Consider the following 57,671-nt stretch of genomic DNA (forward strand, 5'->3'; position numbering starts at 1 on the left):
ACTGTGCGCAAGCGTGGCTAAGTTTTCACGCGTAATTCGTTCAAAATGAGAGATAAAACGCTTTAAACTCACTTCATCAAACGTGCCCTGTCCTTGGCCTTTTTTAGCAATTAACTTTTGCTCTTGCTCCAAACGCCACGCATACACATCTTCGAATGAAGGGGCTTTTAACATAATGGTGTAATCAGCCATCGCGAATACATGTTGATATTCATTGGCTAAACAACTATTAACACAACGGCGCCAAATGCCATCGGCATCTTCTTGTTGTTCTAATTCATTAATTGGAGTTTGTAGTTGATAAGGCTGCTGGGGTGTACTGGCTACACACCAGCCTTCAAAAAACACGATATCAGTCGGTTTTTGATTACGAGGCCACTGGTCTTTTGGCACTGGATCATCAGTTAGCTTATCAAATTGAGGTAATGGCACATCCACCTTGCCTGCCAACAAGGCTGATAAGGTTTGCTCCATTAATTGCGTATCATGGGTGCCTGGTACACCCCGACTTGCAAACAAAGGGTGAACATCTTTAGCAAGCTCAGTGCGTGCATCGCGGCTTAAATAAAAGTCATCGATTGATAATGACACACTATTAAATTCGGTATTGCTGTTAACCCAGGTCACTAAAAAATCAGCGAGAGTTGTTTTTCCTGAGCCTTGGCAGCCGTTGATAGCCACCAGCATAGGTTGGCCGGTTATTTTTGCGCTTAAGATATCGTGCGCGAGGGGTATAAAAAATTGCTCACTTAAATATTGATACTTCAGCGGTAACTGATGCTTCGCTAAAAACGGGGTAATATCCACAACATTTGCCTCTTGCATAATCGCTCCTACCAGTATGACATAGAGATAAATGCAGTTAGTAGACCAGTTTTTTAATTCCTTACTTTTTAATTAGTTACAAAAAAAGCGCATATTAAATGCGCTTTTTTGGTGCAAATATTCAATGCTAATTAATATCAACTATGATTCTTGCACTACTTTGGGGAGGACGGCATTTAAGATAATCCCCAAAATTGCGCATAGGCTCACACCTTGTAAGCTAAACTCATCACCGCCGATATGCATGCCACCAATACCAAACACTAAAATCAGTGCGATGATAGTCAGATTGCGAGGCGCGGTAAGGTCCTCACCCGATTTTACTAAGGTATTTAAACCAACCACAGCAATTGAACCGAATAGTAATATCATGATGCCACCCATCACAGGCACCGGAATCGTTTGTAAACCCGCGCCCATTTTTGCCACAAACGCGAGCACAATAGCGATGATTGCAGTCCACAGCATCACGCGAGGGTTGAAGTTACGCGTAAGCATTACCGCCCCCGTTACTTCAGAGTACGTTGTATTAGGTGGACCACCAAAAACCGATGCCGCAGAGGTTGCGAGGCCATCGCCTAATAAAGTGCGATGTAAACCCGGTTTCTTTAAATAGTCTTTACCCGTGACTTGGCTAATAGCCATCATATCGCCAATATGTTCAATAGCTGGCGCAATGGCCACAGGCACCATAAACAAAATAGCTTGCCATTTAAACTCAGGGTAAGTAAAGGCCGGTACCGCAAACCAGTTTGCTTCAGTGACCGCATTAAATTCAATAATACCTAACAATAACGAAGCAAGGTAACCTGCAACCACCCCAGCAAGAATAGGAATAAGTTTAAATACACCTTTGCCCCATACCGCAAAAATCAGCGTAACCAGTAATGATAAAGCTGAAACCCAAATAGCTTGCTCATAAGGGATTAATTGTGCACTGCCATCCCCTGCTTTACCCATTGCCATATTCACAGCGACGGGCGCTAATGCTAAACCAATCACCATAATGACAGGGCCAACAACCACAGGCGGTAACACTTTATGCAGTGCATTCACGCCTTTAAATTTTACAATTAAGCTAAGCGCAAAATAGCAAAAGCCCGCCACCATTAAACCGCCCATTGTTGCGGGAATTCCCCACATTTGTACCGAGGCGATAATAGGTGCGATGAAAGCAAAAGACGATGCTAAAAAGATAGGAACTTGGCCTTTGGTAACCACATGAAACAGTAAAGTCCCCAAACCTGCGGTAAATAAAGCCACATTGGGATCAAGCCCTGTCAGTAACGGCACAAGTACCAGTGCGCCAAATGCTACAAACAGCATTTGCGCGCCGGTTAGAATGGTTTTTAACGAAAATGGTTGATGATTTTCCACGTGAGCGCCTTACACTGTGCCAAAAATCTTGTCACCGGCATCTCCTAAGCCTGGAATGATATATCCTTTTTCGTTTAAGTGACTGTCTAAAGATGCAGTGAAAATTTCAACATCTGGGTGCGCTGCAAGGGTTTTTTCTACACCTTCTGGTGCTGCCACTAATACAATCACTTTAATATCTTTACAGCCTGCTTTTTTCAGCATATCGATAGTGGCAATCATCGAGCCACCCGTTGCCAGCATTGGATCAATAACAAGGCTTAATCGCTCATCAATTTTGCCAACTAACTTTTCAAAATAAGGCACTGGCTCGAGTGTTTCTTCGTTACGCTGAAGACCCACAACACTCACTTTTGCAGCGGGTAACAATTGCATCACGCCATCCATCATGCCAAGGCCGGCACGTAAAATTGGCACAACAGTAATTTTTTTACCTTTAATGTGCTCTACATCTAATGTTGAACCATCCCATCCTGTGATTTGCACGCTTTCTAATGGTAGGTTTTTAGTTGCTTCGTAAGTAAGCAAAGTACCTACTTCAGACGCTAGCTCACGGAAACTTTTTGTACTAATACCTTCTGCGCGCATAAGGCCAAGTTTGTGTTGAACTAACGGATGAGTAATTACATGGATAGACATAAGTAGAACCTAAATGAAATAAATTACGCCTATTTTAGCGTATAATAGGCCGCACTACCGCAAAAAATGCATTGTTATTGCATTAATTTCGTTAATAGGTCTAATATTAATCAAAAGGCCAAAATATTAATTTTTTTGCAACAAACTGGTGTGGTACAACATCATGGTTTATTTAATTTTTGGGTATCAACGTAGCATGAAAACATATTCGCTCGTTTTTTTAATACTATTTAACCTCGCTTTTTTAAGTTCAACAGCTAATTCTGAGCCTTTAGAAATAAAAGTGATGGATGACTTTATTCCGCAAGCAAATGGAAAGCCGAGAAATGAAGCAACTATTTTCTTACTCGAAGCCATAAAAGAAATACAGAATGAAATAAACATCCAGTTTGTTCCCGCAAGCAGATTGCGAGAGTGGAAACAACTCAGCATGCTCCCTGATGTTTGCTTGTATAACAAGTTAAAAACGCCTGAACGAGAGGCTAATGCCCTATTTACTCGCTACCCAATTATGGCATTTCCTGCAAATAGGCTCATTGTATTTAATATGCCTACATTACCTGACTCACTGTCACTGGAAAAAGCAATCAATGACTACGACCTCACGATTGGCGTAACAAGTGGGCGCTCGTATTCCACGGATATTGATACCTTTATTAAAAATAATGAAAAACACTTTTTTAAACTTGAAGGCGCAACCAATGCGAGTCGTTTGGGGCAGATGCTCTTTCAAAACAAGATAGATGCCATTATTGAATACAGAGACGTGTTTATAAACCGATATCAACGCGCTGCTAGGACGGATAAAATACGTTATTTAACCATTGAGCCTGATCAAGCAGCTGTTTTTGGTTATATAGCATGTTCACCTTCACCGCAAGGAAGGCAAGCCATTGCGTTATTTGACCGTGCGCTTCAAAGTGAAAGAGTCAAAACTCTTATTAGCAAACGGCTATCGGAGCTGTTTCCAGCTCCTGAACAAAAAGTCATTATTGAGGCATTTAATAATGCTTACGTGCATTAATTAGCTAGAATTTGTTCCATTACCCAACTTGTATGAAGTGCTGACTCTCCTGTCGATGGGTGTGGTGCCCCTTGGTCAAAAAACCTCGCTATATTTTCAACATGAAACTGTTGAATATGAACGGGGTTTTCAATGGAAAATTTACACATACCAGCAAGATTATTGAGCTCAATTGGTTTTTCATCAAATACACTAAAGCGTATTTCACCTTTGCTGCCATAAATAACCACATCATCGAAACGCTTAGCAGAGGCAAAATTCCAACTGCCAACACCTGTCACACCAGAACTGTGCTGCCAATGAGCTGTAACAGCATCCAATGCTGAGTACAATCCTTGTTGATTTGAACTAAAACCATGAACCCGAGTAAACTCGCCCAGTAAGTAAGCGAATAAATCTAAGCCATGACTCGCTAAGTCATCAAAGTAGCCACCACGAGCAATGCATTTATCAGTGCGCCAATTATATTCACCGGACAAATCAAGATCACTTGGCACTTTACTTAAGTGCCAACTTACATGGCGTACTTGGCCAATTTGACCATTTTGAATAAGTTCTTTAACCTTATTAAACCGTGGTAAAGAGCGTCGATAGTAAGCGACAAATAATGGTTGCTTAGCATCTTTAAACGCCTCAACAATTGCATAGCTCTCTTCGTAACTAGGAGCGAGTGGCTTTTCGATGCAACAAGGTTTGCCTGCTTTGGCAACTTCAAGCGCCAAGTCTTTATGACTATCGGGTGGCGTTGCTATATAAACAGCATCAACCATTTCATCGTTTATTAGCTCGCTATTAGTTGCGAATACTTTGGGTACAGTATGGCGTGTAGCATAATCATGCGCTTTGTTTAAATCTCTGCGCGTAACGCCAATAAGTTCAATACCCTTTACTTGCTGATAAGCAGGGCCACTTTTTACCTCAGTTACCGCTCCACAGCCAATAATGGCAAAACGAATAGGCTTATTCATCGCATTCCTTATTTTTATTGAGGTATTCATTGAATTGGTTTTGCATATAACCATTTATCTTTACATGCTGAGGGCTCCAACCTGCTAAAAACCGATAAAAATCAGCCCATGCATAACACCACAGTTCACGCCAACTACTGATCAAATCGTCTGCGTTTATAGTTCCCTGATACTGTTTAAGTGCTGTATTTAACTCTGCGAAATATCGATTTAGGTAGGTATGCGCATTTAACTTTAGTGCGCTCTCATTTAAACAACTTCCCAAAAAGTACATTACATCGATAACGCCAACCCCTTTTCCAACATATTGAAAGTCATAACCAAGTACATGATTAGTCTGTGAGTTGATAGCAAAATTAGCACGCTTTGCATCCCCATGTATTAGTGTTTGATATTTGCATTGATAAAGTGCGCAATCAATATGTACAGCTGCGGCTTTGAGGGACGAGTCGGGCATTCGCGCGTATTCATCAGGACGCGTGGCTAAATGCCAATAACTGCCTCGAGGCCATAACTCCTCGCCCGACGTTGATAAATGAAAAGCATGAAAATGCGCTAACCATTTAAGTATTGCATGAATATGTTGAGTGTGTGCTTGAGCTTGTTGATAGCCAAGCGCTGTAAAATCATCAAAAATTAAAGCAAATTGATTTTGCTTCTGTATCTGATTAAAACAAGGAATGGCGGCAGCTTGGTCTGGTAAAGATGAGCTGTATTGCTTATACCAATTGTATTCAACTAAATAAGATTGCTGCTTTCTGGCTAGGGCAAATTGACTTTGCTCAATTCGCGAGTGTTCAATGAAATCAGGCATAGAAATCAATTTAATGACCCGTGTTTCACCGTCTAATCGACAACGAATAATTTCGCCACAGCCGCTCCATAGAGTGCTAATCACATTAATAACTTCAATATCTTGATAGTTATTTTTTAATAAAGAAAAAAATTCTGACATCAACAAACAATATAAAAATACACAGCCAGATTATGTCAGGCAAACTAATAAAAAAATAGGCCTATTAAGGCCTATTCGTTATGTGCTACCACGTGTAGTTTACGGTCAAACTGACGGTACGTGGATCACCCACAAATAACTGCCCGTAACCATAACCACCACTCCAGTGCTGTTTATCGAGTGCATTATCAACAAGCAATGCAGCATTCCAACTTGGCTTCTTGAAATATACACCTGCTTGCAACAGTGTATACGATGGCAAAACAGCTTCGTCGGTTGTATTGCGCTTATCAACATAGCTTGCTCCCGCCGCTAACTGCCATGTATCGTTTAAGCTATATTTACTCCATAGTGTGGCTGAATTTTTTGGTGCATTTTCTTTTTGTTTGCCAATTAAAAGCGTATTCGTGTCTTCAGTTATTTCCGCCCTATTATAGGCGTAATTAGCAATCACTAACCAATTATCAGAGAGCTGTCCGTTAATATCGATTTCGAAACCCGTGGCTTGCTCCTCACCTCTTTGACGAAAAACACGGTAACCTAATTGCTGTGAACGGGCAAAATCCTGCACTAACACATTCTGTTTTGTTATTTGATAGATGGACGTTGTTAGCAACACCTTTTCGTCAAATAACTTTGCCTTATAACCTATTTCGTAGAGGTAACTATCGATTGATCCAAATGGCCCACCTTGCTCTTCGGTATTTAAAAATGTGGATGGGGGTTCAAAGCCAGTTACCCAACTGGCATAGACACTTGAGTCTTGAGTAAGATTATAAACAACACCTAAGCGAGGTAAAAAATCATTGTCTGAACTTTCATTGCCATTTAGATCTGTTAACTTATAATCTTCACGACGTACACTGGCTAAAATTGACCAGTCATCGAATTTAATATGATCTTGAATGTAAAGGCCGTTACTCTTTAATCCACCACCAAATTCAAAACGGTCGCCTAAATTGTAACTTGCTATGTCGGGTTGCTCATAGGTTGAGTTTAAAATATCAAATGTACCTGCTGAGCGACTCATTCGTTGCGTATTGAGTTTATGGTTATCAATGTAATCGCCACCGATGACAATATTGTGCTCAACATCACCGGTATAAACTTTACCTGTTATGTAAGCAGTCACATTATCTGAATCGGCATCAATATCACGGTCTGTATACCAAACATTAAATACGGAGTCTGATCCATCTACATATGTCGCTGCACGATGCTCAACCAGCTTTTGCTCACTATCTAAATGCATGTATTTAAAACCCAATGACCAGTAATCATTAAAATGATGATCTAATGTCACACTTGATGATAACGAGGTTGTATCTAGCTTATCCCCTGGCTGATTTGACGATAAAGATATAGGCACCTGAGATAAATCGGTCGCGTTACGTAAATTGGGTTGACCGCGGTCGAGTAACCCCTTGCTGTCAGAGTAAACCACCTCAACATTAATTTTAGTATCGTCGCTTAGTAAATATGTAAAACTGGGTGAGAGTAATAAACTCTCATTAAAAATATTATCTCTGAACGTTTCTGAATCTTCGTAGCCAGCATTAAATCGATAAAGCCAACGATCATTGCTAGCTATCTTGCCTGTTGTGTCTAATGCGACATATTTATCAGAATAACTACCAAGGCGGGCACTAATGCTATGGCGGCTTTCACCAAGCGGTTTTTTAGTTACTGTATTAACCGTGCCACCTGGGCTTGCATCACCAAATACAGCAGAAGCAGGCCCTTTAATAACTTCGACACGTTCAACATGAGCAATTAAGGTTTGATTCCAAAAGTTATTATGAGTACGCATACCATTGACGCGGCGATCGTCTTGGCTACGAAACCCCCGAATTGTAATGTCATCATACACAGAGTATTCATTCGCGCCGCTAATAAAAGGAGTAACATCGTTTAAGCGCATCATTGCTTGATCTTGTATCACCTCCTTGGTTACTGCGCTGACTGATTGCGGGATCTCAAGAATATCAGCTGCAGTGCGGGTAACAGAATAACTGTAATCAGAGAATGTTGTTTGCGAGCTTCGCCCTAAAACCTCTATCACTTCAATATCAGAAAGTGCTTTTTTGCTTGGTTGCTTTTGTGTTTGCGACACAGCTTGTGTTGTAACAAATGCAGCTGATATTAGTAAAGCCAATTTTTTAATTTTCATTTCCCTTCCTTGTACCTATAAAAGACCAAAAGATTAATTAAAAATAATTATCATTTCAATTTTATTTTAGGTATGTGAGACAAAATGAAACCAAAAAACGAACTTAGTTAGTAATAACTTTTATAGAGAAAGTGTGGGAAGTCCAAAAATCAGCCGCGAACCTTTGATATCGGCTTGAGCTGTGGTTTAGGTTTGCACAGATAAATGTAGCTCAAATACCTTGCATTACTATGTTTCAGAAAAATGTGTGAACTTTTTCAATGACGATATATCAGACAACTTTTTTTGAGATTGCTGATCTATTAATAAGATATTACCAGCTCTATCTTGGCTATCAAAAAAGCCGCCTGAATATTCCTGTAAGATACTAAAAGCTTGATCATTCAAATAATTTAGAGGGTATAAGCCTTTAATTGCTCCTTGTTCTATGTCTTCTGGGTGTACTAACCACTTAGCTTCTTCACTTTCAACTGTTACCGATATACCGCCAAATAGTTTTTTTGCACTTTGTTTTCTGTAATAGATAAATAGTCACTCCGCAAAACTCGACTATAACCATATACTAAATCCCCAGCACTTGAGATATCTTTAAACAGCTGCACTTCTTTTTTAAAGTTTTCTCAAAAGCTATTTACAACAGTAAATTCGAGCACTGAAAACTTAAAGTTTAAATATGTGAATACCTTATTCACTGTCAAGATAGCCCTGCTTTTTACGTCATAAAATCCAAACTTTCTAAATGCTCAGCACACAACGTTACCTTCTTTTGAGAAAAACACTTTATTTCCTTTACTTCCTCATAATTTAAAGAAAATTGTACAACTTCAGAATCGCTATATTGCAGAAAAGTATCAAAGTTATCATACTATCTCAGTAAGCCATGTCACTTTAAAACAGCAGAGCTAGCTATTTGAGCCAGCGCCACTAGATAGTAGCACTGACACAGATTGCACGGCCTGCTGCTAGTTGGTGCACAGTTCTACTGGGATTGGTTGTGCACTTAATAACTTTTAATATTCCAAAAGCTTCAAACAATTAATTTTTGGTGAATCTACTGGCCTGAATTCAATAATATGGAGTAAATAGTTTCTAGTACCTCCATCTGATTTCCCTTTTCTGAAAGTCCCTGTCAATATTGCTTCCTGCTCAGTACATTCTGTAAAAAATTGCTCATTACCTTCGCCCTTTATTAAAACAAAAAGGAAGTGATCTCCAAAATTATCATAGTCATTTCTATTACTATAAATAGTGTCAAAACCGAAAAAGCCCTCCACCGTTACTTGATTATCATTATACTTATCACGCTTATTGAGTAACTCATTAACAGAAATTGCTCCTTGACTCTGACAACTTATTAAAACAAAAACAACGATTGAAAATACTAAAAATTTATTCATTTATTGCTTCCCTTGAGTTGATATTTGAATGTATAAAACTTCAGTTCTAGAATACATTGAAGTTACATAAACAGGCGCATTGAGACGCTTAGATAGATTCATATATTGGTTGTACTTAGCTTGTACAGAACGAACTTTATGTGGATTATAAATTACAATAGCCTTAGCATTTTTAATTGGTCTAGGGGCAACATCTACCAAGTTAAGGTGATCACTCCCAATTACTTGACCTCTCGGGACATCAACACTCGGTTTGGATGAGAAATATTTGCCATCTTGCTCATAAATTACACTTCCAATATCTCTACCTTTACGCTCCCAATCGTTATTTGCTGCCGCCATTTCTATTTCAGCTGCAATATCTCCACGAGACCTAAGCAAAATTTTCTGGAATTCTTTATCTCCTGCATTTGGATCTTGGCTATACTTTCCAATTTTACCTTCTGTAGGTCGTGATTGAATTCGAGTATCGAGAGGTTGGTCTTTAGAAGAGGCACTCATTTGGCCTATGCTATTGCCGCTATTTGAACCTTGAGTTCCTTCCTTGAGATTACCAATATCACTAATTGCTCCTTTATTCTCCGCTGTAATATTTATTGAAAAACTTCCATTCTTTTGTATCAGAGACTTAACTTTTTTAAAAGCAGCCTCAGTCATCATAACTGCTACTTTCCCGCCACTCTCGGTTGTTACAACCGTATCTATGGGGCACGCCCGCTAGAAGCACAGACTGCAGAATACCCTGTTGGATCCACCCCTGCCAATGGATTATTCATTATGTAAGAATAAGGGTTAATGCTTTGGCTATTCGTTGGGCTTTGAATAACAGGGTCAACTGACATAAACCGACCAAGGTTATAATCGTACACCCGACCGTTCATATGAATAAGCTCAATATCATCCAAATGCTCGTGATCAGTAAAGCCACGTCGTGTTTTTGCATCTGCTAAGTCGTTTAACTTTTAGTTTCCAACCGGCATTAAGCCACCACAGGCTAAACGTGGTTTACCAAATGGGTCATAGTTGCGTTGAGTGGTCACGCAACCAGTATAGTCTGTGATAATGCACGTACTTTAAAGCGCTTTCTATGTAAGGATTGTAGTGCTTCTATTCTCTTTGTAACTCACCTAGATTGCGTATATTTATAAAGGAAGTTTAGATAATAAAAAACCCGTGCTAAACACGGGTTTTCGAAGATAAAGTCCTAATACTGCTCAGGACTTGCATTGTTGAATTACTCGTTTACCACACTTTTAAGTGGGTTAACTGGCTTTGCATTGTCATCCAGTAAGTTCATATCAAAGTCGAACTCATCAACACGAATCGCTTTTTCACGTTTCTTGTTGTAGTCAATCAGTTTTGCATACTCTTCTTCGTTAATAACACTTGCAACAAGTGCATTATCAAGTGTTTCTGCAAAACGAACGCCCGGCTTGATCGTTTTAGCACGCAGTGCTTTTTTAACTTTTGCAAGTAAATCAAGGCACGCCATTTTCGCTTTGTACGCTTGCTCATTGATGTAATGACCATCACCTTCAATTGGTTTAACCAAATGAGTGATTTGCGCTTTAAACGCGGTATCCATTTGCGCTTGAGTCGCAAGTTCACGAATTAAGTCATCACTGATTTTAGGCATTTTCATTGAGTAGTTCATTGTAATGAAACGCATAAACTTACGAGTACCACTTGCAGGGAAGTTATCTAAGAACTTATGCAATGCTTCTTCAGCGCTTTGTAGTGCAAAGCGAGTCGCATAATGGAAGTAAGGCGCAGCTTGCTCACGTTCACTGCTTGCTACTTTTTGCTCGTAGTATTTAATCGACGCCATCGCTGCGTATAAGAAACTCATTACGTCACCTAAACGTGCAGATAACATTTCTGCTTGTTTAAGCTTGCCGCCCAGTACCAATAACGAGAAGTCAGCGTAAACTGCAAGTTTTGCAGATAGTTTATGTGCTGCTTTTTCGTATTCACGTACTTCTGGTAATGACGATTTTGCACCCGCAGTAAATGGTAATACACCTAAACGGAAAGCACGTAAGCTGTTAGCTACGCTGTAGCCTACTGTTTTACGTAAAATGCTGTTGAATTCTTTATCTGCATTTTTGTCTTCGCTGTGGATAGACTCAACCATAGTTTGTAGATATGGGTGACAACGCATTACACCTTGACCAAAAATCATTAGGTTACGAGTAAGAATGTTTGCACCTTCAACCGTGATTGCGATTGGTTGTGCAACATAACCACTTGCCAATGTGTTTTGTGGACCATTTTGAATCGCTTTACCTGCTTGAATATCCATTGCTGAATCAAGCACGTTACGACCAATTTCTGTCATGTGGTATTTAGCAATCGCCGTGACTACAGATGGTTTTAAGCCCATGCCTAGACCTTCTGTTGTTAATACACGCATTGCTTCTTGAAGATACGTTTTACCTGCGATATCAGCAAGCTTCTCTTGGATACCTTCGAATTGACCAATCGCCAGACCAAATTGCTCACGCACTGCTGCGTACTCAGAAGCACCTTTAAATGCCACTTGTGATGAACTAACACCCAGCGCTGGTAACGAGATACCACGGCCTGCACCTAAACAGCTAACCAGCATCTGCCAGCCACGACCGATGTTCTTTTGACCACCAATAATGAAGTCCATTGGTACAAATACTTTTTCACCGCGTGTCGTACCGTTATAAAAACGAATACCCATAGGGTCATGACGATTTCCAAGTTCAACACCAGGGTGATCCTTAGGAATAAGCGCACAGGTAATACCCAAGTTTTCTTTGCCACCGAGTAAACCATCAGGGTCAACTACTTTAAATGCTAAACCTAACACTGTCGCAATTGGCGCGAGTGTGATGTAGCGTTTGTCCCAGGTAATTTCTAACCCTAACACTTCCTCGCCATTGAACTGGCCACGTTTAACAACACCAATATCTGGAATGCCACCCGCATCAGAACCCGCTTCTGGGCTAGTTAATGCGAAACATGGAATATCACGACCATTTGCAAGACGCGGTAAGTAGTGATCTTGTTGCTCTTTAGTACCAAAGTGAAGTAATAGCTCACCTGGGCCTAATGAGTTAGGAACCATCACGGTTACCGCAACCGCAGAACTCTTAGTCGCGATAGTCGCAACAATTGTTGAGTTTGCATAAGGGCTGAATTCTAAACCGCCGAATGATTTAGGAATGATAAGCGAGAAAAAACGCTCTTTTTTCAAGAAATCAAGAATGTAATCAGGAAGATGAACACCATTTTGAATTTCAGAATCATCAATCATTGATAATAATTCTTTTACTGGGCCATCTAAGAATGCTTGCTCTTCAGCGCTCAGCTTAGCTGCTGGCACGTCACGAAGTGCATCGAAATCAGGTTTACCTTGGTAGATTGAACCTTCTAACCAAACATCACCTGCATCTAACGCTTCTTGTTCTGTAATTGAAATACTAGGTAATACTTTTTTTAATTTTGTACGTAAGCTCATAATAAACTCATCCGACCAGATAGTAATACCTACATTACGTCATAAATTGAACAATAGATCAATTGGTCCAACCAGTTTTTTTTAACATTTTTTTATATTTAATTTTCTTAATGGTGCTAAGCACTTGAATATATTAAACTTACACGTGTACGCTCAATTGGCATTTTTTATCCCGAAAATATTAACAACTAAAGTACGAATACAAAAAAGCCCAACTAAAAAAGTTGGGCCGAAGATTAAATTTGCAGTTATAACTAGAGTTCATCCTCAATCGGGAACAGCGATATAAACCAAACTTGAAAACGCCGCCATGATGAAGTTTGTGGCTCTTTTTCAAACTGCTTGTTGTTTACTGTATCAAGCCAAATTAGCTGGTCATCATTTGGATTCTTCAATTCTACTTTCCAAGCGTAGTCTGGCATTTTTTTATCAACCCAATGCGCTAAAAAATGACTGAGTTTTTCACTATTAATTAATACGCCCATTTCAGTATTTAGGTCAAAAGAGCGCGGATCGAGATTCATGGTACCAACGAAAATTTTCTTATCATCGACCGTCATCGTTTTTGCATGAAGGCTTGCCTGTGATGAGCCTGTCACCTTGCGCCCTGCTTTGCGTTTAATAGCAACTAAGTCGCTAGGTTTTAATTCCCAAAGTTTAACGCCACCACGAATTAAATCTGCACGATACTTCTTGTAACCCGCATGCACAGCAGAAACATCAGTCGCTGCTAATGAGTTAGTCAGTACGGTAACATCAACCCCTTTTTTTACCCAACTGGTAAGCAACTCAACGCCCTGTTCTTTAGGGATAAAATATGGTGAGACTATAATTGCTTTATGCTCTGGTTGACCCATCTCTTTGAATAAAGATGGCGACATATTAGCTGATTTTTCACTCACATCATTGAGCAGCTTATCAGGATGGTCGAAGAATAAAGTCGACTCTTGCCAATCAAACTGGATCTCATCGTTTTGTAAACGCTTCACAAACTCACTTTCACGAAGTTGCTCTACATAGTTGCTGTCTTGGTTTTGCAAAACATAGGTTCGTAAGCTTTCTGTGATATCAACGAGAGATTGTTCATCACGACTGCCATGCAAATCTTCAACGGGGTACGATAATTGATGATTCCAATATAAATCAAACGCTTTTGATGCTTTGGGTACAATGTCACCTGCGCTCATTACATCTAAATCAATAAACTCTGAGTGATCTTCCGCGGAAAAATATGCATTACCAATATTTCTGCCGCCAGTGATAAAAACTTTATTATCAACAATAAAGCTTTTGTTATGCATTCGTCTTGAAAGCAGGCTGTAATTACTCACAAAACCTAATGCTCTAAAGCGGCGATTAGGAAACGGGTTAAATAATCTCACTTCAATATTGGGATGGACAGCCAACGCTGCTAAATCAATTTCACTATCGGCTTGAGATAGGTCATCAAGTAATAATCTTACTCTCACTCCGCGATCAGCCGTTTTGAGTAAAAAAGCAGTGAATAAAATTGTTGTTTGCTGCCTGTGATATAAATAATACTGCACATCAATGGTGTGCTCTGCAGAATCAATGAGCGCCAACCTTGCAACAAAGGCATCGACTCCATCTACTAAAGGATAAAATCCTGATAAACCAGGATGAACATTCCCCACTGCATCTCCTATTGTACTGGGTGTATCAGCTGCAATAGCATAACTTGGTTGGATAGACTCCCTAGAAGGTAATTGCGCACAACCTGCCACTATCATAAAAAAAATTGCACAAAAAAGATATTTGGGAGAGTCAATTATCATGGCTTCCTACCAGTGACTGTGTGATACACACATTGCTTTGATATAACCCTAATAAATGAGGGGGTTAAAAGCAAATAAAACGCGTACGGAAGTGATAAAGATAAGGAGGAAAGGTAAGAAAAATAGTTAAATAAACACGTTTAAGAGCAAATAATTATGCTACTTGCTCTGTGATGTCTGCAATTTCAATGAGTTTACGGTTAAGAATCTTTTTACAACAACCGCAACATTTACCACATTGGCTACCAACTTGTAGCTCTTTTGACAGATCGCGCATCGTCATTGCACCATCATCAATTGTTTGTTCGATTTTTTTATCAGTCACACCATGACATAAACAGATATACATGAATGCAAACCACTCTCATTTCTCTTGATGGTCAGCATATTAATCTAAACGGTAATAGTTCGCAATAGTGTTTTAGTCAAAATTTGTATAACTTTCATACTGGCACTTCCTAAATGGCATACAGCTGAAAATTTCTTCTTATATTTTGAGTGGTTAGTTGATGACGAGTACACAAAAAACTTTCAACGTTTAGATATGTTTTAGCTTATGAGAAAAGAGGTTATCAGGTTTTGTAAAGGATTTAACGAATAGCTGAGCTTGAGTGAACAACTTTGAGTGACAAGGCATACTCACTTTCAAGGGTTCAGTGTTAAGATAATAAACTCTTTATAAATAACAAACGATAGTTAACACGTTAGTTGATATTAAAACTCTGTTTTTGCTATTTTATCTCAAATGCTTGATTTTTAAATGAGGACACATGGAAGCGCCTACTATTGAATTAACACGCGACAATTTTAAATCCATCTTTTTTCAGACTTTAATAAAAACAAAAGTGCAGCCTGAGATACCTATTTTAAGATGTGCTGTGCCCTTACCTAAAGCACAAAGATTACAAGCAAAAATAATCACTGCCGCTATATTGATTATTGCATGTCTACTCGTTTGGCAAACACAATCCGGTGCAGTCGCTATTGGCGCTGCAATCATTACCTATCTTAGTTACTTTTTAATTCAGATGTTTATCGCCAATAAACGTTACTTTATTCAAGAGTCCCCACTATGCGAAATTAAAATTAACCAAGAACAAATTTACTTACCAGCTCTTTTATTTGATGACAGAAAAGCACGGATACTTGAAAGAGAGGATTTACTTAATGTTGAAGCCGTATGGAATTTCACACGCTCCAAAAGCGGCTACGATATTAACGACCCAGAGCCAAGACGCGCCTACCTATTTTCTGTTATTTTTAAAACGCGTTATGGTAACTCGATTCCTTTAAATGACTGGAGTATAGAGCATCCTGAACTATTCAAAACACTTGTTGAATATAATTACCCAGTAACCATGATAAGAACAGCCAAGCGCGGGTCACCTATAACGATTCACACTAAATGGTTCTTCCTATTTGTTTTTATGTGTATTCTCATACATTCACTTATAAAATATGTTATTTAGCGAACGTATAAATATGCAATTGGCTAAGCAACTGCAAATTACCAGTACTCTGCCTACGGTTACAGCGATAAAATTTTGTAGCTGGATGCTGAAACAATGCTTTCTTACAAAACATATCTGAAGAGACCACCACTTAACTTTAAAACTTATGCTTTATTATTAAACAGCATGCCAGAGTGAGTACTGGACGTAGGTGCGAATAAAGAGTTAATCATCGTAGAAACATTCCTTTTTACTGTAAGCTGAACTGCATTAATTTCTTCATCAAGCTGTTTATTTAATTCTAGTAACTGACTTTCTCGTTGTTCTGGAGCTAGGTCTTCGTTACTTGTTAAACTATCAATCTTATTTTGTAGCTCCTTTATTTTAACTACTAACTCTTGCTGTGTTTTTGATTTCGCTTGCGTTTCTGAGTCAGAAGCAACATCAGTTTCTTGTTGTTTCGGGTGTGGATGGTTTGCTGCCTTATTTGGACTAAGGCTTTTCTCTATTTACCGTACAGGCGTTACTCTAGAGCTATATAGTCTTTTTAATTATTGGCTATTAAAGTTACAATTTTGAGTGTTGTATTTTATTCTATTTCTTAAATTGCTCGCTCTTGTTACTTGATATGAGGCTAACAACAATTTTGCTGTCCGAGCAGAAACTGAGATTATAGGTGACTTGTGCTTAGCCGTATGAGAAGTAATATTATTCTAGAGAACTAGAAATATATTTTTTTGCTTTTTTACATGTTAATTTAGAGAATGTAAATTCACTGGCGTTATCCAAGCATATCTCTTTTAAAACATTGGCTGCATAGCGTTCACATTTTGATAAGGAATAAACTTCTTCTTCTTTAATGACACCAAGCTGTGCTTGATAACTTAGTTGGTCAAAAAACTCGCTTGAACCCAAAGCAGCGACATTCTTTTGAGTCTCATTGAAAGAATTAAAAGCTTTGCTCAATACGTCATTAGTAAAGTCAACAATTGTGTTAGTTTGATGTAAGTCGTTTTTAAGAGAACAAACACTAAGATAAGGAGTCGCTTTGCCTAACTGAAAGTGTAAATCATTACCTATCGCGTAATTACAAACAAAAATAATACTCATAAAAAAAATAAATTTAATTTTTTTCATGAGCTCTCCCACATACTTTGAGCAAACCATAGATATTGCTCCAATAAATTATAAATAAGCCTGCCGAGTGAATTAAAGAAGAAAACTCAGTACCAATAGCTAACATAGCTAAAGTTTGTGTAGTTAGTAAAACTGAAAAAGTAAAAGATATCTTCAATAAATCTTTTGGCGAAAAACCTTTAGTTTTGTATAAAGTTAAGCTGTAACGAGCAAAAAGGTTTATACATACCAGACAAAAAATTACAAGGAAGCCTTTTAAAATCATTTTAAATATCTTCCAGCTTAATTAAGCCTCTTAAAACTAGTTCTTTCTTAGCAGCAGCTTGGTTTGTACTTGAACAATAATAAAGAAAAGTAGAAAGCACCATTACATAAGCTGCGGCGTAGTTGCTACCGGCAAGAATTTTGGGGTTTTTAGTAAATTGTGAAGCGGCAGTTTTAATAACCTCGCTTTTGGTAGCTTTTACTATTGCTTCTTTAGCTGCAACTTTCACTCCGGCTTCTTTTATGTTTAAGAGTGATTCAAGAACTTCAGGAACACTTTTCCCTACTGATGCAACCCCTAACACAGCGGTCGCAGTAGCTAAGCTTTTGTTAGTTTCAAAAAAAGAACGCAATTCTTTGTCACTTAAGCTCCAACTAAACCATTGAGGATTAAATGCAAGCTGTGAGACGAGCCCGTATAAATAGTCTTTTACTGGCCCACTTTTGATAGCTAGAATAGCCCCGTTCACTTGTGTTTGTTTGTGACGACTCAATTGCCTATAAGCAACTAATCCAGTTAAAATAGGCAGTATTCCATCTTCATTTCTGATCTTTTTTTCAATTTTTTTTAGCATCTAAAATACTAATTAAAAAACCAATAGGGTCAGATTTATACTGTTCTGTTACATAAGGTGATTTCATCAACTTTCCTTGTACATAGCTCCTTTAATAACCAAATGTTACTGACTTAAATAGACAATTTCAACTGCTTACTTAAAAATAAGTATTTAAAATAAGCAATTATTAAGAAGGTGCTATAATCTTCTTACTTTTTCTGGTGAAAAAATAACACCAATCACAATACCTAAATATCTATGTAAGTTATGGAGATAAGAAACTTTGATATCTTAGGTAAGCTATTTGAAGTAATAAAAGGTGTCGTTTTCTTCACAATAAGCCTAAAAGTTTCTCTTTAATTTCAAACTCAGTGGGCACGAATCTAGATTACCATTTATCTAATCTATAGACATTTAATAATATTTTTATTTTTCAGATCTGAACAGGTTAGCTCAATGGTTTTATAACTCCATAAAATCATTAACTTGAAAGTTTTTAGAGCTTTTAGCATAAAAGTTATACAAAATTTGACTAAAACACTATTATTTTATATCCATCTGATGTATTTCAATCCACACCTAATCAAAATTTAACTTTTTAATAACTTTTTATGATCGCTTTTTAAACACCTGTCGTAAGCCTTATTGAAATGGACACGTCGTACCGTCCGAACATACAAAGATATAAGGAAGAACGATGAAATACATACTCTTGGTAAGCAGCTTACTTTTCATCACTGCGTGTAGCGATGATGACGACGATAATGAAGTGATTACCCCTCCCCCAGTACAAGAATTCAGCCCAAGTAAGACCTACTCTGTCACTTTGAGCGGTAAGCAAGAAGCACCAATGAATAACTCAATGCAAACCGCCACAGCAACCGTAGAGCTTGATGAAAATTTAATGCAATTTCGTGCAACGCTAGATGCAAGTTCAGTAGAAGGGTTTAGTGCTGCGCACATTCATGATGGTGATTTGGGTGAGAATGGCGACGTTGCATTTGCATTTGAAGCCACAAGTGAAGGTATGTATGAAGTGGCTATTACCGATCTTAATGAATCCCTTATCGAAGATCTGATGGAGGGTGATTGGTATATCAACCTCCATACTGAAGCATTTGCAGACGGCGAGTTACGCGCACAGATAGTGCCAGATACAACTAGCATCATCACTTTCACCTTAAATGGTGAACAGCAAGTCCCCATGAACGACACCGATGCGATGGGTTACGGTTACGCATCTTACGACAGTGCCAGTACAGAACTTAAACTTCGCGCAGTCACTATGGGTGTAGATGATGCAACAGCAGCGCACATCCACACAGGCAAATTAGGTTCAAACGGTGATGTGTTTGTGGTTTTAGAGCAAGACGATGAAATTATGACTGATTGGGTTGTGCCTGAGGGCACCACCATTGACAGTGATACCCTTGCGGTGCTCTTAGATGGTGGACATTATGTGAATATTCATACGCCTGAATTTGCAAATGGCGAAATTCGCGGACAAATCCTGACTGATAATTACGCAGTGGCAACATTTGATCTTAGTGGTGAGCAAGAAGTGCCTATGGTGACCACCATGGCCAGTGGTGATGGTTATGCATTAGTAGATACAACTGACTACAGCGTAGAACTCACGGTTGTTACTTCAAACTTAGACGATGCAACGGCAGCACATATCCACACAGGTCGAATTGGCACTAATGGTGATGTACTCGTCGCTCTTGAACAATCAATGGATGACAGTAATGTTTGGATGACTCCTGCAAATACCATGATAGATGCTGATATTTTTGCTGTACTTGCATCCGGAGGTCATTATGTAAATGTTCATACACCTGATAATGCTGGCGGAGAACTACGAGGTCAAATACTTACCAACAATTTCGCATTCACAAGCTTTACACTCAATGGCGAGCAAGAAGTACCAGCTGTGACCACCAATGCCAGTGGTGAAGCGTATGCTCTCATTAATATGAATAATTACGACCTCGAACTTCGTGTAAATACAACAGGTGTAGATGACGCAACAGGCGCTCATATTCACACAGGTCGAATTGGTACAAATGGTGATGTACTTGTGGCACTTGAGCAGTCAACAACTGATGCCGGCACTTGGGTAACACCTGCCAATACGATGATAAACGCAGATATTTTTGCAGTGCTCGCTTCAGGTGGTCACTATGTAAATGTCCATACACCTGCCAACACAAGTGGTGAAATTAGAGGTCAAATTCTGACGGATAATTATCAATTAGTGACTTTTCCATTAACTGGTATGCAAGAAGTACCCGCAGTCGATACCATGGCGTCAGGCAGCGGTTACGCACTAGTCAATATGGATAATTACCACATAGAGTTAAGAGCATTAACAGAGGGTGTAAGTGATGCAACTGCAGCGCATATCCACACTGGCCGCATTGGTATGAACGGTGATGTACTTGCAGCATTAGAGCAGTCAAGCGATAACATGAACCTATGGCAAACACCTGAAAACACCATGATCGATGCAGAAACGTTTGCAATACTCGCATCAGGTGGCCATTACGTTAACGTGCACACACCGGCGAATCCTAGCGGTGAGTTACGTGGGCAAATTTTAACTGATAACTATGTATTTGTGACCTTCCCACTAAGCGGCGCCCAAGAAGTACCAAGTGTTGTGACAGACGCATCTGGTGATGGCTATGCATTAGTGAACACCCATGATTACAGTGTTGAATTACAAATACTCACCTCTGGCGTGAGTGACGCCAGCGCAGCGCATATTCATACTGGTGTAGCCGGTGAAAATGGCCCTGTATTAGTTGGCCTTGTGCAAGATAGCGATGATATGAATCGCTGGATGAGCAGCACCGGCTTGATGATTGATGCCGATATATTCTTAGTACTCGCTTCTGGCGGTCATTATGTAAACGTACATACGCCTGCTAACCCGAATGGGGAAATTAGAGGTCAGATCCAATAATCAATTCCTAACCCTGTTAATCCTAGTTGTTTTGAGGCCAATGTAACTTTGGCCTCTTTTCGTAAAAGGTGAATTCAACCTATCTTACAATAACACCCTTCGGCATTAGAATTAACGAACTGACTATTAAAGCCAGCACGTAAATTTTTAATTACCAACTCAACAAAACCGTTCTGACTCGAGCACGCTAAGCCTTTTGATAATGGGCCTGCATATGCCAGCTCTTGATTATCTGAAATAAGCACAGCAGCGGGTTGCGCGGGTATAAGTAAAGACAAAGCCGTACTCGGGGCTAGTTTTACGACTTTTACCCCCTGCTCGATAGCATAGTCTGTTAAGCTCTGAATGTGCGCCTGTGAGCGCGCGGAACAGACACAGGTGTTTTCATCCACAATATACAAAGTATCGCCTTCGACTGCATTAAGCCCAACGGTATTTTGAAACAATGACAACCAGTTTGGTTGCGACAGCGTGTTATCAGGGTCAAATGTGTCTGTTTGCAGGGTGTAAGCAAAGACTAAAGTAGCAACCACAATGATAACCCATAAAAGGGTTGCCACTGTTAATCTTATGCTATTTGAATTTAGCAATACCTTGCTCCAGCACATCAATACTGACATCAATTAACTGCACACGATCGGTTAGCTTTTCAATCATATGGTTATCATTCTCTTGATTAGCAATTAAGGCTTGTGAGTTTTCGGCAATTGCACGGGTGTTACCCGCTTGGTTTTGCACTACATGCGCAACCGATTGTGAGCTCGTAGCGGCACTGTTTACTTGCTCCGTCATTTCTGTAATTTGTTGCTTCATTTGCGTGCTAATTGCCGATAGTTGCTCAATCAAAGTGACACTCCCTTGCATTGATTGAGTCGATGAAGCACTATTTTGCATCAAACTTTCAAGGGTTGTCGTTATTTTATCTGTGGTGTGTTTGCTACGCGTTGCAAGGTTTCTAACTTCATCTGCGACCACAGCAAAACCACGCCCCTGCTCACCGGCACGAGCCGCTTCAATAGCTGCGTTTAAAGCAAGGAGATTGGTTTGCTCAGCAATCGATGAAATCTCATTCAGTAAGTCTGAAATATGACTACATGCACTTACTAATTGTGTGATGTTCTGGTCTGCCTCTTGAAGATTTTTAGCAAGTTCAGCAGTTTTATTGTCTGTATTCGCCACCTCATTTAATGCCTCGCTCGCACTTAAATGAAGCTTTTCAAACTGGGTTTGTAGTTCATTACTTTGTTGCTCAACATGGGCAAAGCCTTCAGCAACGCGCTCCCCTGATTGTGCAATATCGGCCGATAACTGCTCTCGGTGCAGTGCTTGTTGGTGCAGTTCATCATGTACTTCAAGTAATTGTTTAGACTGATTTTTTAAAACGCTACTTTGACTTTGTACATCACCAATTACACTTGAAACAAAACCAAGAAGACGATTAAAACCCGCCACAGCTTCACTGTGACTCTCATCGGCTCTTAGACTAATATTAATGCTGTTTTCATTCGCCATAATTTGCTCTGTAGTATTACTTAACGAGAGCCCTGCACTGCGTTCACGGTGTAATGTTTTAGCGATGTAGCCCGCAACAATAGCTTCCACGATGGCATACACTGCATGGATAAGTACGGTACTAAAATATAATCGGTCAGGGTCAAAAACATATAAACCCATTTCATTGATTTGTAAAAAATAAAAGCTCAAATGATGAACGGCTACAAATGCAAGTGCGGTAATAAACACTCGCCACTCAACAAACATGATTAGCACAGCCATCAATATAAAAATTTCAAAGTGAACTTCAATAAGTCCATAGCTTTGTTGGATGTGTAAAAACGAAAACATCATGCAGCCGGCAGCAACCACATGAGCGGTCAATTTGCTACCTGGGTAGCGGTACAGCATCCAAAGCGGCAAAGACAGCAAAAGTAAGCCTGTGACCACACCGGTTAACAAGGTTGAGTAGATAAACCCTAAGACCAAAGACTCTACAAATAAAAGAAGAAACAAATACGTAAAAAGACGGCGCACACTCGTCATAGTTAAAGCCTTAATTATTAAATAATTTACAAAAATACAATTAACCGAGCCTATACGGTTTGATGCGTATCATGGTTCACTTTATTAATGGCAATAATGCTCTAAATTGTTCAGTTCCTGCTTTTTCTAACCATTGAAATAAAACACTTTCGGTACATGTTATTATAGCTCCAGCCTGTGTAAGTTGCTTTGATGCTATGTTTTTATGGTGTGAGTTACGCGATCCGATAGCGTCATCCACAATGAACAATTTAAAACCGGCAGCTAATAAATCTAAACACGTTTGTAAAACACACACATGCGCTTCAGTTCCGGCAACAACAATTTGGGGACGATTAAAGCGCGATAGCGACTCTATGAAGTTTGGTTCTAAACAGGCACTAAAATGTATTTTTTCTATGTTACAGCTTGTTGCCATAAAGTGGGCAAGCGATGGGTCTGTTGCGCCCAGTTTTTCAGGGTTTTGCTCCGTAAAAACCACTGGAATATCAAAAAGAGATGCCCCTTTTAAAAGCTTTTCGGTATTATTAACAACCTCTGCAAACTCGCTAATAACAGGAGAAAGCCCTGCTTGTTCATCAATGATAAGTAAAATAGTTTGCGTTTTTTGACATATAAATGGGTGACGCATAAAAGGCCTTGGTCATTTTTTTTATTAAAGTATTTATAGCACATAGATACATTTGTGTACCTTAATTAACATTGTGCTAAACTATCTTCTCTTACTCGTTAATTACGTGCATATTTGTGCTATATTTTACTAAAAGTTTTGTGCAAATAATAATTTAGGGTTCAACATTCGGTGCCTAAACACTTCCTCTTAGTTTTCATTTTTATCCTATTAGTATTCCCTAACATTGCGAATGCGCAAAACTATGCTTTGCAAATTCAGCGACTTTCAACAGATGAAGGCTTAACTCAAGGCTCTGTTACTAAAGTTGTTCAAGATGATCTCGGTTTTATATGGATTGGTACTTATCAAGGTTTAAATCGTTATGATGGTTACCAAGTGTCTCCATTTTCAGGAGAGCACATACTCGATCAGCGACAAATTGCCTTCATGGCAAAAACTAACAATGGAAAACTATTTGTAAGTACCGAGTTTTCAGGGGCTTTTTTAATTGACCCAAAATCTTTGCATGTTGAAAAAATCTATTCAGGAAAGCTAAACCCTGAAGATAATTTTTTCTCTCCTATACTGGCTTTAGATGAAAGTGATAACGACTACTTTTTTGCTATAAACCAACATGTTTACTCGTACCATAAGCAATCAAAAAAGTTTTTACATGAATTTTCAATCAATAAACAAGAGCACATTATTCGCTCCCTAAAGCTTCATGAAAACTTTATATTTATTGGTACCTCTAACGGGCTGTTTTCTAAGAATCTCGCTGATGAGCATATTTCGTATATTCCATTGGCAGATCAAAAAACCATTAACGATGACAACAAAAATGTCAAATTTTTACATGTCGATAAACAGTTAGGGCTGCTAGTCGGAACTGTGGAAGGAATGTATAACATCCCTTTTGATAGCAGGGAATTACTTGAATTTGATAAAGCTAAACTACTCATTCCTACGCTCAATATATGGGATTATACAAACAGTCCTTTTGGTGAGTACATCGTTACCGAAAAGGGCTTATTTGAATTTAATCGGCAAACATTGAGCGCTGAGTTTGTTTTACGTTTCGATCAAAGCAAATTCAACATGACCGATAACACCATACCTGATGTAATGGTAGATAAAACAGGCCTTCTTTGGCTTGCTTCGCGCTCACAAGGGGTATTTACTTGGTCTACTCTGGCAAAACGTTTTAAGCATATTCAATTAAAAAATGAGCAAAGTTATTACGACAATAACATTTGGTCTATTGTCCAAGATGACAATAACACCCTTTGGATTGGTACCGATAACGGCTTAATGAAATACAACCAGTTAACTAAAAAAACCACTGCATACTTAGTAAATAATGACGAAAAAGCATTTCATGGTGAGCATGGTATTTATGGTATTGCCAAAGCACAACTAGATGATAATAACCGTTACCTATGGCTAATGAAGTATGTTGGCTTGACGCTGTTTGACAAAAAAACAGGCAAGACAATAGCCATTAATGGCAGTGAAAAAACAACGACATTTTTATCAACAGAGCCTAGCTGGGGCTTTCACGTTATAAAGCCTGATCAATTTGCTTTTATAACAAATGATGAGTTTTACACTTATAACGGCAAAACTGGCGAATTAAATGTCATCAAAGGGCTTAAAGAGCAAGTAGATATAATCAATGCAAATTCATTTTTAAAACCGTTACCTAATTACCCTGATGAATATGTTCTGAATATGTCCGGTAAGCTCTATCGTTACAATGAATCGACAGAAAAGTTAACGCTAATATATCAAGTAGAAAACTATAACCCTTTAGCATTTTTTCTAGTAGATGACTGGGTCATCGATCACAACAATGTGTTATGGCTGGCTTCATCACATGAAGGGTTAATTGGCTTAGACGCTGAAACCTATGAAATAAAGCATCGAATCAATCAGAGCTCAGGCCTTCAAGCTAAATCAGTTTTTGGGCTTCAAATAGATCGTTTTGGGTTTTTATGGTTTAGCTCTCAAAACGGCTTATATCGTTTAGATTTGAGCTCATTTGCGTTAGATCGTTATTTTATCCGAGACGGTCTATCCGTTAATGAATTTAATATAGATGCAGATACAACACTCGCCAATGGGCAAATTGCATTTGGTTCAACCCGTGGCGTGTTACTTGTTTCGCCAGAAGATTTTCTGTCTTCGCCAATCAGTTCGCAGAAAAACTCAGTTGAAATTACCAGTGTCTCACTCTTATCAAGAGAGCTTAACTATCACCCCTATAAATACGCTGATAATGCGCTGCAACTCACCGCAGATGATATAGGCCTAGAGGTCACTTTTTCTAACTTTGACACATTAAATAAAGACACCACACGATATAAGGTGACTTTAGAAGGACCTACGTCATTACAGTACGATAAACTAACGACCAATAAGGTACTTTTTACAAAGCTTCCTCCTGGTGATTATGTATTGTCGGTTTCATCTACTTCAGAGCTAACTAACGCTGACACTACAACCCGCCAGTTAAAGTTCAACGTTGCTTATGCAATGTGGTCCTCACCGCTTGCAATCGCTTGCTACACGGTGATTGTTTTGGCTATTTTATTTATTATTTTTTGGCAGTATCGTGCTCGTCAGCAAACGATCCGAAAAGCGCATGATGAAATCGTAAAATCCCAGCAACAAACTGAGCTTGCATTGAGTAGCAATAATAGTGGCGTTTGGGAAGCTAACCTTAAAAAAATGACTATACACAATAACCGTATAGCGGCTGAGTTAGGTTATAAAGAATATGAAGATACAATTAAACTCACCGAGTTTTTAAACCTCATTCACCCTCATGATCGACGCTTATTCATCAATCAATGGGAATCTTTTTCTAAACAACTTAACCAACAACAGTGGAATGTAACCTACCGTTTAAAACACAAAACAGGTCAATGGCTATGGTACCAAGATCTTGGCCGCGTAGTTGAGGCGGATGATAATAATACACCGCTTAAAATATCGGGAATTTACACTAATATAACTGAGCAAAAAGCAAATGCTCAACAAGCAGCCGTGCTTGGGGAAGCTTTTAGCCAAATAAACGATTGGTTGCTTATTTTAGATAGTCAATTAAAGCCATTTTCAGCTAATGCGAGTTTCAGCGAAGCCTTTGCCACACCGGGTAATATTGCTGATTTGAGCTTAAAAGACTTCTTAGGTGCGATAGGAAAAGCGCACTACGTTGAATTTTTAACCGTTTTAAAAACTCTCAAACCCAAGCAAAATTGGAAAACTGAGGCGTTTATCCGTACATTGAAAAGCCCTGCGCACCCTGTTCACATAAGTGTCACAGCAGTCGCAAAAGATCAGCAAACGATTAATTACTACGTTATCGTAATATCAGATCTAACTGAACAAAAACGTGCCGAAGATGAGCTTAGATACCTTGCTAACTACGACCCTTTAACAGGTTTACCTAATCGTACGTTAATGCATTCTAAAATAAATACGTGTATTGATAATGCCAGTAAAGAGAATAAATTAGCCGCTTTGTTATTTATCGATCTAGATAAATTTAAACCTGTTAATGACTCTTTTGGCCATGCCGTGGGCGATCAGTTACTGTGCAACATCACCAGAAGAGTTGATCTCATTTTACCTGACAATGCGATAATAGGCCGTCAAAGTGGTGATGAATTTTTAGTGCTAGTGCAAGACTTACACTCGCCTCAGAGCCTAAGTACTTTAGTTAAGTCACTCACCGATGAACTAGGTAATAAAGTGGTTATTGAAGATTTTTCTATCAATATATCGGCCAGCATCGGCGTTGCTTTGTATCCATTTGATGCGACAACGGCGGATGACTTAATTCGAAACGCTGATATTGCAATGATGCATGCAAAACAGTCTGGGCGTAACAACTTTAAGTATTTCACAGAGCAAATGAATAATCAGCTAACTAAGAAGTTGTTACTCGAAAATGCACTTAAAGATGCTTTCAAAGATGACGAGTTATTTAATAACTACCAGCCGATTGTTAATGCAAGGACTAAAACTATCAATGGTGTTGAGCTTTTAATGCGCTGGAAAAACGAGCAAGGATTTGTCTCCCCCGCCGAATTTATTCCTATTGCTGAAGAAATCGGTTTAATTGATGTTTTAACAGAGCAAGCCCTTGATCGCGCTTTAACAGAGCTCAAACCTCTTTTACGGGCAAACCCTCGCTTTTATTTGTCGTTAAACTTATCACCGGTGCATATTTTGAAGTCAAACCTCACTGAGCGTTTATTGATGATACTGAATAATCATTTGGTAAAACCAATTCAGCTGCGTCTAGAGATTACTGAGAGCACCTTACTTGAGGATAAAATAAAAGCGTCAAAGCAGTTACAAAAATTAAAAAATGCGGGTTTTAAACTGTTACTGGATGACTTTGGGACAGGTTATTCTTCATTAACCTATTTAAGCCAATTTCCTATCGATGTGATAAAAATAGATCAAAGCTTTGTGCGTAACATTGGCCAAGATAAAAGTAACGAGTCAATTATCAAAACCATTCATGCGCTATCGACAAATTTAGGGCTTTATTGTATTGCTGAAGGTGTCGAAACCACAGAACAAATTAAGTTCTTAGAAAAAATGGGTTGTGAAGACCTACAAGGGTATTATTTTGCTAAGCCCATGCTGGTAGATGAGCTTAATAAAGAGTCCACAATTGAAGCGATTATTGGCCGTTTAAACGCGCTTTAAACCACTTATTTAAACAATGATACAGCTCATCTTTATTAATTGGTTTAGAAATAAAATCATCCATTCCCGCTTCAAGGCAACGCTTTTGATCATCTTCAAAAGCGTTTGCGGTAATAGCAATGATGACTGCTTTGCCATAACGATCTGGCTCAGATTTAATCGCTTGAGTACACTGATAACCATCCATATGCGGCATCTGACAGTCCATTAAAATAATGTCTGCCACAAAGCTCTCTAAGGCTTTAAGTGCTTCTACGCCATCACTGGCTTGCTTAATTGTACACTGAGTTTCATGCATCATTTTATTGAGTACAAGTTGGTTCACAGGGTTATCCTCAACTATTAGTACATTCACACCTTGTAGCTCGGGTTTCTGAGCAGATTGATTATCTACAAGCGTGGATTCACTCATTTGAACAGGTACACAAAGTGTAAACACACTGCCTTTACCCTGTTCGCTTTCAAGTTTCAGCTCACCGTTCATTAATTCCACAATGCGCTTTGAAATTGTTAAACCAAGCCCAGTACCACCATATTTTCGTGTTGTAGAAATATCAGCCTGAGTAAATTCAGTAAAAAGCTTAGCCTGTTGATCGGGTGAAATACCAATGCCCGTGTCACGAATACATACTTCAAGCGTGCCATTTTTGTAATAACTAGACAAAGTAATTTCACCGGATTCGGTAAATTTACCCGCATTACTTAAAATATTATTAATAACTTGGCTAAAGCGAAGCGGGTCTAAACTAATGTAATCGGGAATATCATCTGATATATCAAGCGCAAACGAAACGTTAGGCTTCACACTGGTATTACTAAAAACTTGCGCTAACTTATGTAGTAGCTTTTTCACCTCCACAGCACGACATTCCAGTTTTAGCGCCCCTGCTTCTATTTTTGAAAAATCTAAAATATCGTTAAGAATCAATAATAAATTATTGGCACTTTGATGCACCATTGTCAGCTCTTCGCGTTCTTTTTCTGGTAAGGTTTCATTGTCTAAAAGTAGCTGCGTCATGCCTAAAATGCCATTCAACGGCGTCCTTATTTCATGGCTCATATTGGCTAAGAATTGCGATTTTGTTTTGTTAGCATGATTTGCTGCTCTTACAGCCTTTACCAGCTCATTCGTCTTATCACTAACCTGGCGTTCCAATTGCGCATTAAAATCCTTTAGCTTGCTGTTAAGATGCTCATTTTCATGATTCACTTGACGTAGGCGGCTAAAGCTCAGTGTCAGTTTATTCGCTAAATTAGAAAATTGTGATTGTAACCTACTTACTTCAAGCCAAGTATCAGGTAAATAGGTATCTGTATTTGCTTGTTCAGGCTCAAACTTATCGATTTGTTCTGCTAATTTTAAAATAGGTTTTATTAACCAACGACTTAACTGAGTTATAAAAATACTGGTTAATAAAATAATAAACACAATCATAACAATCGATTGCCCCCAAGCATGCACCGCAACATTGTTAGCGTACTTACGATTAAGCATGGTCAACACAACCCAGCTATTCTCTGATGAGTGTGCTACACGGGCATAAAACTGCTGTTCGTTATCTGGGTTGAACATCTTAAAACGGGTTTCATCTGTAAATCCACTCAACTCATCGTCCGTAATTTCCTGTAATTCAACAAAATCATCCAGTGAGCTGTAGACCACTTTGTTTGTTGAATCTAATACGACTAATTCACCTTGATGGCTGAATAAACTTGGCCTTAGCCTTGAGAAGTAATCGAACATCAAAGAGCCTTCAACAACCCCTATAAAAGTATCTTCAATATAAATGGGGGCAGAAACGGCCACGATAGGAAGCGCACCAAACCCACGCCCTTTAAAAATAGAAGACACATAGCCTTGTCTATTATTTGGTGCATTAATGAAGTAATCCCTGTCTGCAACATTGGGCCGAATCATAGATTGCTCCAGACTAATTGCTAAAGATTGAGGGAAAAAGTGAGTCACGTCTGCAACTGCATTTGTAACGATTTGCGTTCTAAAATCAGGGTATAACTGCGCCATACTTTCTAAGCTTGCTTGCTTAGGCGCCCCCAAAGCTATACTTCTAGCAGTTAAAAGAACACCTTTTTTATGATGCTCTAAATGAGTATCTATGGTTTGCGATATTTCTTGTGCTTTTTCGTAAAGTTGAGAATTTATTTCATATTCTATGCGTGAATAATGATTATTGGTTAACACAATAGACGTTAAAATAACCACTAAAATAATGAGTAAAGTGACAACATAATTCAGTATTTTATATAACGACGAGTAGTATTTATGCCATGAATAGCGACTAAAAAAGAAACTCAATAAATCAATGACTGACAAGTAAATTACGGCATTGAGGCAGTATTTTGCCAGTGCAATCGCAATAGTCAAAATAGGTAAACCCAATATGAAATGACCAAAGCCCCAAAGCAAAGGCAAGCCGACTATAAACCAAAATATCATACCGCGAAGGAATACAGGCCGAGCTTTACTCAAGCAGAAAACGTGCAAAAAAATTAGTTCAAGGGCAAATACAACTGAAGGCCAAGCATGCCCCCAACGATAAAAAATAAAGCCTGTGCTTATTACAAATGTGATAAGTGCAAATCGCCAACCAAATAGCAGTAAGCTTAAGATGACAAAAAACTGCCCAAGCAAAAATTCGGAACTATCTAAGAAAAAAATAGGGAGTAGATTAGTTACACCCGCAACGGCTCCTAACAGCACTGCAGCTAAAAAGCTAAAATACGGCGGTTTATGAACTAGCAAAGGCGGTACCCTATCTTATAGTGATACCTTTAAATTAAAAGAAAAAGAGGTAATTTGCCACCTTAATTAATAGGGTGGCATTCATGACTTTCAATTTGTAAGACACTTTTCGCAACTTTAAAGCGCGAAAGTAAAAGCTTTTCAACCTTTAGACGACACGCTTCATCATGTTTTTCTACTGTACAATGTTGTTTTAACACGACATGCGCGCCAACAATGACAACGTTATCCTGACGAACAACCGTGACATTATGCACATTTTCAACATGTTCAATAGAGGCAATGCTTTTTTCAACGTCTACCACATTAGGCAGTTTGCTGTTATTTTCAGCTAAGCCTTTGATACAACGTATTATTACTTTAACTCCCGTGAATAAAACGAAAGAAGCAATTAGCATGCTTGAAATAATATCGATTTCAGCCCAGCCAGTAAGGTAAATCAAAATTCCTGCAAAGAAAGTTGAAACCGTTGAAATTAAATCAAAAAACGAATGAAGAAATACGGCGTATACATTGATACTCGCTTTTCGACCTTTATAAAGAACCCAAGCTGCGGCACCATGAAATAAAAAGCCAATAGCTGAAATAACAGACATTAAATAACTATTAATTTCGAGATGATTACCTTCATTATGGTGTAGGTATCGCTCTCCACCTTCATATAAAATAACTAGGCTGATACTTAAATATAAAATGCCGTTAATTAAACCGCCTGTTAGTTCTGCACGTTGATAGCCATCATTAAAGTTTTTGGCAAAATGTATCGCCATAGACGACGCTATTAAGGCGATGAATAAAGAACTATTATGGACAAACAAATGCCCTGCATCAGCAAGCACTGCTAACGAGTTTGAAAAATACGCACCAATGATCTGAATTACCATAAACGAGCAAGTAATGGCTAACGCAATTAACAAGCGACGTCTAGATGCTTGGTGAGTCGTAATATCTGTCATGAAGAAAAGAAAAACCTATTCGCTGGAAAAAGAGTAATGATATACAGTCGCAATTGTAATACGTGACGCCACTAAACGCACTAAAAACTTACCTATCGCTCAATTTACGAGGATTTTAAGCTTTCAAATCAAGAGAAAAGAAAATTTTATATCAATTTTTTGTTAAAATATGTAACCTTATACCGTGTATTGGTTTTAGGTCGTTTTTTAATGAGTTCAATTGAGCAAACATGGCAGACTCTCGCTGCATTACCGATAGCTATCATCATGTTTGATCAGCATCACAATCGTTTCTATTTTAACTTACCGGCACAGTCGCTATTCTCAATTGAAGAGCAACTAAGCTCAGATGAACTCAACCTAACTCATCTTGCACTTAATAACGCGCTAAGCAGCGAATCTCTGGGCATTACCGACTTATTGCCAAGTTCGTACAACACACATCCCTTGTTTGTAACGCTAACCAACCGACATACTCACTCAGCCAAACTGCTTGACCTAAAATTTGCAACACTTTGTGATTATCTTTATATCACTGTGTGTGAGCCTCGTACATTACCTAGCCAAGCTCAAAGCCAAGACTTCGATGAGCTGATTTCTCAGATTTCAACAGAACTTATCGATATCCAAAACGAAAATATGAGTCAGCAAATAGAGAAGGCACTGCAAACAATAGGCTTAAATTGCCATGCTGACCGTACTTACATTTTTGAATTTAGTGATGACGGATTATCGATGAGTAACACCTACGAGTGGGTAAACGACGGTATCACACCCTTTAAGGAACACCTTCAGAATATCCCAAAAGACTCTTTACCTTATTTTTTCCAGCAAATGCACACACAGCATATTTTTAACGCATCAAACACAGCTGAATTACCCCCTGAAGCCAGCGCAGAAAAAATAGAGTTTACTAACGAGGGGATTCAATCTGTTTTATGTATTGGCTTAGTCGTCGAGAAAACATTATTTGGCTTCATTGGTTGTGACTGCGTTAGTAAAGCCCGTCAATGGTCTCAAACGGATTTGTTAAGAATAAAACTAGTCGGCGACATGATCACAAATGCATTAAAAAATATGCAATATAAACATAAACTTGAAAAGATACAAAAGCTGTTACTGACAGCTAATAAAGAGCTGCATGAGCAAGCTTATAGAGACAGTCTGACCGAAATTGCTAATCGTCGACAGCTCGATTCTACCCTACAACAGGAATTAAAACGCTGTGCACGTAGTGAACTCTCGCTAAGCTTAATTCTGTGTGATATTGACTCGTTTAAATTATATAACGATACGCTAGGTCATCAACAAGGTGATCAAGCATTAAAGCTCGTTGCTAAAACGCTTGAAGAAAATTGTCAGCGTCCAGGAGACTTAGCAGCCAGATACGGTGGTGAAGAGTTCGCTATTATTCTCCCCGCCACTAATAAGCAAGAAGCCTCATTATTCTGCCAAAAATTACAGCTAGCGATAAAACAACTAGCAATTGAACACCCTAATTCTAAAGTAAGCTCGTTACTGACATTAAGTTTTGGTATTTACTCATGCCAACCTAATGAACACAGCGAAGCTGATCATACTCTTATTATGGCCGACAAAGCACTGTACAGAGCAAAGCAAAATGGTCGTAACCGCATAGAAGAAATTGCTGAGTAATTTCACTGTCAGTTTTAAAATTTTTACACCTTAAACTGGCTCACTAAGTCCTTTAAGTGCTGTGCACGCGATAACAAGCTTTGCGTACCCTGCTGTTGTTGCTCAGCATTGTCATGAATTGATGTTGCACTGTCTGAAATGTCGTGAGCTGATTGATTAATATGCTCAACAACCGTACCCTGCTCTTCTGTTGCTGCTGCAACTTGATGATTCCCTTGGCTAATAACTTCAAATTTTTGTTGAATTGATTGCAATGCAGATACAGCAACCTGAGTGAGCTCTGTCACTTTTTGACTACTTTGTGTTCCTTCTGCGATTGCTTGTTGAGATTGAAGTGAAGAACTTTGTAACCGTGTGACCTGTTCGCGAATTTCCGAGGTAGAAGTTTGAGTACGCTTTGCAAGAGAACGTACTTCATCTGCTACGACCGCAAACCCACGCCCTTGCTCACCCGCTCTTGCCGCTTCAATCGCCGCATTTAATGCCAATAGGTTTGTTTGTTCAGAGATAGCGTTAATCACTTCAACCACGGAGTTTATTTCCGCAGCTTGGCTTGCAAACTCACCAATACTTTTATCAACATTGAGCAAAATTTCATTCAGTTCAGTCATTGTTTTAGCTGTTGTGGCCATACTATGGTTCGTTTCAACAGTTTCTTTTACCGCTTCTTCGGTGTCGCTTGCTGTACGATGAGCAATATCAGACACTTCATTGATAGTTTGGCCCATCTCTGTAATCGCAGTTGCAACTTGATCTGTTTGCGCACGCTGATCTTCGGTTGCAGCAAATGTTTTATTAGCAAACGTAGCCAACTCTTCAATACCTTTACGCATCGCTCGTTCAGTCACACTAATTTCATCTACCAGCTCTGCAACTTTACCTATGATAGCATTGAAGCCTTTAGCAAGATGACCTAGCTCGTTATCAACACTGTCGTCTAAACGTTTACTTAGATCCCCCCCTTGGCCTGCCATACCTAACAACTCGTCACCCACACGGCGTATTTTAGTGCTCAGCCAATTAGCAAAATACAAAGTAAGGATCAGAAAAACAGCGGCAAGCACCACACTCACTAAAATTGACATAAGAACGACAGCGTTGATTGCGCTCGAAATTTCTTCTTTCGGTTGCACAGCAACCAAAGTCAGCCCCATACCAGTAATTGGCATTACACCGGCATATACTTGCTGACCATTTAATTCAGCTTGGGATAATGAAAATTCATCACTTTTGCTACTTGTTACGTTTTGCAACGCACTTAAAGATGCAATATTTGAAATCTGCTTACCAATAAATGCATCATTTTCGTGAGCAATAATGCGTTTAGAGTCATCAATTAAAAATAAGTAACCTTGCTGACCAATTTTACGTGAAGTAACAATATTTGAGATATCTGAAATATCATAGCCAAGCCCCGCAACGCCAAGGCGCTTACCCGCAATTTCTACCAAGGTATTAACGTATAGAGTCAGGTGACCGCCTTGCTCGCTCACATCTAAAGCTAAGACTTGGCGTTTATCTGAATTTAAAAAATCAAAAAACCAACTATCTCGTGGCTCACTACTCGAAATTGACTTAAAAAAGCCTTCTTGAGTGTAATAACTCATCGAATCACTGCTCACCCAAAAAACCGATGATGCACCGCTCTTCTTTTGTAAGTCAGCAAAGTATGACATTACACGCTGATGAATAGGCGAGCGCTTCTCTCCTTCGGTCATCCAAGTATGTAGCATTTGATTTTCTGCCAATGACTGTGACACTGAGATTGGATAACGCATTTGCGCATCAATTTGTGCGGCAACCTTGCCTACCGCATCAGGTAAGAGTTGTTTTTCGGTTTGTTGATAATAGAGTTTAGAAAATTGACTCGTATTGATTAAGGCGCTGACTACCGTAACAATAAATAATGCGATTAATACAAAACTAATAAAAATAGTGCGTAGCGATAGGTTTCGCATTAAGCAAGCCTCATACTTTGATAGTGTTTTTCGTGTATATATAATCCTTACGGGCTAATTTTAGATAACAACTGATTGTTTAGCAATCGCTATTTTATTTATTGCAATAAAGAAGACAGAAAATTCACTATTAACGCAAAGTAATACGCTCTATCACGTATTACTTTGCCTAATCAATGTATTACACAGCTCTTCGTGAAAAGAATGGACTTGCCATTCCAGCGAAGAAAATACCAGCGAGCAACCACCATAACTTGTAATCAGTCTCGAAAGGCTCACTTTGCTCTATTTGTTCAAGCTTTTGACCACTCACCTGCTGTGTTTGCGCACTGGAGTTTGCGGTTATATCGGCTGTTTGATTAGGTATTAAGGGAGCGAGCCCAAAACCAGCATTTTGCTCTTTCACGTAATCAACAAAGGTTTGATTGTCTGTAGCAACATCATGCTGATTAGCTATCTCAGTATATGTTTCAAGCAGTTTCTGTAAGGTCTCAGGCGAGGCTTGCCAATAGCCTTTTCTAACAGCCTCCAGCATACGTTCAATCATCTGCGCTAATGCTTCTGGATTATGTTGCTCAAAAAATTCTCGCATTTGCATTTGGTACTTATCATCAACATAGACCTCGAAGAATTCTTGCCATTGGTCATCTCTTACGGCTTCAGGTGTCATTACTTCCCAGCCCCACATGTTATTCATACGATCTAGCATCGCTGTGGCCCCCGCATAACCTGAATCTTGCATCGCTTTTATCCAACGAGGGTGGAAATAGCGACTGCGCATCTCATTACTAATGAACTGTTCGAGCGTCTGTACTTTTTCATCACCTTTACGCCGCAAGTTAGAGACATACATTTGTGGCGTTTTTCCATCAATATGACGTACAGCCAAGCCTATGCCGCCAAAATACTGAAACGGATCATCATTAGTCATTAACGCATACAAATTACTCGAACGAGAAAAGACCACTCCATCAGTGCCAGACAACACCTTACTATACAAGCCCGTGTCAGACAGGTTTTCACTCCAACGAGCTTCGTCTTTACCAAAACCAAAGCCCATTCGCTCAAGATACAAATTAGCGAGTTTACTATCGTCTTGCCAAGTATCAGATGCAAGACTTCCACCAGCTAGGCCAGTTCCATATGCACCGGTTTCGTTAGAGAAAATACGCAATGATGAGAGATAGTCTGCATCTTCTTCACTTTTCCCTTGGTCTAATAAATTTTGCTTTAAAGACATTGAGTGACGATACACAAAGTTATTGTCTTCTTTCATTTTTGCAACTTTATCTATCGCTTCTGCAATCCATAACATGACGTTAGGAAATGCATCACGGTATAAGCCTGTTGCTGAGACCACCACATCGATACGTGGCCTACCAAGTTCTGAGTAAGGAATAATCTCTGTTCCAACAATGTTGCCTTGCTTATTCCATTTTGGCTTAATACCCATGGCATGAAGAATTTGTGCTTCTAACGCGCCTTGGTGGCGCATGGTTTCAAGTGACCATAATGAAAAAGCGAGCTTTTTAGGGTAACGCCCCTGTTCAGCCTGATACTGGGCAATTGTTTGCTCCAACATTTTCACCCCAGCCTCATACGCTTCTTTAGACGGAACTTTAGCGGGATTAAAACCAATTAAGTTACGTCCTGTGGGCACTGCTGACGGGTTTCTAATTGGATCATTACCATGGCTAACAGGAATATATTGACCATCAAGACCATTCAACAACCCTGATATTTCTTCGCTCTTATGAAAGTTTTGCCAATATTCTTTAGCTAAAGTGATATCGCTTTGTAATGGTAGAGGAATGACAAAGTCAGGGTTATCGCCAAGCACACGAGCAAGCAACTGAAAACCATCTAAGGCTTGTAACTTTATTACTTTACGCTCATCTTCACGCTCAGAGGGAGCTATTGCTATACCTATTTCACGCTCAAATTCACCCGCTTTTTGCGTAAACTCGTCACCCAGCATTTGCAAAATAGTGGTGTAAAGGTGTGCATCAACGGGTAGTTCGCCAAATGTATGAATACCCAGAGGTTGACTCATTTGCGCAAGTGTATTGAGGTGATCTTGTAGTATAGTCACTTTATTGGCAAATTGAGCGGTGAGTGTCGCGTCATCGAGCTCTAGATCTTTTAACATATTCAACTGCTTAGCAAGCTTAATTATCTCTTGCTGCGTATTTGATTTTGTTTGCCCATTATCCAACATTAAATAGTTGGTGATCAGCTCATTCAGTTTTGCAACTTCGCTGTATAAGCCCGCTTTTGCAAAACCTGGAGTTAGATGGCTTATCATGGTGGCACGTCCACGACGCTTTGCTTGCATGGCTTCTCCCACATTATCGATAATGTATGGATAGAAAACAGGGATATTACCGATTGCCAAATTAGGAGCATCATAAACCGATAAGCCCCGCTCTTTGCCACTTAACCACTCTTGCGAGCCATGCGTGCCTAAATGCACTATTGCATCAGCGTTAAATACGTCACGTGCATATAAATAAATAGCCAAGTAACTATGATTTATAACCGATTTTGTACTGTGATACTGGGCCGCATGCTCTTTGGCTGTCTCACCGCGCACACCTTGTGGCAGCACAATCATATTGCCTAACTCCATACGTGGAATCACAAACATCATTTGTCCGTTATGCATTCTCAGCATAGCGCTTTCATTGGGCTGCCCATACTTATCAATAATAGGTTGAGTCACTTCATTAGGTAGTGTATCAAACCATGTTTGATATGTAGTGAGTGGTAAATAATCAGCAAGCCCCATTTCAACAAGCATTTCGGCATCTTCACCACGATAATACGGCCGCAATAATTTGCCCGCTTGCTCGACTAAACTTGCTGTATCAGTTTGCTTAACTTGATAACCTTTTGCTTGCATGGCTTTTGCTATATTAGCAATTGAGCTTGGAACATCTAAAAAAGCAGCGCCAATATTTTTCTCTCCTGGCGGGTAATTCCATATAAAAGTAGCGACTTTTTTATACGCATTATTAATATGTGCAAGGTTCGCGTGATTAAATGCACGTTCAATCAGTGCATCAAGTTGATAACGAATAGCCACTTTGCGGCCTTTATCATTTGCTGCGATAATGATTGGGTCGGTACTTCCTGTATCTTCTGGCATGACCAAAAAAAACGGAGTCAGTGAAGGTGATACACCCGTATGATCTTGGTCAAATGCTTGCTCATCGCCATCGGTGTAGTTAAGAGCATGGATCACAGGTACACCTATTTTCATAAACTCAGCACGGCGTTTTTCTACATAATGCAAAGAGCGATAATTAATTATTAGGTCAACCCGAGAACCAGTTTCATCTGTCAGTAACTCTGGGTAGGTGAGCGCCTCGTCATTCCCTTCAAAGAAGAATGCAAATGCTTTTGCTCCTTTATTTTCGAGCCCAAAAATTAACCCATCTACGACTTGCTGTTGCTCATAATCAATCACAGAGCGATGTACCGCTATCGCTATCACTGGTTGCGTACTTTTAACATCTAACCAGTTAAAAAAGCGAGTTTCGTCAGCACTCACATGGCCGTCAAACTCAGGGTGATATAAACCAACCTCTGGAATCACTTTAACAGGCTCTGCAGGCACATCTGATAATTTAAAAATTGCATTGGTAATATAAAGCATCATATTTCGGTAATTATCGCGACCGGCATTATTGTAATAGCTGCCAAGACGAGTATGCTGCAGCTCAGATAAGCCCGTATTCATTGCAGAATTGTCCATATCCCCCAGTGAAATGACTGGCACATTGGGGTATTCACTTAAATAGGGCTGATATTTAGTAAACATATATTTTGAAAGCGCAGGGTTAATACCATCTAGCAAAATCAGATCTGCATTTTGCCACGCAAGTTTTATTTCCTCGTCAGTTTTGCCTTTACTACTAAAATTTGTGAACGTAAACGGCTGATCTTCAGAAAGCCTTGTTAGCAACGCACCTTTCGATTTAGCCACGTGGCCCGACATCATGATCAGTACCTCTGGCTTTTGCTCTGCATATGTATTTAATGAGCTCAATAAAAGCAACAGGAATGTTAGTATTCTCATCATTGTCCGCTCTCTTGCCTGCTGGTTGTGGCTTCGCCTTTTTCAGGTATATAAACAAAACTACCATCAGCCATTTTATAAGCGACCCCAGCACGCATACCTTCACCTGAACCTATTTCCCCATTCGATTTATACTGCTTAATTTCTTTGCCTTCTTTAACAATTACTTCCATATTTGGCTCACCCGCATTTTTAACAACAGTCACATTTTCTGCTGTAAACGGACTTAAAGGGTTTTGCGCAATAGCAATTAACAACGCCGCGATAATGACTAAAAATACGTCCACTAAATTTACGGCACTCACAATCGGGTTTAATTCTTCATCTTCGTCTAAAAAACGCATATTACAGCCCTCTTAATTTACGAATATTAATGAGCTCTTGAGCGCACCAGCGTTTTTTAATTGATGCTGGCCAAAAGGTTAGAGTAGAGATAACCAAACCCCAGATAACTGCTGCGAAAGCAATGATCAAATTCTCACTAATGCCTTGAATATTCCCATCTGCCAGCGCTTTTAGCGCTGGTCCCATCGGAATCATCGTTGCTATAAGGCCAAGCATTGGCGCAATACGGGTGACAACTCTGAGTACTTCAAGCTTTTTAAGCGCAAAAACCTCTAATTCATCTTCTGATGCATCTGGATTTGCCACAAAATAGTTATGAACATCAAAGCCGTTATAGTTATTTACTGCTTTGTTATCTATATCTCTTTGATAAGCAAGTTGGTTTTTTCTTCTGATTAAATATTCAGAGACAAATCGTCCTGCGGCAAAAAACGCATAAATAAAAAGTACAGATATAACTAAGATGACAGGTGTCATTAAAAGCGCAGAGACATCAGCCATAAGTTGTTCGATTATTTGGATATTCACATTAATACCTTGTTAGATTTCTTCGATAGCAAATGTACGGCAATTACCGAAAGATTACAATAATGCAAATAGGAACAATTATTATTTGTATTGATCTTTTCAACAATAAGCGTATTATTCCCCAAAAAAAGAAGCAACTCGCTGTTTACAAATAAAGCACCTAAAGGAACTCAACCATGCGCTATACAAAACCAAATACGCTTAGCATGTTAATCGCGACAATTATTGCCGGCTCCGCAATGCCTGTATTTGCAGACGAAAATATCAAAAACGATGATCTAGAAGTCATTGTTGTCAGTGGCTCTCGCACAGAAAAACCGTTAAAAGATGTTGCCGCAAGTATCTCTGTTTTAAGTAGTGAAGATATCCAGCAACAAGTGGTTACCGATATGAGCCAATTATTTATGTATGACCCTAGTATCCAAATCACTGGTCGAGTTGGTGGAGCACAAAATATTCAGGTGCGTGGTATGGGATCTGACCGTATTTTGATGATTAAAGACGGCATGCGCATGAATGAAGGCTATGGTGCCGATGGTTTGAATGATATTGTTGGCCGCGGATTTATCGATACAGAGACTCTAAAGCAGGTAGAAGTCGCTAAAGGAGCTGCCTCCTCCCTGTATGGTTCTGATGCTTTAGGAGGTATCGTTGTTTTTACAACTAAAGATGCGAGTGATTACTTAACAGAAAATGAGCAATTTGGTGCTCGTGTAAAGTTGGGTTATAGCGACCTTGACAGCCAAGCAAGCCTAGGAGCAACCCTATATGCTCAGCACGGTAACTTTGACCATTTACTTAGCATTACCGCTCGTGATGGCGAAGAAGAGCAAACCAAACACAGCAACAATGCGCCGTTCGATATTGACTCTCAAAGCTTACTTTATAAATTGAAATACAATTTAAACGAGCAAGATTATCTTAGCTTCGCAGCGGATTTATGGCGCCAAGATGTCAATGGTGATAGCGCTGACGGTTTACTTTCTTATTTCAGAGGATTAGCTCAGTACGGCTATAATATTGCACAAGAAAATACCCAAACTGAAAAAGACAGTGATTCATACCGCATTAGTTACAATAACAATAGTGGCAATGCTTTTTGGGATTCGGCTCAATTCAACGCGTACTATACTAATAATCGCCAAGACGACCAAGAATATGCCTTACTTGATATTAACGCGCCCATGTTCGGCACTGTTGAAATGCGTGATATGTGGAAAACAGGTACGTATGAGCAAACGACTTATGGCTTAATTTCACACGCTAGTAAAGCACTAAATAAGCAGCATACTCTTGGTTATGGCGTTGATATTGAAACAACTGGAAGCTTGCGTACTGTGCATGAATATCGTGAAGTCGAAGGCGAAACAACCAAAGACGACACCAGCCAAAAGTTCCCTAAAAATGACACTTTACGCGCTGGCATATTCATAAATGACGAAATCAAACTACTAAACGACACACTTGTTATTACCCCAGGCGCTCGTTTCGATTACTACAGTATGGATCCTAACGGGGTACTAAAAACAGATGGTGAGGAATACGCTAAAATTGATGAACATAATGTCTCGTTTAATTTAGGTGGCCTATATTATATCAATGATATGCTTAGTGCTTATGCACAATACGGCCAGGGCTTTAAAGTACCTGCCTACGACCTAGCTTACATTGAGCACTACAACCAGCCCACGGCTGAGTACATTTATGAAGTTTTACCAGCAGATGACTTAGATCCTGAAAAAAGTGACACTTATGAGCTTGGTCTTCGTGGTCACCTAGGTGATTTCACAGTATCAGCCGCTTTATTCTATAACGAGTTTGATGACTTTTTAGCAACTGAACTAACCCAGCGCGAAACCGTTTTCAATAATGATGGTTCACTTGCCTATATTCATGACCAATATCAGTATAAAAATATCGAGTCAGTAACGATTAAAGGGGCTGAATTTTCAACAACCTACTACGCATCGGACACACTCTCTGTATTTTTGAATGCCAGTTACCAAGACGGTAAAAATGATGAAACCGATGAATACATCAGTTCAATTAGTCCATTATCAGGTAATTTAGGTCTCTCTTTCCAAGGGGATATTTACGGCAGTGATTTAATCATTAATTTCGCGAAGAAAATGACGAAGGTAAATCCAGGTAAATATCAAACTCCAGGGTATGGGACAGTCGATTGGTTAGCACGCGCTAACTTTGGTCAAGCAAGTTTAAACATCGCAGTACGTAACCTATTCGACAAAACCTACTATCAACATGGTAGCCTTACTGACCACTCAGCATCAGACAGTTTAGAGGGCTTAGAAAGCGCAGGACGTAATATTTCTGCAAGTGTGAGCTATCAATTTTAACAAATAGGATGCGATAAAAACCGAGTGCTGCAATGCACTCGGTTTATTCATGCATCTTTATTTGTTGTCTGTATATTTTAGGTGACATTCCGTGCCAACGATTGAATGCATGATAAAATGCGCTCACTTCTGAGTAACCACATAAAAACGCTATTTCAGTGAGTGATAAGTCTGTTTCAACTAAAAGTGTAGTGCTTCTTTGTTGCCTTAAATTCGCCAGTTCTTGACTGAAGTTAGTTCCTTCTTTAGCAAGACGCCGTTGCAAAGTTTTTTCACTCATATTGAGCGCCTTTGCCATATCTTTGCAACCACACTCCCCTAAGGTTAAATGCTCTTCAAGTAAAATACGCAAAACATGACTCACATTACTTTGTGTAGCAACTTTGATTTGACCCGCAATAAATGGTTGCGCATCGGTTTGCTCACAAAAAAATAAGCTGTGAGTTTTGGATCCGTACTCGACAGGGCAATTAAAATGCTCGTTTATTTCAGCAAGATGCTCTTTGCGCTGTAAACAAATACGCGATGGATGCCAGTTTTTTCCTTTTACGGTACGTGCTATTTTCAAACAAAATGCCATTGGTGCCTCGTAACTTAACAATGACATATCACGCTCACCATCACTGAAATTAAAGCGCAATTCATACTCAGAACCATGATCAATTAACGACACATTATGCGTATCACCCATCAACTTTTGATAGCGTAAAATAAGCCGGAAGGCACTGAGTAATTGCGTTGACTGAATAATCGCCATCCCTACCACAGGTATGGCTCGCACATTCATATTACTACCAACATATATGCCTAAATGAATATCAGGCAACATCGCCTGAGCTTGCTTCCAAAGCGTACTAACACTGGCTTGCGGATAACGAGCTGTTTGGCTGCTTAGATCATTCAGCGATATATGAGCTTGTGAAAATAGCGCATTGATGGGTAAACCTTGCCACTTGAATGACTCAGCCATGGCGCGTAGCCACCAGCTTGATAAGGTACGCATACGTGTCTCAAACAAACAATTTAATGACCTATAATATCAAGTAAGTTAGAAAATAAAAGCCTATTGTTAACCTGTAATTAACAACGGAGACAACAATATGGGCACCGTCGCAAGTAAACGCGAGTTCGCGAACTTTAAAGAGTTTTACCCTTACTACTTACAAGAACACAAAAATAAGGTATGTCGACGCTTACACTTCATTGGCAGCTGGTTTGTGTTGGCTATCTTATTTGCTGCACTTTACCAACAACAATACAGTTGGCTCATTTTCTGCCCGCTAATCGGCTACGGTTTTGCTTGGGTAGGTCACTTCTTTTTTGAAAAAAACCGCCCCGCCACATTTACTCACCCTTTTTATAGCTTTATTGGCGACTGGGTGATGTTTAAAGACATTATTGTTCGTAAGGTCCCATTTTAGGAAGTAACTATGACTATAAAACACACAGTATCAGAGCAAGAATGGCAAGCTCGCGTTGAACTTGCGGCCGCTTACCGCCTTGTTGCTTTATATGGCTGGGATGACCTCATTTTTACGCATATTTCTATGCGTGTACCTGGCACAGACAACGAGTTTTTAATAAACCCTTACGGCATGATGTTTCACGAAATCACAGCATCGAGTCTCATTAAAGTGGATCAGCAGTGTAATAAATTACATGACAGCGAATACCCTGTTAATCCTGCTGGCTTCAATATTCATAGCTGTATTCATATGGCACGAGAAGATGCCCATTGCGTAATACACACACATTCACTTAATGGCACTGCGGTATCTGCCAACAAAGAAGGTTTATTACCTATTTCCCAACAAGCTGTTGTTGTTCATTCGGGGCTTAGCTATCACGACTACGAAGGCATTGCCTTGAACCCTGCTGAACAAGATCGTTTAGTGAATGATTTAGGCAATAACAACTTCTTAATGCTGCGCAACCATGGCCTATTAACAGCAGGAAAAACCGTCGCTGATGCTTTCTTGTTTATGTATGTATTTGAAGCAGCGTGCGCCATACAAACCCGTACTTCACAAAACACCGAACAACTCGTGCAAGTGTCAAGTAGCATTATAAACGGTATTCAAGGCCAAACTGATATAGCCACAAAGGGGCTTGGTGGTGTAATTGCATGGCCTGCGTTATTGCGTTTACTGGATGAAAGAAGCCCAGGCTACAATCAATAAGGATTTGCCATGCAAATAGATATTATGACCAAAATAGTGCTTCCTTTAGCGCTGTTTATCATTATGTTTGGCATGGGTCTTGGGCTAAAAAAGAAAGATTTTGGGGCTTTGTTCATAAGCCCTAAAGCCTTGACTATAGGCTTAAGCTGCCAACTATTACTTTTACCTGCTGTCGCCTTTTTGTTAGCGATAAGCTTGAACTTACCACCTGAGCTAGCTATTGGCTTAATACTCGTTGCTTGCTGCCCAGGTGGCGTAACATCAAACTTGTATACCTACTTATTCAAAGGAGATGTTGCTTTATCAATAAGCCTAACGACTCTAGCAACATTCATCTCGCCATTTACCTTGCCACTGATACTGCATTTCGCAATGGAACAATTTAGTGTTCCAGGTCATGAGTTTCAGTTACCTATTATAAAAACAATCTCTCAAATGCTAATTATAACCGTGTTACCCGTTAGCCTTGGGATGCTGTTCAATCATTATAACTCATTAATTAGCTTGAAAATTGAACCCATAATACGGCGCTTTTCTAGTATCTTTTTAGTGATTATTGTTTTAGCAATCATCTATAAAAATGCAGAGCAAATGTTAGGCTTTTTTGCAGCCAGCGGCATTGCGACTTTCACATTGAACATAAGCACGCTATTACTAGGATTATTCTTTGCCAAATTATCGGGCCTTTCTCATAAACAGCAAATGAGCATTGCGGTAGAAGTGGGGCTACAAAATGGTACGCTCGCCATTCTAATCGCCAGTAGCTTAATTAATAATTCGGCCATGGCCATTCCGGGCGCTACATACAGCATACTAATGTTTATAACAGGTTATGTGTTTTGTACCTTATTTAATGCCCATGAGAATAAACAAGCCCATACTTTGAAAAAACTCCAAAGCTGATCATCCCTCTATTTATGCGCCTAACTTGGGGCGCATTTACATAAGCAAGCTACTTCTCTTTTTTTCCTATGTGTATTATTTAAGCACACACATTTATGGTTATTTAGTTGTAGCAAAATGAGAAAATGCAATTTTTTATAACTAGAGCCAAAACTCTATTTCGTTTTTAGCCTGTGTTTGCTATGGTTTGGGTATAAACAGTTTGAAAGCAAGGTAGCTATTATGACAATTAACAAAGCTCTGGTTGTAGAAGGCGGCGCTATGCGCGGTATTTTTGCTACAGGGGTACTTGATGCCTTTTTAGAAGCGCACTATCAACCTTTCAAACAATGTTATGGTGTATCGGCGGGAGCGACAAATATTGCAGCTTACTTATGTGCTCAATACAAACGTAACCATGCCGTTATTACTGATTATTCGTGCCGTCCAGAGTTCATCGATTTTGTTCGTTTTATTAAAGGTGGCCATTTATTTGATTTAGATTGGCTATGGAAAGAAACCATGCGAGATATTCGTCTCGATTTAGAAACCTTTGAGAAGCAAGCCGCTGAGTTTTACATTGTTGTCACCAACATAAACACTGGAAAAGCAGAATACCTAAAAGGTCATGCTCAGTCCCTCGAAGAGCAATTAAAAGCATCCTGTGCTTTGCCTATTGCTTATCGTCAATACCCAATAGTGAACAATCTACAGCTTGCTGATGGCGGTGTTGCTGACTCTATTCCAGTTCGAAAAGCTTATGAAATGGGTAATAAAGATATAACAGTTATTCTCTCTCAACCTTTAGGCTACAAGAAAAAACCATCAAAAGCCCCCTGGCTTGTAAAACGCTTGTACAAAGACAACCCCGCGCTTGCTATGGCCACGTTACATCGTGCCGAAAACTACAATCAGAGCATTGATTTTATAATGAACCCACCTAGTGATTGTCATATTGATATTATTGCTCCGCCACCTACATTTGCTGTCGGCCGTACCACCAAATCGTTTGCCAAATTATCTTCAGGATACAGTATGGGCATTGATGCGGGGCAACAATTTTTAACTCAAGCGGCTTAAAAATAAATCAAAGCCCTGCAAATGAATCTAGCTTAGCCGTATTCATATATGTTCCAAAAAGTAAAGCTCTAAAAATAGAAGGGTTAGGAGAGGTTAAATGAAAAAAATACTGCTTTTAGTGTTAATCATGTTATTTCTCTGTGCTTGCGATGCTCAACAAACTGACCTTGATGTGCCGAAAAAACCAAGTGCAGTACCAGATAAAGCATTTTGGGTGGGCGGTTTGGATGGCGGCGTATTTGTCTTAATTGCAAAAAATAAAAATTTAGAGCCAGATGAATACTTTGCCAAAATATATTATGCATCCGGAGATATTGCTTATGAGGGAGAAATGAGACTGTCCCCTAGAGGAAGTACTGCCATAGACCACATTAACCCCGCAATATTTCAAGGTTGGGATGGCGATACTTTGTACATTTAAGGCAATAAGCAACTTAAAGTTCAAAACTAAAACTAGTACTTGAAGCTTTAGTAGTCACAATCTTGTACATCCTCGATTTAACCGCTCTCACATTTACTATTGCAAAAACTTGATTAAATACATTTCTCTATTAGCTTTAATAATAAGTCCTTATTAAAGTTTGTATTCCAACCATGTTAAATAACTACACCGTTCGTACGCGATTAGCCGTTTTGGCTTTGTTACCGGTTACTGTTTTTGTGATCACTTCATTTTTTGCAATGTCTATAATGTCGAGTATGGTCAAAGGGATCGACAGCTTATATGAAGACAGGGTCGTCCCACTTGAGCAGATAAAGTCAGTGTCTGACAACTATGCAGTTAATATTGTTGATTTATTTCATAAGTACCGCGCGAATCAAATAGCTAAAAGTGAGTTTTTGACTTCAGTTACTGAAGCAAAGAATATCGCTGATAGAAAATGGCAAAGTTACCTAAGTACAAAGCTTACGACAGAAGAGGCGCGGCTCGTTAGCGTTGTAGAAAAGCGCTTAACTGTGGTCCAACAAAAACTGACGGCTTTATTGAATCAAGTTAAAAATGATGAGTTTAAGGCAATCCCTTCAGATACATTCGTCAAAGAGTTATATGATGTATTTGATCCACTAAGTGCCAGCTACCAAGGGTTAATTGATTTACAAATTACTGAGGCAAATAAATTTAAAATGTCTGCAGACAAAGACTTTAGCCAAGTAAGTATTGCGATGACAGCATCCATCATAATACTTATTATTCTCTTATTATTTATAGCCTTTATCATTTATCGTTCGATTCATAACCCACTACTTTCGCTCAGTGAAACAATTGGCTCTATCTCTGAAAATGCCGACTTACGACTTCGCGCACAACCTCATGGCAGCGACGAAATTGCGCAAGCCGCACACCATTTTAATGCCATGATGGAGCGCATTCACGCCCTTGTAAACGATGTAACAAGCGCAACGCTCACGCTCTCTTCTGCGGCAGAACAGATGAACTCAATTAGTGACCAAGTTGCCAGCACAGCCACTGAACAAGAGCATCAGTCTGCGATGATAGCGACCGCCATTACACAAATGAGTAGTGCAATTGAACAAGTCGCGGCAAATGCATTGGCAACATCAGAAAAAGCATCTCACACAGATCATACTGCAAAGCTTGGGCAAAAGTCGGTGCAAGAGAATATCGATGCAATCAATCATTTATCACATATCGTCAATGCCAATACCCAACTTATCAATGAGTTAAACACACAATCAACCGATATCAATCAAGTTGTTATGATGATTCAGGGTGTCGCTGAACAAACTAATTTACTTGCTCTTAATGCAGCAATAGAAGCGGCACGAGCCGGTGAGTCTGGTCGAGGCTTTGCTGTCGTTGCTGACGAGGTAAGGCAATTAGCTCACAATACACAAAAAGCAACCGCAAGTATCAATGACATGATCACTAAGTTACAATCTATGGCACAACAAGCTGTTAGTGCAATGGGGAACGCAGATGACAGTGCAAAGCAAAGTGTTGAATATGCAGAACGATCATCACAACTTTTAGCTGAAATAACGCAAGAGATGGCTCAAATAGCTGAGATGAATAATCAGGTTTCGACTGCAACCGATGAACAAACCACTGTCGCTAATGAACTAAGTTGTAATATTAACGAGTTTAGTAGTAGTATTTCACTGGTAAGCGAAAGCTCTCAGCAAAATGCGCAAGCAAGCCAAGAATTGGCTTCATTAGCATCGCGCTTACAGCAACAAGTACATGTTTTTAAAGTGTAAATTTAAATAATTTAGTCATCTTAACAAAAGTATAGCCATGAACAGAGCCATTTTATTGTGTATTTTTTATTTTGCTCTGTTCAGCTTTTCAAGTACAGCTCACGAAAGACTTGTTATTCAACTTGCCAAACCTAATTATACCGATGCCACAAAAAACCAATATATTCATGCAATTTTAGAAAAAAGCTTTGCCGTAATGGGTGCTGATGTCACCTTAATGTATAACGTAAAGCCCATGAACAATAAGCGAATTATAGAACAGTTAAGTCACAATAAAACGATAACTCTTGCATGGTTATCAATGCCCTATGGACAACCTAACGCGCTTATTAGAACAACAATTCCTTTGTACAAAGGGCTGCATGGAAAACGCTTATTAATTATTCGTAAAGAAGACCAAGAAACCTTCAAACACATTACCCACCTTAACGAACTAAAACCATTTATAGGTTTACAGCAACAAAGCTGGTCTGATTACACTATTTTAAAAGCGAATGGATTGAAAGTTAATGGCGAGTTAGACTACCAAGGAATGCTCAAAGCCTTAGAAGCAGGCTTGGGTGATTACTTCCCTCGCTCTGTGTTGGCTATCGAGTCAGAATTTAACAAATTACAATCATTTGATTTTGCTATTGCGCCACAAATTATGCTGCAATACCCAAGTCACTATTATTTTTATTTAAGCAAAGAGAACACTGAAGTCAGAGATCTTCTTGAGCAAGGCATGCAAAAACTCGCAAAATCAGGCGAGCTTGAAGCTCTTTATTTACGCTATTTTGGTGATGTAGAAAAGCAATTTAAACTCAATCAGCGACACGCAATAACACTCACTAACATGGAGTAACAATAATGCTCAAAAAATTACTGATGTTGATAGCTGTCATTATCATTTTTGCAGCCGGTTTTTTCACTGGAATATACAGCTTACCTATTTTAACTGAAGCACCCGCTCCTAGCTCAAGCACCCTAACGCAACACAAAAACCGTGCTTTATTCAGTGGTGAATTTAAACCTAACTTAGCGGGGTCTGATCGTTTTCACTATGGAAACGGCACAGTTTACTTAACGAATGATGCAATCTCAATGCAAGGTGAGCTATCACCGGGTCCTGATTACCAATTGTATTTATCGCGCAATTTTATTGATAACGAAGCCGATTTCTTAGCACAAAAAGGCACCATGCAGCGTGTTGCAGGAGTGCGTTCGTTCAATGGCTTTAAATTAGTTGTACCACAAGGTATTGATGTCAGCGATTACAATACCGTGATTATTTGGTGTGAAAGTTTTGAGGAATTTATAACCGCAGCCCAGTATCAATAGCTGGATTAACAAAAAGCAAAGCCGCCTTTGGAGAGGGCGGCTTTAAAACGGCAGCTATGGGTGTAAAGCTGCCTAATCAAGAGTCATTATTAATACAACTAATCAGGCTGCATCTTCCGTGCTTTGCGTCTCATCGCTGTGGCGAATTAAGTAATCAAATGCACCTAAACTTGCCGTTGCACCACTGCCCATTGCAATAATGATTTGTTTAAACGGCGTTGTCGTGGCATCACCTGCCGCATAAACACCCGGCAATGATGTTGCACCTTTGCTATCAATCTCGATTTCACCAAAGCGAGTCAGTGATAGCTCTGAATCTTTTAACCATTCAGTGTTTGGCACCAAGCCGATTTGCACAAAGATCCCTGCAAGCTCAAGTGATTTTTCATCGCCAGAGATGCGGTCAATATAACTTAAGCCTGTTACTCGTTTACCATCACCAACAACCTCTGTCGTTTGCGCGTTTTTGATAATAGTAATGTTATTTAAGCTATTTGCTTTACGAATAAGTACTTCATCAGCACGTAAGGTATCAGCAAATTCAAGCACGGTGACATGCTCAACAGTGTTTGCAAGGTCAATTGCAGCTTCAATACCTGAATTACCACCACCGATAACCGCTACCGCTTTGCCTTTAAATAACGGACCATCACAGTGAGGACAGTAAGCAACGCCATGACCGCGATATTCTTTCTCACCTGGTACGTTCATTTCACGCCAGCGGGCACCGGTTGCTAATACCACTGATTTAGCATTTAAAACTGCACCATTTTCTAGGGTGATTTGATAATTACCTTGCTTAGTAAGCGATGCTGCACGTTGGTTTTGCATCACATCAACATCGTACTCTTTTACATGCTCTTCAAGTTGGGCAACTAATTTAGGGCCTTCGGTCGCTTTAACTGAGATAAAGTTTTCAATGGCTAATGTGTCTGATACCTGACCACCAAAACGCTCTGCAACCACACCTGTGTTCAAGCCTTTACGTGCTGCATAAATTGCCGCAGAAGCCCCTGCCGGACCACCACCCACAACAAGTACATCGAATAACTCTTTGTCGTTTAGTGCCTCGGCTTGGCGTGCAGCCGCTTTGGTATCCACTTTGTTTAAAATATCGGTCAGGTTTACAGCACCTTGACTAAATAACTCGCCATTTAAGTACACAGCGGGTACTGCCAACACATTACGCTCGTTCACTTCGTCTTGGAACAAGGCACCGTCAATCATCGTAGCCGTAATATTTTCATTGTGCGCCGCCATTAAGTTAAGTGCTTGCACAACTTGCGGACATGTTTGACAACTTAATGAAATATACACTTCAAAGTTAAGCGGCCCAGGTAATGATTTAATTTGTTCAATTTCAGTCTCTGATGCCTTACTTGGATGACCACCTGTGTGAAGAAGTGCAAGGATCAAGCTCGTGAATTCGTGGCCCATCGGCACACCCGCAAATGTGATTTGCGTATTGTTTATAGGTGAAGACACCACCATAGACGGACGGCGCACATCTTGGTTAGGGTTATCTCGCACCGAAAATTTGTCGCTTAACGACGCTAAATCGTTTGCTAAGTTTTTAAGTTCTGTTGATTTATTGCTGTCATCCAAGGCGATAAGCAGCTCAACAGGGCTGGTAATAGAAGCAAAGTGGCTTGTTAATTGGTTTTTGATATTCGTATCTAACATGGCTTAGCCCTTGAGTTCAGAATAAATAATCTAGAAAAATTTAGGGGTAACTGCCCATCACCCGCTAATGTGCTTAATGTGAGTTGTGATGGGCAATTAAGGTTGCATTGCGATAGCAAAGCAACACTTTGCTATCGTTTAATGCAGTGGCAAATTAGATTTTGCCAACTAAGTCTAATGAAGGAGCAAGTGTCTCTTCACCTGGCTGCCATGATGCAGGACATACTTCACCATCGTGGTCAGCAATGTACTGTGCAGCTTGTACTTTACGTACTAACTCTTTCGCACTACGGCCGATACCTAAGTCGTGAGTTTCGATTACTTTGATTTCGCCTTCAGGGTTCATTACGAATGTACCGCGAAGAGCAAGACCTTCGTCTTCGATCATCACACCGAAGTTACGTGTAATGCGACCTGTAGGGTCACCAATCATTGGGAATTTGATTTTACCAATTGTGTCAGACGTATCGTGCCATGCTTTGTGAGTGAAGTGCGTGTCAGTTGATACTGAGTAAACTTCAACACCCATTTCTTGAAGCTGCTCGTAATAGTCAGCAACATCACCAAGCTCTGTAGGACATACGAAAGTGAAATCTGCTGGGTAGAAGAAGAAGATTGACCACTTACCTAGCACGTCTTTTTCAGTTAGCTCAACAAAGTCACCGTTGTGGTAAGCTGTTGCATTGAATGGTTGTAATTTTGTGTTAATTAATGAAGTGCTCATATTTTTCCTCATTGATGTATTTAAAAAGTTTAATTAACGCAGCCTTGCGTCTGCTTGATTAATACAATAGAGGTCTGAGTGATTAAAATAAAATTGATTGTTTAGATTAAAATGATTTGTTTTTTAGATTGAACTACAAATTTAGGTAAAAATATCAAAGCCTTCAGTTAGTTAGCTAATCAAAGGCTTTATCCTCACCGAGTAAAGTTACTTAGTAAAGCCATATAAACTCTTTGGTTTAATGTATTTAGGTTCAATTCCTTGCTCTTTTGCAGCCGCTAACATCACTTGTTCAATCCAGCCAGCATCCATAATGTTCATATAGTTACCATCAGGGTCGAAGTTAATGTTTGATCCCATAACCACCATAAAGGTATCTGTCACTTCAGTATTATCTGCAGGAACTTGAAATTGATGAATCGAGCCGCCAGGCTCAAATAAATAGCTACCTGCCACCTGTAAATCGTCTGGGTACTCTGTGTAGTGCCAGCTGCCTGCTAGCGTGTATAAATGTACAACCCCAGTATGAAAGTGCTTTGGTAATACTGTACCTGGCTCAAATAAAACGCGTAAAACCCATACACCGTTTTCAGAGTCCAGCATGAGTGGATAAATATGAACGCCAGGTAATGCGTTTTTAATCAGCTTTTCATCATTTGTATGGATCGTTAATAAAAAATCTTGATGATTAATAATATCTGGTAATGCCATGTGTGTGCCCTCTTTAATGCTTATTAGTAAAGCAATTCATTGTTGCCGTTAATACATTGTTAAACTTTAGCGACCGTATTTACTTTACTTTTCGCGTAATATTTTTTACTTTTTACGCCAGCGCACTCAATAAGAACACATTATGCCTCGTAAGACACACGCCCCCGATTTAATTAGAGTATCTGCCCTGCATGGCTATATCGAACTGATTGAAAGTAAATTGGTCAACCCTGATGCACTGTTATCGCGCGTAGGGTTAGACCGAAAGCAACTCACAGAGCCCAATAACTTTATTCAGTATCAGCAACTGATTGAGTTGTTAAAAATCACAGCGAAAGAATTAAATCTACCCTATTTCGGCCTAGAGCTAGGTCGTTGGCAAAGTCTCAACATTTTGGGTTCTGTGGGTTATTTGATTGGAAATTGCGATACCCTTGAAACAGCACTAAAAAACTTAACCAAGTACTACCATATACATCAAAATAGCGCTGATTTGTTACTCGAAATTGGCCAAGACTACGTAAAACTATCGTTCTTAATACGCAGTAATTTAAAAATAAGTGTTTATCATGGTGCCGATTTGGCCTTGAGTGTCGGAGTCAATTTATTAAAGCAATTAACTGATGATAAAATAAAACTGCACCGCTTGGAGCTTCCCCACAGTTGCGATGAAAACCCCTGTGTTTACCGCCAAGCGCTGGGCCAAGTGCCAGCATTTAACTGTGCACATACCGCGCTTGTGTTTGATAAAAAATACCTAAAGCTTGCAATTAAAAATTCAGACAAGCAGTTATTTTCTATTCTTAGCCAACAAATTGCTCATCTTAAAGACACCAAACGGGAAAACATGTCTGATCACGTTGAGGTGCTGATCAAACAATATCTGCTTCATGAAGAGTTTGGAATAAACTTGATAGCCGAAAAACTATCAATGAGTGCACGCAGCTTACAGCGTCATTTAACTCAGCACGGTACCACTTTTCGTGAGCTAGTTGATGACGTACGCTGTAATTTAGCACATCAATATTTAATTGAATCTAGCCTTAGTTTATCGAACATTTCAGATATCTTAAGTTTTTCTAATTACAGCGAGTTTACCCGTGCATTCAAACGCTGGTATGGCATTCCTCCAAAAGATTATCGTAAATCACATTCATCTTAGTGGCGTAAAAAGTTAAAAACAGGTCGTATAAAGCTAATTTTTCTGTTAACAATTTATATATATTGATTAGCTAGTTTTGCTAATTAGTGGTCATGTAATGTTAAAAAGAGTGTTTATTACCGGTGCCAACAGTGGTGTTGGGTACGAATTAGCCAAACAATATATTCTTCGAGGTGACGATGTAGCTTTATTTGACTTACACTTCAGCGAACAGACTAAACAACGCTTAACTAAACTTGCAGATTTTTGTCAGTATGTTGAATTTTTTGCAATACGAATCTGTGATATCGAAACATTACAGATCCAAGTAAACAATGCGATTGCTGCAATCGGCAAACCTGAATTAGCCATTGAGTGTTCATCTTTTTGTATTGAATACAGTGAGCAATTAACTCAAAAACATAGTTTAGTCAGTCATCATTTTGCCACTGTGATTACCCCCTACCTTGAAATGAACAGCCACTTGGCATTAACAGCACCGATAACAGAACCCACCAAGCTTTCACTCAACCCAGCCCTTTTACTTCTAAGCAAAAAGCTACGACTCAAATTAAAACCAAGCAATATAAAAGTCAGCTTAGTGTGTACAAACAAAGCGCATAGCACAGATGTAAACTCAGCTAAAATCGCCAAGCAAATGTTACACAGCTTAGATAAGCAAAAATTAATGGTGATCCTAGGCTTACAATCTAAACTAACCTATATCATGAGCCGTTATTTACCGAATTGGATAATGGGTTCAATAATGGATCGCCTCTTAAAACAACAACTAATAAGAACAACACGCTAAGGAATACCCATGAACACACATGATAACCTCACGCAATTAATTGAGCATACGTGTCAAACTTATGCCGACCTTCCTGCCTACAATAGTGCGGGTAAAACCCTCACTTATGCTCAAGTAGAACAACAGTCTCGTTATTTAGCACAGTGGTTTCAACAACAAAGTGGCCTAGTTGCAGGGGATCGAATAGCCATTCAACTGCCTAATATTGTTGATTACCCTATTGTTACCTATGCAGCATTTCGTGCAGGGTTAATCGTAGTCAATACCAACCCACTTTATACTGCCCGTGAAATGCTGCATCAGTTTAATGATGCAGATGTAAAAGCCATTGTTATTCTTGATGCTCTTACCGATAAATTAGCCACCATTATCAATGATACGTCGATCAAAACAGTTATTGTTGCAGCCGCGGTTGCTGAGCCAACATTGCAAGAAGGTCAATTTTCGTTAAATGAACTCATTCGCCAAGGTGAAAGACTCGCCCCTCTTAATACTCATCAAGCAAGTCGCGATGATATTGCAGTTTTACAATACACAGGCGGAACCACAGGCATAGCAAAAGCTGCGATGCTAAGCCATGGCAATATTTTAGCCAATGCAGAGCAAATGAATGAGCGCTTTGACGACATTTTAAAGCCAGGTCAAGAAACAGGCATTTGCCCGCTACCGCTTTATCATATTTACGCCTTTACTGTGAATATGGTTGGCCTATTTGCCATGGGGCAATTTAATGTACTGATTCCAAACCCTCGTAATTTAGATGCCTTAGTAAAGCAAATCGAACCATATAAAATTAATTACTTTTCAGGCATTAACACCCTATTTATTGGTTTGTGTATGCACCCTGAGTTTAAGGCACTGAATTTTTCGAACCTAAAAATGACCGTCTCAGGCGGCGCAGCCCTAACCCATGCAGCCGCTGATGCGTGGATGAACACCACAGGTTGTACAATCACAGAAGGCTATGGCTTATCAGAAACCTCGCCAGTTGCGACGTTAAACGACTTTAAAAAAGAAGAAATTGGCAGTATTGGCCGCCCATTATCAAACACTACCGTTGAGATTTGGGATGAAAATGATGAACCTGTTGCTGACGGTGAGTCTGGCGAAATTGTTGTTAAAGGCCCACAGGTGATGATGGGTTACTGGCAACGCCAAGATGAAACCGATAAATGCATGAAACGTGGCTTTTTCAAAACCGGAGATATAGGCCTAAAATTGCCAAGTGGTAATTACAAAATTGTAGATCGTTTAAAAGACATGATTATTGTTTCTGGCTTTAACGTGTACCCTAACGAAGTTGAAAATGTACTGTGTCAGCACCCAGCCATCTGTGAAGCGGCCGTTATTGGAGCAAAAGATGAAAAAACTGGTGAGCGTGTATGCGCCTACATTACTTTGAAAGAGCATATAGACGAACAACAAGTCACAGATTACTGCCGCGAAAACTTAAGTGCTTATAAAGTGCCTAAATCAATCATTTTTATGGAGGAGCTGCCTAAGTCAACGGTAGGCAAAATTTTACGTCGTGAGTTACGCCAATAACAAAGCGATCGTTTTAGCCGCATAACTGGTATAAAATAGTTAAAAGATAAAAGCATACCGTTAGGTATGCTTTTTAATTTAAGCGGTTTTAAGGTCATTATGGAAAAGTTTATTAATCACATTCAACTCGGTTACTTAGGTTTACTGCCGTTTTTAGGCTGCGTAGGCTGGCCACTCATAGCAGGGAGTAATGCTGTCAACTTAGACTTTTTCATTTATTATAGCATTGCTATTTTAGCCTTTATGGCTGGTAACTTATGGCATGCTGGCCAACAGACGCATGCTGATGCCATTAAAGCCATTATCCCTATCTTACCGATTGGCTTTTTAAGTTTT

44 protein-coding genes and 1 pseudogene (2 of these 45 only partly in view) are annotated in these 57,671 nt (G+C 39.4%); 18 read left to right on the forward strand and 27 right to left on the reverse strand.

What is annotated here, in order from left to right:
• The 3 genes from L3V38_RS08270 to upp all read right to left on the reverse strand — a co-directional run.
• On the reverse strand, positions 1-825 hold the 5' portion of the coding sequence (locus L3V38_RS08270) for an HAD-IIB family hydrolase (protein WP_237119049.1). It extends 918 nt beyond the left edge of the window; the window shows 825 of its 1,743 coding nt (coding positions 1-825); its start codon is at positions 823-825; the stop codon falls past the left edge of the window.
• A gap of 141 nt (positions 826-966) precedes the next feature.
• A complete protein-coding gene (locus L3V38_RS08275; protein WP_237119050.1) occupies positions 967-2,202 on the reverse strand; it encodes a uracil-xanthine permease family protein in 1,236 nt (411 codons plus the stop codon).
• Positions 2,203-2,211: 9 nt separating this feature from the next.
• Positions 2,212-2,841 (reverse strand): uracil phosphoribosyltransferase, encoded by a 630-nt coding sequence (gene upp, locus L3V38_RS08280; protein WP_054554568.1) that lies wholly within the window; start codon positions 2,839-2,841, stop codon positions 2,212-2,214.
• A gap of 196 nt (positions 2,842-3,037) precedes the next feature.
• Here upp and L3V38_RS08285 point away from each other — a divergent pair, with 196 nt between their 5' ends.
• Complete coding sequence (locus L3V38_RS08285) at positions 3,038-3,865, forward strand: ABC transporter substrate-binding protein (RefSeq protein WP_237119051.1); 828 nt, start codon at positions 3,038-3,040, stop codon at positions 3,863-3,865.
• Here the strand turns inward: L3V38_RS08285 and L3V38_RS08290 are convergent.
• The 9 genes and pseudogenes from L3V38_RS08290 to L3V38_RS08330 form a co-directional block, all read right to left on the reverse strand.
• Entirely contained in the window at positions 3,862-4,833 is a 972-nt protein-coding gene (locus L3V38_RS08290) for a Gfo/Idh/MocA family oxidoreductase (protein ID WP_237119052.1), read from the reverse strand. The two genes, L3V38_RS08285 and L3V38_RS08290, sit on opposite strands and share 4 nt — an antisense overlap.
• Positions 4,826-5,788 carry an aminoglycoside phosphotransferase family protein gene (locus L3V38_RS08295; RefSeq protein WP_237119053.1) on the reverse strand — a complete coding sequence of 321 codons (963 nt, stop codon included), beginning with the start codon at positions 5,786-5,788 and terminating at the stop codon, positions 4,826-4,828. Before L3V38_RS08295 ends, L3V38_RS08290 begins: the two co-directional genes overlap by 8 nt.
• An 85-nt stretch (positions 5,789-5,873) precedes the next feature.
• Complete coding sequence (locus L3V38_RS08300) at positions 5,874-7,958, reverse strand: TonB-dependent siderophore receptor (protein WP_237119054.1); 2,085 nt, start codon at positions 7,956-7,958, stop codon at positions 5,874-5,876.
• Positions 7,959-8,968: 1,010 nt separating this feature from the next.
• Positions 8,969-9,355 (reverse strand): hypothetical protein, encoded by a 387-nt coding sequence (locus tag L3V38_RS08305; protein ID WP_237119055.1) that lies wholly within the window; start codon positions 9,353-9,355, stop codon positions 8,969-8,971.
• Entirely contained in the window at positions 9,356-10,015 is a 660-nt protein-coding gene (locus tag L3V38_RS08310; RefSeq protein ID WP_237119056.1) for a hypothetical protein, read from the reverse strand. It abuts the gene before it with no gap.
• A 41-nt stretch (positions 10,016-10,056) separates the two neighbouring features.
• Positions 10,057-10,284 (reverse strand): annotated as a pseudogene (locus L3V38_RS20245) (RHS repeat-associated core domain-containing protein); the annotation flags it as partial.
• Between the two features lie 305 nt (positions 10,285-10,589).
• Entirely contained in the window at positions 10,590-12,845 is a 2,256-nt protein-coding gene (locus tag L3V38_RS08320; RefSeq protein WP_237119057.1) for an acyl-CoA dehydrogenase, read from the reverse strand.
• Positions 12,846-13,099: 254 nt separating this feature from the next.
• Complete coding sequence (locus tag L3V38_RS08325; protein ID WP_237119058.1) at positions 13,100-14,596, reverse strand: phospholipase D family protein; 1,497 nt, start codon at positions 14,594-14,596, stop codon at positions 13,100-13,102.
• Between the two features lie 199 nt (positions 14,597-14,795).
• Positions 14,796-14,990, reverse strand: coding sequence for a (2Fe-2S)-binding protein (locus tag L3V38_RS08330; protein ID WP_054554573.1), 195 nt, complete (start codon positions 14,988-14,990; stop codon positions 14,796-14,798).
• 421 nt (positions 14,991-15,411) lie between these two features.
• On the opposite strand from L3V38_RS08330, the gene L3V38_RS08335 reads away from it, so the two are divergent.
• Positions 15,412-16,110, forward strand: a complete 699-nt coding sequence (locus tag L3V38_RS08335; protein ID WP_237119059.1) for a hypothetical protein — start codon at positions 15,412-15,414, stop codon at positions 16,108-16,110.
• A 690-nt stretch (positions 16,111-16,800) separates the two neighbouring features.
• Here L3V38_RS08335 and L3V38_RS08340 read toward each other — a convergent pair.
• Together L3V38_RS08340 and L3V38_RS08345 are read right to left on the reverse strand one after the other, a co-directional pair.
• Positions 16,801-17,229 (reverse strand): hypothetical protein, encoded by a 429-nt coding sequence (locus L3V38_RS08340; RefSeq protein WP_237119060.1) that lies wholly within the window; start codon positions 17,227-17,229, stop codon positions 16,801-16,803.
• 266 nt (positions 17,230-17,495) lie between these two features.
• Positions 17,496-18,068, reverse strand: a complete 573-nt coding sequence (locus L3V38_RS08345) for a hypothetical protein (RefSeq protein ID WP_237119061.1) — start codon at positions 18,066-18,068, stop codon at positions 17,496-17,498.
• 679 nt (positions 18,069-18,747) lie between these two features.
• Between L3V38_RS08345 and L3V38_RS08350 the strand changes: the two genes are divergently transcribed.
• A complete protein-coding gene (locus L3V38_RS08350) occupies positions 18,748-21,018 on the forward strand; it encodes a CHRD domain-containing protein (protein WP_237119062.1) in 2,271 nt (756 codons plus the stop codon).
• A gap of 74 nt (positions 21,019-21,092) precedes the next feature.
• Here the strand turns inward: L3V38_RS08350 and L3V38_RS08355 are convergent, their stop codons facing one another.
• The 3 genes from L3V38_RS08355 to L3V38_RS08365 all read right to left on the reverse strand — a co-directional run bounded on the left by L3V38_RS08355 (position 21,093) and on the right by L3V38_RS08365 (position 23,689).
• The gene (locus L3V38_RS08355; protein ID WP_237119063.1) at positions 21,093-21,578 is read right to left on the reverse strand and encodes a DUF6436 domain-containing protein; all 486 of its coding nucleotides are present in this window, start codon (positions 21,576-21,578) and stop codon (positions 21,093-21,095) included.
• Between the two features lie 13 nt (positions 21,579-21,591).
• The gene (locus L3V38_RS08360) at positions 21,592-23,058 is read right to left on the reverse strand and encodes a methyl-accepting chemotaxis protein (protein WP_237119064.1); all 1,467 of its coding nucleotides are present in this window, start codon (positions 23,056-23,058) and stop codon (positions 21,592-21,594) included.
• A gap of 76 nt (positions 23,059-23,134) precedes the next feature.
• Positions 23,135-23,689, reverse strand: coding sequence for an isochorismatase family protein (locus L3V38_RS08365; RefSeq protein WP_237119065.1), 555 nt, complete (start codon positions 23,687-23,689; stop codon positions 23,135-23,137).
• Positions 23,690-23,860: 171 nt separating this feature from the next.
• Here L3V38_RS08365 and L3V38_RS08370 point away from each other — a divergent pair, with 171 nt between their 5' ends.
• A complete protein-coding gene (locus L3V38_RS08370) occupies positions 23,861-28,396 on the forward strand; it encodes an EAL domain-containing protein (RefSeq protein WP_237119066.1) in 4,536 nt (1,511 codons plus the stop codon).
• Here the strand turns inward: L3V38_RS08370 and L3V38_RS08375 are convergent.
• Both L3V38_RS08375 and L3V38_RS08380 read right to left on the reverse strand, forming a co-directional pair.
• A complete protein-coding gene (locus L3V38_RS08375; protein ID WP_237119067.1) occupies positions 28,371-31,157 on the reverse strand; it encodes an ATP-binding protein in 2,787 nt (928 codons plus the stop codon). The two genes, L3V38_RS08370 and L3V38_RS08375, sit on opposite strands and share 26 nt — an antisense overlap.
• A 62-nt stretch (positions 31,158-31,219) precedes the next feature.
• The gene (locus L3V38_RS08380) at positions 31,220-32,113 is read right to left on the reverse strand and encodes a cation diffusion facilitator family transporter (protein WP_237119068.1); all 894 of its coding nucleotides are present in this window, start codon (positions 32,111-32,113) and stop codon (positions 31,220-31,222) included.
• 210 nt (positions 32,114-32,323) lie between these two features.
• Between L3V38_RS08380 and L3V38_RS08385 the strand changes: the two genes are divergently transcribed.
• Positions 32,324-33,769: a sensor domain-containing diguanylate cyclase gene (locus tag L3V38_RS08385; RefSeq protein WP_237119069.1), complete on the forward strand. Its 1,446-nt coding sequence runs from the start codon at positions 32,324-32,326 to the stop codon at positions 33,767-33,769.
• Between the two features lie 23 nt (positions 33,770-33,792).
• Here L3V38_RS08385 and L3V38_RS08390 read toward each other — a convergent pair whose 3' ends face one another.
• The 4 genes from L3V38_RS08390 to L3V38_RS08405 form a co-directional block, all read right to left on the reverse strand.
• The gene (locus L3V38_RS08390) at positions 33,793-35,727 is read right to left on the reverse strand and encodes a methyl-accepting chemotaxis protein (protein WP_237119070.1); all 1,935 of its coding nucleotides are present in this window, start codon (positions 35,725-35,727) and stop codon (positions 33,793-33,795) included.
• 181 nt (positions 35,728-35,908) lie between these two features.
• Positions 35,909-39,811, reverse strand: a complete 3,903-nt coding sequence (gene cobN / locus L3V38_RS08395) for a cobaltochelatase subunit CobN (protein ID WP_237119071.1) — start codon at positions 39,809-39,811, stop codon at positions 35,909-35,911.
• Positions 39,808-40,152: a DUF2149 domain-containing protein gene (locus tag L3V38_RS08400; protein WP_237119072.1), complete on the reverse strand. Its 345-nt coding sequence runs from the start codon at positions 40,150-40,152 to the stop codon at positions 39,808-39,810. Before L3V38_RS08400 ends, cobN begins: the two co-directional genes overlap by 4 nt.
• Before the next feature lies 1 nt (position 40,153).
• Entirely contained in the window at positions 40,154-40,681 is a 528-nt protein-coding gene (locus L3V38_RS08405) for a MotA/TolQ/ExbB proton channel family protein (RefSeq protein WP_130152365.1), read from the reverse strand.
• Between the two features lie 176 nt (positions 40,682-40,857).
• Between L3V38_RS08405 and L3V38_RS08410 the strand changes: the two genes are divergently transcribed.
• Complete coding sequence (locus L3V38_RS08410) at positions 40,858-43,038, forward strand: TonB-dependent hemoglobin/transferrin/lactoferrin family receptor (protein ID WP_237119073.1); 2,181 nt, start codon at positions 40,858-40,860, stop codon at positions 43,036-43,038.
• Positions 43,039-43,081: 43 nt separating this feature from the next.
• Here L3V38_RS08410 and L3V38_RS08415 read toward each other — a convergent pair whose 3' ends face one another.
• The gene (locus L3V38_RS08415; RefSeq protein WP_237119074.1) at positions 43,082-44,041 is read right to left on the reverse strand and encodes an AraC family transcriptional regulator; all 960 of its coding nucleotides are present in this window, start codon (positions 44,039-44,041) and stop codon (positions 43,082-43,084) included.
• Positions 44,042-44,138: 97 nt separating this feature from the next.
• On the opposite strand from L3V38_RS08415, the gene L3V38_RS08420 reads away from it, so the two are divergent.
• From L3V38_RS08420 to L3V38_RS08455, 8 genes are all read left to right on the forward strand, one after another.
• Positions 44,139-44,459, forward strand: a complete 321-nt coding sequence (locus L3V38_RS08420; RefSeq protein WP_062567566.1) for a DUF962 domain-containing protein — start codon at positions 44,139-44,141, stop codon at positions 44,457-44,459.
• Positions 44,460-44,468: 9 nt separating this feature from the next.
• A complete protein-coding gene (locus L3V38_RS08425) occupies positions 44,469-45,218 on the forward strand; it encodes a class II aldolase/adducin family protein (protein ID WP_237119075.1) in 750 nt (249 codons plus the stop codon).
• Between the two features lie 9 nt (positions 45,219-45,227).
• Positions 45,228-46,121 carry a bile acid:sodium symporter family protein gene (locus L3V38_RS08430; RefSeq protein ID WP_237119076.1) on the forward strand — a complete coding sequence of 298 codons (894 nt, stop codon included), beginning with the start codon at positions 45,228-45,230 and terminating at the stop codon, positions 46,119-46,121.
• A gap of 222 nt (positions 46,122-46,343) precedes the next feature.
• Positions 46,344-47,180 (forward strand): patatin family protein, encoded by an 837-nt coding sequence (locus tag L3V38_RS08435; RefSeq protein ID WP_237119077.1) that lies wholly within the window; start codon positions 46,344-46,346, stop codon positions 47,178-47,180.
• A 97-nt stretch (positions 47,181-47,277) separates the two neighbouring features.
• Entirely contained in the window at positions 47,278-47,601 is a 324-nt protein-coding gene (locus tag L3V38_RS08440) for a hypothetical protein (protein ID WP_237119078.1), read from the forward strand.
• 173 nt (positions 47,602-47,774) lie between these two features.
• Positions 47,775-49,400, forward strand: coding sequence for a methyl-accepting chemotaxis protein (locus tag L3V38_RS08445; RefSeq protein ID WP_237119079.1), 1,626 nt, complete (start codon positions 47,775-47,777; stop codon positions 49,398-49,400).
• Between the two features lie 37 nt (positions 49,401-49,437).
• Positions 49,438-50,244 carry a transporter substrate-binding domain-containing protein gene (locus L3V38_RS08450; RefSeq protein ID WP_130152379.1) on the forward strand — a complete coding sequence of 269 codons (807 nt, stop codon included), beginning with the start codon at positions 49,438-49,440 and terminating at the stop codon, positions 50,242-50,244.
• 5 nt (positions 50,245-50,249) lie between these two features.
• A complete protein-coding gene (locus L3V38_RS08455; RefSeq protein WP_237119080.1) occupies positions 50,250-50,720 on the forward strand; it encodes a DM13 domain-containing protein in 471 nt (156 codons plus the stop codon).
• A gap of 102 nt (positions 50,721-50,822) precedes the next feature.
• Here the strand turns inward: L3V38_RS08455 and ahpF are convergent, their stop codons facing one another.
• From ahpF to L3V38_RS08470, 3 genes are all read right to left on the reverse strand, one after another.
• Positions 50,823-52,403 (reverse strand): alkyl hydroperoxide reductase subunit F, encoded by a 1,581-nt coding sequence (gene ahpF, locus L3V38_RS08460; RefSeq protein WP_237119081.1) that lies wholly within the window; start codon positions 52,401-52,403, stop codon positions 50,823-50,825.
• A gap of 154 nt (positions 52,404-52,557) precedes the next feature.
• Positions 52,558-53,127 carry an alkyl hydroperoxide reductase subunit C gene (gene ahpC / locus L3V38_RS08465; protein ID WP_130152382.1) on the reverse strand — a complete coding sequence of 190 codons (570 nt, stop codon included), beginning with the start codon at positions 53,125-53,127 and terminating at the stop codon, positions 52,558-52,560.
• 207 nt (positions 53,128-53,334) lie between these two features.
• Entirely contained in the window at positions 53,335-53,838 is a 504-nt protein-coding gene (locus L3V38_RS08470; RefSeq protein WP_237119082.1) for a 2,4'-dihydroxyacetophenone dioxygenase family protein, read from the reverse strand.
• 142 nt (positions 53,839-53,980) lie between these two features.
• On the opposite strand from L3V38_RS08470, the gene L3V38_RS08475 reads away from it, so the two are divergent.
• The 4 genes from L3V38_RS08475 to L3V38_RS08490 all read left to right on the forward strand — a co-directional run.
• Positions 53,981-55,000, forward strand: a complete 1,020-nt coding sequence (locus L3V38_RS08475) for an AraC family transcriptional regulator (RefSeq protein WP_237119083.1) — start codon at positions 53,981-53,983, stop codon at positions 54,998-55,000.
• A 97-nt stretch (positions 55,001-55,097) separates the two neighbouring features.
• Positions 55,098-55,790 carry a hypothetical protein gene (locus L3V38_RS08480; protein ID WP_237119084.1) on the forward strand — a complete coding sequence of 231 codons (693 nt, stop codon included), beginning with the start codon at positions 55,098-55,100 and terminating at the stop codon, positions 55,788-55,790.
• A 9-nt stretch (positions 55,791-55,799) separates the two neighbouring features.
• Positions 55,800-57,335 (forward strand): long-chain fatty acid--CoA ligase, encoded by a 1,536-nt coding sequence (locus tag L3V38_RS08485; protein WP_237119085.1) that lies wholly within the window; start codon positions 55,800-55,802, stop codon positions 57,333-57,335.
• Positions 57,336-57,434: 99 nt separating this feature from the next.
• Positions 57,435-57,671, forward strand: the 5' portion of a protein-coding gene (locus L3V38_RS08490; protein WP_237119086.1) for a DUF3429 domain-containing protein. It continues 183 nt past the right edge of the window; only the first 237 of its 420 coding nucleotides appear in the window; its start codon is at positions 57,435-57,437; its stop codon lies off the right edge, out of view.

Source organism: Pseudoalteromonas sp. L1, from assembly GCF_021728095.1.
Lineage (GTDB): Bacteria > Pseudomonadota > Gammaproteobacteria > Enterobacterales > Alteromonadaceae > Pseudoalteromonas.

Bases quoted from the DNA above. Each gene is read 5' to 3' on its own strand.
- L3V38_RS08295 (WP_237119053.1), bottom strand. From the start codon at position 5,788: ATGTCAGAATTTTTTTCTTTATTAAAAAATAACTATCAAGATATTGAA.
- L3V38_RS08380 (WP_237119068.1), bottom strand. From the start codon at position 32,113: ATGACAGATATTACGACTCACCAAGCATCTAGACGTCGCTTGTTAATT.
- L3V38_RS08440 (WP_237119078.1), top strand. From the start codon at position 47,278: ATGAAAAAAATACTGCTTTTAGTGTTAATCATGTTATTTCTCTGTGCT.
- L3V38_RS08425 (WP_237119075.1), top strand. From the start codon at position 44,469: ATGACTATAAAACACACAGTATCAGAGCAAGAATGGCAAGCTCGCGTT.
- L3V38_RS08320 (WP_237119057.1), bottom strand. From the start codon at position 12,845: ATGAGCTTACGTACAAAATTAAAAAAAGTATTACCTAGTATTTCAATT.
- L3V38_RS08430 (WP_237119076.1), top strand. From the start codon at position 45,228: ATGCAAATAGATATTATGACCAAAATAGTGCTTCCTTTAGCGCTGTTT.
- L3V38_RS08420 (WP_062567566.1), top strand. From the start codon at position 44,139: ATGGGCACCGTCGCAAGTAAACGCGAGTTCGCGAACTTTAAAGAGTTT.
- L3V38_RS08445 (WP_237119079.1), top strand. From the start codon at position 47,775: ATGTTAAATAACTACACCGTTCGTACGCGATTAGCCGTTTTGGCTTTG.
- ahpC (WP_130152382.1), bottom strand. From the start codon at position 53,127: ATGAGCACTTCATTAATTAACACAAAATTACAACCATTCAATGCAACA.
- L3V38_RS08400 (WP_237119072.1), bottom strand. From the start codon at position 40,152: ATGCGTTTTTTAGACGAAGATGAAGAATTAAACCCGATTGTGAGTGCC.
- L3V38_RS08435 (WP_237119077.1), top strand. From the start codon at position 46,344: ATGACAATTAACAAAGCTCTGGTTGTAGAAGGCGGCGCTATGCGCGGT.
- L3V38_RS08325 (WP_237119058.1), bottom strand. From the start codon at position 14,596: ATGATAGTGGCAGGTTGTGCGCAATTACCTTCTAGGGAGTCTATCCAA.
- cobN (WP_237119071.1), bottom strand. From the start codon at position 39,811: ATGATGAGAATACTAACATTCCTGTTGCTTTTATTGAGCTCATTAAAT.
- L3V38_RS08480 (WP_237119084.1), top strand. From the start codon at position 55,098: ATGTTAAAAAGAGTGTTTATTACCGGTGCCAACAGTGGTGTTGGGTAC.
- L3V38_RS08390 (WP_237119070.1), bottom strand. From the start codon at position 35,727: ATGCGAAACCTATCGCTACGCACTATTTTTATTAGTTTTGTATTAATC.
- L3V38_RS08290 (WP_237119052.1), bottom strand. From the start codon at position 4,833: ATGAATAAGCCTATTCGTTTTGCCATTATTGGCTGTGGAGCGGTAACT.
- L3V38_RS08450 (WP_130152379.1), top strand. From the start codon at position 49,438: ATGAACAGAGCCATTTTATTGTGTATTTTTTATTTTGCTCTGTTCAGC.
- L3V38_RS08455 (WP_237119080.1), top strand. From the start codon at position 50,250: ATGCTCAAAAAATTACTGATGTTGATAGCTGTCATTATCATTTTTGCA.
- L3V38_RS08345 (WP_237119061.1), bottom strand. From the start codon at position 18,068: ATGCTAAAAAAAATTGAAAAAAAGATCAGAAATGAAGATGGAATACTG.
- L3V38_RS08350 (WP_237119062.1), top strand. From the start codon at position 18,748: ATGAAATACATACTCTTGGTAAGCAGCTTACTTTTCATCACTGCGTGT.
- L3V38_RS08360 (WP_237119064.1), bottom strand. From the start codon at position 23,058: ATGACGAGTGTGCGCCGTCTTTTTACGTATTTGTTTCTTCTTTTATTT.
- L3V38_RS08485 (WP_237119085.1), top strand. From the start codon at position 55,800: ATGAACACACATGATAACCTCACGCAATTAATTGAGCATACGTGTCAA.
- L3V38_RS08300 (WP_237119054.1), bottom strand. From the start codon at position 7,958: ATGAAAATTAAAAAATTGGCTTTACTAATATCAGCTGCATTTGTTACA.
- L3V38_RS08365 (WP_237119065.1), bottom strand. From the start codon at position 23,689: ATGCGTCACCCATTTATATGTCAAAAAACGCAAACTATTTTACTTATC.
- L3V38_RS08410 (WP_237119073.1), top strand. From the start codon at position 40,858: ATGCGCTATACAAAACCAAATACGCTTAGCATGTTAATCGCGACAATT.
- L3V38_RS08415 (WP_237119074.1), bottom strand. From the start codon at position 44,041: ATGCGTACCTTATCAAGCTGGTGGCTACGCGCCATGGCTGAGTCATTC.
- L3V38_RS08310 (WP_237119056.1), bottom strand. From the start codon at position 10,015: ATGATGACTGAGGCTGCTTTTAAAAAAGTTAAGTCTCTGATACAAAAG.
- L3V38_RS08385 (WP_237119069.1), top strand. From the start codon at position 32,324: ATGAGTTCAATTGAGCAAACATGGCAGACTCTCGCTGCATTACCGATA.
- L3V38_RS08335 (WP_237119059.1), top strand. From the start codon at position 15,412: ATGGAAGCGCCTACTATTGAATTAACACGCGACAATTTTAAATCCATC.
- upp (WP_054554568.1), bottom strand. From the start codon at position 2,841: ATGTCTATCCATGTAATTACTCATCCGTTAGTTCAACACAAACTTGGC.
- L3V38_RS08340 (WP_237119060.1), bottom strand. From the start codon at position 17,229: ATGAAAAAAATTAAATTTATTTTTTTTATGAGTATTATTTTTGTTTGT.
- L3V38_RS08305 (WP_237119055.1), bottom strand. From the start codon at position 9,355: ATGAATAAATTTTTAGTATTTTCAATCGTTGTTTTTGTTTTAATAAGT.
- L3V38_RS08285 (WP_237119051.1), top strand. From the start codon at position 3,038: ATGAAAACATATTCGCTCGTTTTTTTAATACTATTTAACCTCGCTTTT.
- L3V38_RS08475 (WP_237119083.1), top strand. From the start codon at position 53,981: ATGCCTCGTAAGACACACGCCCCCGATTTAATTAGAGTATCTGCCCTG.
- L3V38_RS08330 (WP_054554573.1), bottom strand. From the start codon at position 14,990: ATGTATATCTGTTTATGTCATGGTGTGACTGATAAAAAAATCGAACAA.
- L3V38_RS08470 (WP_237119082.1), bottom strand. From the start codon at position 53,838: ATGGCATTACCAGATATTATTAATCATCAAGATTTTTTATTAACGATC.
- ahpF (WP_237119081.1), bottom strand. From the start codon at position 52,403: ATGTTAGATACGAATATCAAAAACCAATTAACAAGCCACTTTGCTTCT.